Origin of the sequence: Mycobacterium sp. JS623, assembly GCF_000328565.1 — a bacterium.
GTDB lineage: Bacteria > Actinomycetota > Actinomycetes > Mycobacteriales > Mycobacteriaceae > Mycobacterium.
This window is the reverse complement of record NC_019966.1, coordinates 5,508,042-5,562,616: the sequence shown is the minus strand read 5'-3', so window position 1 is coordinate 5,562,616 and position 54,575 is coordinate 5,508,042. Positions and strand designations below refer to the sequence as shown.

Sequence of the window (54,575 nt, the reverse complement as noted above, 5' to 3'; positions counted from 1 at the left end):
CATACCTCGACACCGCCAAGGGCGTCGACCATCTTCGAGAAGCCCGCGAAATCGACTGCCATGAAACGGTTTACGGAAAGACCGGACAGTTTCTGGACCACCTTCACCAGACACTTAGGGCCACCGACCGCGTAGGCCGAGTTGATTTTTGTCTCCGTGTACACCTCGTCGTGTCCGTACATGTCGGACTGTTGGTCGGTGACCGGACCATATTGGTGCGTATCGGGATCCCAGTGCTCGCACTTTGTCGGTGTGATCGCGAGGTCACGCGGGAACGACACGGCCACAACGCGTTTGCGGTTGGCGGGAATGTTCACCAGCATGATCGTGTCCGACCGTGCGCCAGCGGCGTCGGCGGTGGTTCCCGCCCCCATATCGCTGTTCTCGCCGGATCGGCTGTCCACCCCGACGATCAAGAAGTTCTCGTCACCGAACTGCGCGTTGGGATCGACGATGTCTTTCGAGTTCAGATCGAGTGCAGAGACCTTGTTGAGCATGTTGTTCTTCGACGACTGCCACTGCCAGGCCCCGCCGGTCAGGACCAGCGCGCTCACCGCAATCAACGCGGCCGCCGCACGTCCCGCAACCATCGTCTTGGTGAACCGCGGTCGCTTCTTCTCGGGCTGCGGCGTGCCACGCCCAGTCCCGATACGCGACGGCTGCACCCGGTCGTCGCTGCGCAGCGCCGCTAGATCCGGCACCTCGTAGGCGTACCCGGCCACCACGGGGATAACCTCCGTGGCCGGATCGTCGAGTTCGACGACGGGCGGAATGATCTCGGTCGCCGGGGCCTGCGGCTCGGGTACCGGTCGCGGCTCGGGCGCGCGGCGCCACTCGGGTTCTGGGCGCGGCTCGGGTATGGGAGGCGGCTCCGGTTCGGAGCGGGGGCGCCTGAGCTCCTCGGGAACGCTCGACGCACCGTTCAGTTTGGCGATCAGATCGGCGACGGTGACACCATCGGTGTGGTTGCCGGCAGGGGCGGCGGTTTCGTCGTCCTCGGGCTCGGAATTTCCGCTGCGCTCCCACGGCGCGGCGCCTGGCGGCGGCGGCGTACTTCGGGTAAGCCATCGATTGGGCCCAGCGCTGGGAAGCCCAGGAGTGGCGTTTTCGCCGTCACTCATGTTTCTGGTGGCCTCCGACTTCTGGACCATCGTGCGCGCCGGTGCGCATGGGCGTATGCAGTGTTGCGCGTGCCTTCTAGCTTGCTGAACGGCACTCTGCGGGCTCCGCCGTTGGAGCCGGATACGACAAGAGCCTTATCGTACTGAGACATCCTGAGAGACGGCCAGTCCACCGAAGGTACCGAGAACGTCTCGGTTTAGCCTCCGGAGTGCATGACGTCTGCCCTCGCGGGCACCGTGCAGTCGTCAGGATCGGTCAGCCAGCCTTCGGGCAGTGCCACCGACGCCGCAGACCCTTGTCGTCCGCGCGGGCCGGTCGCAGCCAGCGGGAACGGCACCTGCGGGTCGAGCTGATCCAGCAGCGCGTCAAGCTCTGAAAGCGTCTTGACCAGGGCCAATGCCCGCCGCAGATCGGCCCCGGCGGGGAATCCGTGCAGGTACCACGCGATGTGCTTGCGCATATCGCGCATGCCTTTGTCTTCACCGAAATGCTCGGCGAGCAGCCGGCCGTGCCGACGCATGATGGCCGCGACCTCCCCGAGGCTGGGCGGTGTGGCCGGTGTCGTCCCGGTGAACGCCGCCGAGAGCTCGGCGAACAACCACGGCCTACCAAGGCAGCCGCGGCCGATGACAACTCCGTCACACCCGGTCGCCGCCATCATTGCCAGCGCATCCTCGGCGTCGAAGATGTCGCCGTTGCCCAGCACAGGAATGCCTGTGACGTGCTGTTTCAATGCCGCAATCTGCTCCCAGTCGGCGCTTCCCGAGTAGCGCTGCGCCGCGGTGCGGGCATGTAGCGCCACGGCGGCCGCGCCCTCCTCGGCGGCGATCCGGCCCGCGTCACGGTGGGTGTGGTGGGCGTCGTCGATGCCGATGCGGAATTTGACGGTCACCGGGATATCGGTGCCCTCTGTCGCGCGCACGGCCGCCGCGACGATCTGTCCGAACAGCCGCCGCTTGAACGGCAGCGCCGCGCCGCCCCCGCGTCGGGTGACCTTGGGCACCGGGCAACCGAAGTTCATGTCGATGTGGTCGGCTAGGCCCTCGTCAGCGATCATTTTCGCCGCCGCGAACGTGTTATCCGGGTCGACGGTGTAGAGCTGCAGCGAGCGGGGCGACTCGTCCGGCGCGAACGTCGTCATGTGCATGGTGACCGGGTGGCGCTCGACGAGAGCGCGAGCGGTGACCATCTCGCACACGTACAGCCCACTGACCGTCCCGGCGCGGGCCAGCTCGAGTTCGCGGCAGAGCGTACGGAACGCGACATTCGTCACACCGGCCATCGGGGCCAGTACGACGGGGCTCCGCAGCTCGATCGGCCCGATCCCCAGCGCCGTCTGTCCCCCTGCCCTTCGGGCGGGAGGTGCTCCCTGTTCGCGCAAGCGGCTCATCACGGCGGGCCGTGAGTCGATTACGACGCTGATGCGGCGAGCTCCTTTGCAGCCTTCTTTTCGGCCATCTGGGCCAGACGCTCGAGACGGCGCCGCTTGGCGATCTCGAACTTGTCGCAGGCCTCCTCGAGCTCCTCGACAAGGGTGGCCAGCTCGTCGCGCTGGCGCGCGGCCTCGCCGGTGAAGTCCTCGCGCTCGAAGATGCGCCACTTCTTGAGCACCGGCATCACCACGTCGTCAAGGTGGATGCGCGGGTCATAAACGCCACCCGAGGCGATGGTGACGGCCTTACGGCGGAAGTCAGGAATGGTGTAGCCGGGCATCTTGAAGTTGCTCAGCACCTTGTGCAGGGAGTGCATCGCTTGGTTGGGGGCAATATCAAACCCGGCAGCCGACACATCACGGTAGAAGATCATGTGCAGGTTCTCGTCGGCCGAAACACGTTGCAGCAGTTGGTCGGCGACGGTGTCGTTGCACGCCCTACCCGTGTTGCGGTGGCTGACGCGCGTCGCCAGCTCCTGGAACGTCACGTAGATGACGGAGTCGAACAGGCTCTCGGCGAACAGGTCGGCGTCGCCCTCCAGCTGCTGGTTCTGGCCGGGCGAGAAGCCACGGGTTACCTGCTCCATTCGCAGCATCTCGAGCTCGACGGGATCAATGGAGCGGGTGACGACGAGGTAGTCGCGAAGCGCGATGCCGTGCCGGTTCTCCTCGGCGGTCCAGCGGTTGACCCAGAAGCCCCACGGGCCGTCCATGGAAAAGTTCATCGCGATCTCGCGGTGATAGGCAGGCAGGTTGTCCTCGGTCAAGAGGTTGGTCAGCATCGCGACCCGGGCGACCTCGGAGAGCTTCGACTCCTCGGGGTCCCAGTCCTTGCCGCCGAGGGCGTAATAGTTCTTGCCGTCCGACCACGGGATGTAGTCGTGCGGATTCCAGTCCTTGCGCATCGACAGGTGCCGGTTGATGTTGTTCTCGACGACGGGCTCGAGCTCGTGCAGTAGCTGCAGATCTGTCAGACCTTGCGGCATGGCCCCTCCCAGTTATCTGTACCTGTTGGTTGCACTCAATATATCTGTGTCCCGCGGTGACATTCAAGTTGTTCGTTGGAGTGTGCTCGGAGTGCCACATCGCCGCGGCAGCGGACCCGGATGTCGTGGGCCAGACCTATAGCGACGCCGGAAACACCATCCAGCGCTGAACTGTAAACGCGGCGGTCGCATCCGCGTGTTCGGCTGGGCTGTCTGCCGCCAGCCCATAAGGCCGTAAGGCGTTGATTGCGCAGGAAGCGGGCTGATACTGGCGCGCGGTAGCGGCGACGCGGGCCACGCAATAGACTCCCGAATATCGGTTTTTCCAGGCATTTCTACGATAATTCGGAGGTCGGGCTCAGTGAAGAAGTCTATAATGCTGTCCGTCGGCTCGGCCGTCGCCGCATCAGCCTTGACGGCGCTGTTCGGCACGGGTGTGGCTGCGGCGGACGATTATGCAGGGCAGACCTACGCTGACGCGTCATCGGCGGCCAGCGACGCCGGCCAGACGGTGGTCGTCGCCGGCCGCGTCGGCGACAAGCTGTCGCAGGACGAGTGCCTGGTAACCCGTTCGCAGACCGCACCATTCGTCTCTGCCAATGACGGCGCACACTACGACAGCAAGGTGCAGTTCTACTTGAACTGCAACGGCGGGTACGCGACGGCGACCCACCCCGGCGCCTCGGTCGCCAGCCCTGAGGGCCGGGAGGCCAAGGCTGCGGCCGACCAGGCAGCCGCCCAAGAGGAAGCCCAGCTCGCAGAGGTCAGCACTCCCGGCGCGTAGCCGGTTAGTAGCTCGAAACTCGACTGAGGAGCATGTCGACGCAATAGTCGATGAACTGCTCGCGCGTCGCCGCCAAGCGGCCATCCAAGTACGCGGTGAACAGCGCTGTCAGCGCCCCGATCAGGCCGGTGGCCACCATCGCCTGCACCGCTGGATCGGTGATTCGGGTCAGCTTGCGCTGCAGCAGATCGATGAAGTTCGGCATCCATTCGGCGCCCGAGCGGGTGAGCACGGGTTCGACGCCCGGCGCGAGCAGCAGGACCCGGCCGTGCGACGGATCGTCGACCATCAATGCGACGAAGCGTTCGACGGCGTCGCGCGGGGTTTCGGCGGTCATCAGCGTGGACATCGCCCTGGTGCATACGTCGTCGTAGACGGCGCGCACGAACTCGTCGCGGTCGGCGAAGCTCTCGTAGAAGTAGCGCTCGGTCAGCCCCGCGGTGCGACAGACCGCCCGCACGGTCAGGGCCGGACCTGCGGGGCCGCCCAACAACTCGACTCCGGCGGTGATCAGTTCGTCACGGCGCAGGACCTGGCGGTCCTGCAGCGGAACGCCCGACCATCGGCCGCGTCGTTGACTGGAAGGCACATCACTCCCTAAGCTCTATGGTGACAACGCCCGTAGTCAGAATCTGCGAGGATGCCATCTGACTCGATCGGAAGTTCACCAGTGACTCAAGATACGTCTGAGGTGTGCCCGGAAACCACCGGAGCCCCCTCGCCGGCAGCAGGTTGTCCCGTTACCGCGGGTGGGTACGACGCTGTGCCGGCACCGCTCGGCCCAGACTCGTTGACCTGGCAGTTGTTCGGCGACTGGCGCGGTCTGCTGCAGGGGCCGTGGGCGGGATCCATGCAGAACATGCATCCCCAACTGGGCGCCGCCGTCGAGCGACATTCGATTTTCTTCTCAGAGCGCATGCCGCGACTACTGCGTTCGTTGTACCCGATCGGGGGTGTGGTCTTCGACGGTGATCGGGCTCCGCAGACCGGCGCCGAGGTGCGTGACTATCACGTCGGCATCAAGGGCGTCGACGATCAGGGCCGTCGGTACAGCGCGCTGAATCCCGACGTCTTCTACTGGGCGCACTCGACGTTCTTCATGGGCACGATCCTGACCGCGGAACGCTTCGGCGACGGCCTGACCGAGGCGCAGAAGCGTCGGTTGTTCGACGAGCACATCACCTGGTATTCCATGTACGGGGTGAGCATGCGGCCGGTACCCAAGACGTGGGAAGACTTCCAGATCTACTGGGATCACATGTGCCGTAACGTCTTGGAGAATAACTTCGCTGCACGCGAGGTGCTTGATCTGTCGACGATGCCTAAACACCCGTCACTGCACTGGATTCCGGACTGGCTGTGGCGACTGCAGCTGAAAGTGCTTGGCCCTTTTGTGGTTTGGGTGACGGTTGGCCTTTACGATCCGGCGGTTCGCGACTTGATGGGCTATACGTGGTCGGCGCGCGATGCGCGGTTGCATTGGCTGTTCGGCAGATTGGTGAACCTGTCATTCAAGATGCTGCCGAGGCGACGCCGCTATCACCCGAGGGCCCGTGCCGGTTGGGATCGTGCCACCGGACGCCTGCCTGCCGACGCGCCATCGGTGCATACGCCGGCCCGCAATCTGCCGCCTGCCGGTCACCGCGACAACGGCATGCATTACTGCCCTGACGTCTAGCGCGGTCGTGCGTAGGCCGTCCACAGCGCGCCGTCGAAATACCTTAGCTGCAAACCGTTTTGCGGATCGGGGAACCAGCCCGCCTGCACGGGCGGGTAGCGGCCGTAGCTGCCGCGCGGATCACCGGCGAGGTTCAGCCGATGCTCGAGTTCGGCGCGGGCCCGCAATCTCGCGTCGCGCACGGCCAGCGCCTGCCTGCGTCGCGCCACGAAGATCAGCAAGCCCATCACGTAGTGACGGCAACTGCGTCGCCGTTGTGCAGCCACCAGAGCGCCAACACCAGTCCCGCGCCGGTGAACACGGGGTGCCGCCGACAAAACGACCGGTGAACGTGCTGGTAGAGCATCAACTTTGGGCATACGATTCGCCGGACGTTTTTCGCCTTCGAAAAGGAATGGGCTGCTGGCCCAACACCCACGGCGGTGCTGACCGTGCCAGCCCGGTAACGTTCGGCGTTTTTCGCTATGCCTTTCGCGATTTATGGGGCACGATTCTCTTGTGTTGCGTGTGATCCGGTCTCTTGGCTGCGTGGCGATGTCCTTGATCGCCGCCGTGGTCATCGGGCTGTCTGCGCCCCCGACCGCATCGGCGACGAACGTGACGGAAGTTTACGCCCCGCCGCCTTCGCCCCTGACAGTGCTGACCACACCGTTTACCTTCGGCATGCATGTCATCGAGACCATCGCCGAGGGTCTTGCGAACGCGGTCGAGATGATCGCGACGCCCGACCCGATCGCGGTTCCAGCACCGCGCAGCGACGCCTAGCGGTGGTTTGACGCCGGTGTGGACCGGCTAGTTTTGACCTATGCAGGCGCCAGAAGTACTTGGCGGCCGTTACGAACTGCGGGGCGTTCTCGGGCGCGGCGGCATGGCGGAGGTCCGCGACGGCTGGGATATCCGGCTCGACCGTCCGGTCGCGGTCAAGCTGCTGTACCCGGTGTTCACCACGCAGCCCGACAACCGGATGCGCTTCGAGGTGGAGGCGCGCGCCGCGGCGGCGCTCAATCATCCGCACATCGTTTCCGTCCACGACAGCGGCGAGCACGCCGGGATGCCGTACATCGTGATGGAGCGACTGTCCGGGCAGACATTGGCCGATGTCATCGCCCAGGGGCCGCTGCCGCAGCCACAGGTGCGGTCGATTCTCGACGAGGTGCTCTCAGCGCTGTCGGCCGCGCACGCCGCAGGCATCCTGCATCGCGATATCAAGCCGGCCAACATCCTGTTCTCGACGTCAGGTCACACCAAGGTGGCCGACTTCGGCATCGCCAAGAGCGCGGCAAGCGCACATACGTTGACGGGTCAGATCGTCGGCACGATGGCGTATCTGAGCCCCGACCGGATTGCGGGCAGGCCGGCCACCATCGCTGACGACTTGTATGCCGTCGGCGCCGTCGGCTATGAAGCACTGACGGGACGGCGGGCATTCCCGCAGGAGAACCTGGCCGAGTTGGCCCGCGCCATCTCCGAAGGCGTGCCGCCACCATTGGCCGCGCTGCGTCAGGATGCCGACCCGGCGCTGGTGGCGGTGATCGAGCGCGCTATGGCGCGCGATCCGGGGTGGCGGTTCGCCAGCGCCGACGAGATGCGGGCGGGGTTGTCAGGCCCGGCCGGACCGCCCGTGCGGCCGGCGACCCGCGTGCTCGCCGCTCCGCTGCCGGACCCGACGACGATGGTGGTCGCGCCCCCGCATAACCGACGGTCGCGGTGGTACGTCGGTGTCGCCGCGGGCGTGATCGCGGTGTTGATCGCCGCCATCGCGTTTATCGTCGACTCGGCTTCGACCCCGTCGACCCCAGAGCCGGCCAGCACGAGCATGTCTGTGCCCGCGTCCACGCCGTCCTTCGTGCCACCGCCGCCACCGACGACCACCCCGGTTCAGGTCGAGGAGCCACCGCCTCCAAAGAAGCGCGGTGGCAACGGAAGTGGGCACAAGAAGGGTGACTGACACCGTGTGAGGCGTTGTTTGCGCCGACGCTATCGTCGGGCAACACGACGCGTAAATGCGTTGGTCGCGAAGGTTGTTTGCGGCAGATGCGAACCTCCTGCGGACCGGCCTCGCGTGAGGACTCTGCGGATGGGCGTTCAACCGCGAATTGTTGTGTCTCGCCGCCGTTTCGACAGTTAGAGTCGGCACGTCCCGTCGCTCATCGAACCCGCTCGCGACCCCCCGCCGCGAACTGCATCCGCCTCGACTCCCCGCGCTGACTCCGCAAACAAGTATGTCCGGGACGCCATCGACGACCCGGGACACACTTCAACACCTGACTGAAATCAACCCCTCTTGAAAGGCATCTCCTCACCCCCTCATCTACTAAGAACGTTGCACGGCTTAGGAACCCGCCGCACAAGTATCTGAACTCCTCGATAAAACGATAGTGATTTGCCGTCTCGGACGAATCAGGGTTTTCCCTGCATTATCACTGTGAACCCCACGGAAGATGAACAGCGATAACCGTCGCTGCGTCAATAATGGGCGTCCGGCTAGTCGCGTGCGGTTACCGCCGAGACGCCTCCGCTGCTTTTGCCCTTCCGCTACAGCACGATGATGCAATCGGTTGCGCCAGCGAATCCGTGCGTACCGGAGAGCGTTTCGATCGAAGTCTTACGAACCGGCTTGCGGGGGTGATGGAGCGCAACCAGTGCCGCGCGCCGGTACCGCGTCGACCATGTTCTTGTCCGCCTCCCGAGGCGCAACGCTAGGCGAAGTCCTGCGGCTGATCCATGCAGCCGGCCTTGCGCGTCCCGGCCAGGGTCCAGTCGAACCCCTCCGACGCTGCGCGCTCCATGAGACGTCGGTTGTTGTAGCCCAAGCGGTAGAGCCGGTGCGCCCTGTCGTGCTCAGTGGCGTCCACGGCGATCGGCGTGCGGCCATGCAGCCAGCGCCGATCGTTGACGAAGTACCCCTCACCTGGTCGCATCGGATGGCACCACGCGGCCTGCTGCAGCGCCGCGGTCGCTGCCTCACACCACGGATGCTCAGGGTTGTATATATGGCCGTTGAAGTCCTCGAAGTTCCCGCACACCGCGGCGTTGGCGAGCTCGGAGCGCATGTCGTCTACATGCGCCCGGGGCATGCCGGCGTCGGCCAGTATGTCCCAGACGCTGTCGATCGGATACAGCAGGGGCACACCGTTGCTGCCGGGGAGGACCCGGTTGAAGACGTTGAACAGCAGTTCGGTGTGCCACATGTCCGCGTGGGGCGGGAACAGGCCGCCGCTGCCGTCCTTATTGCCCGCATGCGTCGTTGGAACGGCGTGCGCTGACAGCCGCTCCCCCGTGATTTCAACTACGGCCCCGCGCATCCACCCCAGCAGGTGCTGGAAGGCGTCCGGATCGGCGCCGACGAGCATGTCCGTGACGATTGCGGCGTCGTCGTCCGGCAGTTCGAACTCGTAGAAGGCGTTCGCGAACTGGTCCATCTCACGTCGCAGCCCCGGATCGGTGATCACATCGGAGGACAGATGCAGGCACTTCCATGCCGGCTCGCGCCACGGTGCGGTCAGGTCGTCGGCGTCCTCGGCATCATCTGGCCGTTCGTAGCTGACCAGCAGAACGGGGCCCAGTACCGGGACGGTGGCCGCGAACCGATCCAGCACCGCGCGCCAGTGTGGATGCCACGTCAGGTGCGTCAGCCGATACTCGGTCGTCGGGTGGGTCTCGATCAGCGCCGGTGGCAATTGACTCACGAGGCGATGCTCCTGCTCAGGGACATCCGCCGGCTTCGTCTGCTTGCGGCCACGCCGCCGAGCACGCACGCGGCTGTCATCACCGACGCGGCGGCGAACACCGCCCTAGGACCGCTCAGCGCCGCCGTCGCGCCGCCGAGCACGAGTCCGGCTCCGATCGCGAGGCTGTCCAGCGAGTCCTTGATGCCGAACACGCGGCCGCGGAGCGCGGACGGGGTCAGCGAGGTCGTCATCTGCAGTTCCACGCTGATGAACGCGCCGACGCCGACGCCGGTCATGACGAACGCCACCGCGGCAGCCGGCACGCTGTCGGCGACCACGGCGACGGCGGTTCCCGTCGCGGCCAGGGCCAGGGCGGCCAGCAGCGTCCGCCAACCGCTGCGCTCAGCGCACGCCGCTCCGCCGAACGTGGCCCCCACGCCGAACAGGAAGATGAGGACCGCGAAGCTGGCGTCACCGGCGTCGAGCTCGTTGGTCACCAACAAGGGTTCAGCGACGTTGATCCCCGCCAGTGCAAGTCCGCTCACGAAGCCGATCGTCAGGACGGCGCCGAGGCCGGCGGGAAGCCCGCGCGGCAGCAGGCGCCAGCCGGCGTGCTGCTCCTCATCGGGCCCGGCCTCCCCGTGGCCACGGCGCCGGAGCGGCAGGCCGGCGATCACTAACGCCGAGACTGCGAACGTCACGGCGTCGATCAACAGCAGCGCGTCGACTCCCGTGATCGCGAGCAGACCGGCGGCGAGCGCAGGTCCGACGGTGAGCGCCGCCGACCACGAGGTCGCCAGCGCCGCCATCGCAACCGTCGCATTCGGGCCTGCGAGGTCGGCGAGGGCGGTCTTGTTCGCCGGCCGATGGACGGCGGTGGCTATTCCGATGAGTAGCGCAAGTCCGAGGATCAGCGGGAACGTCGTCGCTATCGCGATGCCGACGAACGCCGCCACGCGGATGAGGTCGCAGCCGACAAGTAGGGGCTTCGGTGCCGTCCGGTCGATGATCACTCCGGCCAGGGGAGCTAGGACGATCATCGGCAGCAGATCTGCGCACAGCACCGCGGTCACCGGCCAAGCGCCTTCGCCGGTGCGGCTCGCGATCAGCAGCACGGCAATGAGCCCGATCTCGTTCCCGATCGAGGACTGCAACGCAGTGAGCGTCAGCCGGCGGAGAGGGCCCGGGTGTCGTAGGAGCGCGAGCATTGCGAAGACTTTATGCATCACTATTAGCAAAGGAATCAGGTGATTCCCTAGCGTTCAAAGGCGTTCGCCCTCAAGGCGATGGCCCAGCTACACGTCACACGTGTACTGACAGCTTCGATGCCACCCGCGAGACTCCTCTGGGGAGTGTCACGGATCAACCGAAGCAGGTGTAAAGCATCAGCCGAAACACGGTCAGCGATCAACCGAAGACGAAATGCCCACCATCAACCGAGGCATACACCGTCAAGGTGCCCCCAGCAGGGCTCGAACCTGCGACCTGCGGATTAAAAGTCCGTAGCTCTACCAACTGAGCTATAGGGGCGACGACTGATCAGGATACTGCGTCGCTTAGGGCATCTCGTTTGAGGATTGGGGTCCGCGTACCCTAAGCTATCGAGGCTCCCAGCGTCACAGCGTCGGGAGTACCCCGGAGAGATTCGGCTGGCCCCCTTCGTCTAGCGGCCTAGGACGCCGCCCTTTCAAGGCGGTAGCGCGGGTTCGAATCCCGTAGGGGGTACGCGCGGCGCCTCGTACCATGGGAGTCGCAAAGCAAGGCCCTGTGGCGCAGTTGGTTAGCGCGCCGCCCTGTCACGGCGGAGGTCGCGGGTTCAAGTCCCGTCAGGGTCGCCATTCATGGCGAGGCACTTGGGTGAGTTGGGTGCCTTCCGGCCAGGTAGCTCAGTTGGTATGAGCGTCCGCCTGAAAAGCGGAAGGTCGCCGGTTCGATCCCGGCCCTGGCCACCAAGAGGTGCCCAGTTCATTGGGTATCTGCGACCCCCCGCCGAGCCTCGCCCTTATTGGTTCGAACCGACGACGGGGCCAATATGTGGCCAAACCGAGGAGCCGCCAGCGGTAGGGATACTTCAGTGGTCCCGGCCAACGTCATCCAGCGAGTCGAGCGCGGCCGCCATGTTGTCGAGTTCAACATCGAAAAGGTCGGCGTAGGTGCGGGCGGTCACGGTGATCGATGCGTGCCCCATGGCATTCTGCAACAGGCGAAGATCGGCGCCGGCACGGCGTGAGAGCGATGCGTACGAGTGGCAAAGATCGTGCACGCGCATTTTGTCCCGCCCGATCTTGGCAATCGCTACTTCCAGTTGACCGACCGCTTCCAATTCTCAAGCCCGAGCCGCGACCCGCGGGGAGACGCGACGGCCGGAGCGCCGGGTGGCCGGCCATCGAGTCGCGCCTTCAGCATAGGCACCAGACGTTCCGGGATGGGCACCTACCGTTCAGATTTGGGTTGCCTTCAACGAGTCGGCCGCCAACGGCGGCACGAAGCCGTAAGGACTTTCTCTACTGCTATCAAGCGTCGAGGCTGGGTGTTTTCGCCCAGCCTGGGTTTGACCCGGAACGGACCGCCTGACCCGGGCTCGTCGGGCACGATGGCCGAATGTCATTGGGAGCTAAGTCCATAGCGGTCGCGGTGTTCGCCGCGCCGTAACTTGTAGTCATGATTATGGATTTGGTTCCCCTGGCGCAGTTGGCGGTACTGCTGGCGCTGGCAGTGGTTCTGTCGGTAACGGCGGCGGTATTGGTTGCGGTACCAGTGTTTCTCCCGGTTCCGGTGCCATTTCGTCTGCCGGTGGGATACCTTCGGTGGGAAGCGTTGGCGCACTCCAAAACCCAACCGGTTCCATATGATCTTTGCAGTAATTCGTGGAATCCATCGGCACCAGATATTCTTTCCACGCGCCAGGGGGATTCGGCGCCGGTGCATCCGTACCGTCAGGGCAGCGCCAATTGCACGATACGCCACTGACACCCTGGCCGACACCGGCAATGCCGAGAGTACCCATTTCACCGACACCGACGCCGGTAGTGGCCAGTCCAAGGCCGACGCCACCGCCCTGGCAATGCCAATGCGCCCCATTGATTTCCGTCGGGAAATCGCAAAAACCGCCACTGACACCACCGACACTTGCATTTAAGACGCCGACGCCGGGATATGGGCATTGCGTGTCAGCTTTGGCTGCCGGTGCGAGAAACGTTGATGCGCAAAAACCGAAGGCTACTGCGGAAACGCAAACTACTGCTTGTGTTTTCATCGCTGTCCTTTGAATGGTCCAGGTTGACGACCTGCTTTGTTCGGGATCAATCCGATCGCCACCCTACCCACCGCGTTTAACGTCTGTGGGGCCATTTAGATAGTTATGTGTTGGCCGATTCGTCGGCGATGTCGTCCACGTCCTCGGCGAGGTCAACGTCGGCTTCCTCGGGCCGCTGGCTCGTCGTCGTCAACGGTCTCGCCCGACACGATCCGATTGTCCTCGGTCGGGTCGAGCGGACGCCCGGACACCCCAGGCCGAGTGGATGGTCAGAAGTGCGGATGGTCTGGCGTAACGCTGCCGGAAAACTAATCGATGTGCTGTACCCACGTCGGGTTCGAACGACGCCCGGACGAGACCAGCAAATAGCGAGCGCATGCGTCCACTGAAGGCGCTGCAGCAGACGACGTAACAACTAGGGACGAATTCCATGAGTTGGCGGGGACAACTTGAGACGGGCCCCGCTGGAGGCCCATTTGAGAGTCCATGAGAGACAAACAAATTCGGTCAACGTACAACTGGGGGTCAAGCGTTAAGGCCGGTCATCCACCCAGTCCGTCTTTGGCCGAAACGGGCCGCTTGACCCCGCCGGTCAGTCATGATCGCAGTATGTCATTGGGAGCCAAGTCCACCGCGGTGGTGTTCGCTGTGGCAGGCGCGGCATTTGCCGGCGCGGCCGCGCCACTAGCCAGCGCCCACGGAGCGGACGCTGTCATCAACGACCTTGAGGCTGAGGGATACGTCGTTCACATCAACTGGAGCAACGGCTTCAACACTCAGCAACTGTCGGACTGCACGGTGGTCAGGGTCAACAACCCCTCGTCGAATCCTGAGCCCGCGCCGGGTGACACCGTCTATGTCGACGTCACATGTCCCAACAACTTGTACTAGCCGGCGTTCGGTCCAGCTGTCTGCCGCGTCGTGCATCGGCGGCCTCAGTTGCGGCGCCGGTTGGCATAAACTCAGAATCCGAACCCAATTCCGAGGCCGAACTCAAAATCGACATTGACGCCCGGCATCTCAATTCCGTTGTTTGCATTGGGGTTGCCCACGCAGTAGTCGACCTCGACACCCTCGACGATCTCGCTCGTACACGTCGCCACCGGTTCGGCCGAGACGTTGGGCGTTGCGGCAATTGAAAGCAGCGTGACCGCACCCGCCGCCGCCGAGAACTTACCGACGCGTGACCGCATCCGGGGTTACTTCGCGAGTAGCCAGTGGTAGAGCTCGAAGGAGGCCTGCTCGATCCAGCCACGGTGCAGCTTGCCCTTGTCCACGGTCCAGATGGCGGTGCCGGTCATGGCGATCGGCTTGCCGTTGGGTTCCGTGCCGAGGATGCCGTTGTTGGTGCCAGTCATTACCCATCGGGATGTAACGCGGGTGCCGTCGTCGCTTTGGAAGGTTTCGATGGTGTCGACGTGTAGATCGTTGACGTGATCGAGGAATTGCTTGATCCAGTTCTTGACGCTGTCCTGGCCAGCGATTTTTTGGCCGCCTGCCTCGATGACGACGTCGTCGGCCACGAACCGATCGACGGCGTCGGCTTCGTCGGCGTTCCAGACTTCTTCCCAGAACGCGGTGACAATCTCCGTTGATCGCATGTCTGCACCATCCCACTCGCAATCGGCGCCCGCACCGGTTTCGCCACCGTTCCAACACCGCCCGCCTCTACCAGCGCATGGCAGTTATCGTCCGTCAGCAGAACCGGCAACTCGGCTGCACGTGGCCGAACCGGCGGTGGTCGATTACTTCTTGAGCTTATTGCTTCCGCTGGTCGCTCCGGCCGTGTTGACAGCCGTGCTGTTTGGTCCGGGCGTCAAGGCCGTCCCGCCGACGCGGAAAGTGTTGATCGCGATGCCGGGATTCGTCTTCGTGACAGTTTGACCGTCCCGGAAGAGGGAAGCGGCAAACGCAAGCGGATCCTGGCCCGCTGCAACTTTATTGTTGGTGCCGGTATCGGCAACAGCGCGCAGGTCGCGTTCTTTGTAGGGGCTAACCCCAACCCGGCGCTTGCGAGTACTGCGCTCGTCACGGCGCAAGCTATTCCACCAGTGATCTTGTAGCGTGGTTCTGCGACACTCTGTGCGACCATTTTGCTGCGCTCCAATCGACCAACTTGCTGTCCGATGACGAAAAGAGCGCGCTGGTTCGGAATATCAGCCTATCGGATCGTTTGGGTTTCCGAGTGGGAATGTGACTGTCCATCAAGTCACGGGCTTAACTCAAACATCGCCTGGTTGGGTGGCGGCAATCTTCTTGATGAACGCATCCGGGTTCTTCTTCCAATCCTGAGGGATCCTTGGGGATTCGTGAAGACTGTCGTGATGCCCGTCGCGCTAAACGAGGGGACCGCGTCCTGTGTACTTGTCGAAATCGGTGTCGAAGATGCCCTCGACCTGCAAGGTGTAGGCCGGACCCAACGTCGAACACCACCCCGCGAGGTAGTGCAGGCGTAGCGGCGCGAGCCTCCGAGCTCCTCGAAATAGTCTCCACGATCGGCTAGCCGCATGCCCGGACGGCCTGCTCGCGGCCTTCCTCAACTTTGGCGAACATGGAAAATCCGTAGCACACACGAGTTCTCGGGTAATCCGACATAGTGGGCGCGTTCGAGGCCGAAATTTCCTTCTTTCGGGATGGCCTTTGCCGCGGGTCTCTCCAATTTTGGTCCGGTATTTTTCGCCCCATTCGGCGCACAAGCGGCGGTACATAACACGCCTGCCGCGGTGTTTGTGGGTGTTTGGGCGACTGACAGGAGAACACTCGTTATCAATATGGAGAATCTATGTAAAGAATTTCTCATAGTTCACAACAAGGTAGCTGGGGTCCAGGATATTTGCCGATACCGCACCGCGATCGAGCGCAGGGAATTACGCTCCGCGAGTATCGGTCTCGTCGCGTCGACACGAGTCGACAGTGACCGGCCGCCTATCGGGAGGGAGCAGCCGTGCGACTACGACAGTGCTGCCTGAGTTTGGGTCTTGTCCTCACGTTTGTGCCCATCGGTGTCACCTCTGCTGCGCCAGCGTCAGCGGATTGCTCGAGTGCCGGTTACGCCACCGTGTGTGCCCAGGGCGACGTCCGCGGCGGTGGTGCGACCGCCCCACAGGCGGGGCCGGCCTACCCCTCCTATTGCGCCGATCCGTGGTATTGCGACGACGAGTGGGATCTCGACGTGATCCTCCCACTGCCTCCTCCCGATATCGGACGCCCAGGCCGACCCGGCGGCGGCGGAGGCGGTATCGGACCGCGTCGTTGAGCAACGTCCCCCATCACCCACGAAACCAAGGAGTCTCACATGTTTATTCGTAGCCTGATCGGCGCCGGCGTGATCGCCGGTGCGACGCTCATCGGCACCTCGCCGACCGCCGCCGCCGATCCGCCGAACTGCACGGCCGCCGACCTCGCCAACGTTATGTCGGGGGTCAACGCGGCGATGTCGTCATATCTGTTCAGCCATCCAGACGTAAACAACTTCTTCACCAGCCTCAAAGGCAAGACCAGGGATCAGATGCGCACGGACACCACCGCGTACCTGGACGCAAATCCACAAGTGCGCGACGAGCTGACGGGGGTCAGGCAGGCGGCATCTGATTTTCGGGATCGCTGCAACGCGCCTCTTCCCGACGGGCCGATGGGCTAAAGGTCGAGCAGCGCCAGTTCCGGCGCCTCCATCAGGTCGCGGAGCTCAGACAGCAACGCCGTGTAAGGCGCCGTCCACGGTGCGGCGAGTCCGATCTTCGGGGCGAAGCAGCCCGGGTATTAAGGGTGTGAGCGATGGGCGGAATGGGCCTTCCGGGCTTGTGGCTGTTTCTCGCCCTGGTCGTCACCGGTTCAGTCCTCGTCGCAGTCAGCAGCGTTTAGCGAGCCCACAAGACAATTCACCGGCCTGGCGCCAGGGATGAAACGGGATCCCTGTCGCCGTTCCTTACCAAGGTCGCACTTGTCTACGGTGCCCTACTGGGTTTCACCGTCGTCGTCGCTTGGGAGCAATTCTCTTCTGCCGAGACAAACGTGACCAACGAGTCGTCCACCCTGGCGACGATGTATCGGCAAACGATCAGCCTGCCCGCGCCGGAGCAAGCCACGATGCGTGAGCTGCTGCGAAATTACACGGCAGCGGTCCAAGGGGAGCGGGACAGCCAAGGCAGCGATGCCGCAAGCGGCAACGCACGAGCAGCGATTACCCACATGTACCGCGTGCTCGGCGCTCAACAACCACCCACCGTCGCCTCAAATCCGATCAATGCCGAGGTCCGCGGCCAACTCAATAGTTGACATCACAACGCAACACGCGCGTACTGGATGCAAGGCCCCGAATTCCCGGCTTGCTATGGGGCGGGCTGTTATTCGGCGGCGTCCTGCTCATCGGTCTGCTCGGATTCACCCGCCTCGATAACCGCCTGACTCATACCATGCTGGCGAGCGCCATCGCGGTCCTGCTTGGCCTCCTACTCTCCCTCATTTACTGGCTCGACCATCCATTTGGTCGCCAAGTCGGTGTCACACCAAAATCGTTCGACTACACCGTGCAGGTCTTCGACGGAGTCGACGAAGACACCTAGACAAGACGGATGCCCGTCGCCATGCTCCAGCAAACACGCGGACATTCCGAGAACTAACGGCTCTGCCGAAGGAGTTGTCACAACGTTGTCACACTAGATACGAACTCGGAGAGTTGACGGGGAACAGCTTGAGACGATTCCCCTTGTCAGACCGGTCCGAGAGTCTTTGGGAGACAGGCCAATTCAGTCGCCTTCCGACTGGCGGTCAAATGGTCGCAGATGCAGGTCGTCTCAGCGCGAACAGCGGGTAAGTAGGGGGAAGCCGGGCTTCGCACGAGGCCCGCGTGCACGACCTCGGCACACCTGCGTCTCCAAAGCCGGCCGGCCCACTGCCCGCCGTACAACGGCACCCCGGCCGCGAATCCATCAGCACTATCGTCGTCACCGACGGGCACCTCGACCGATCGAGCGACAAAAGGCAACGCCGATGCCATGGACGCCCATGCTCGCTTAGTTGATGTAGACGATCAGGATCGTGCCTTGGGCATTGACGCCGGAGCAACGCTTCGCTCCCGGCCACACGTTGGTCGTCGCCGGCGCGCACGTCATTAGGTATGACTGGTGGGTTACCGGGCTGTAGGCGATAACGCTCTGGCCTGGCTGTGAATACCACGATGCGCGAACGTTGTCTGCGAAGGCGCAGCTTGTCTCATCAGTGGCAACGCCACTCAAGCCGGATGGGCAGATTTTGAAATTCTCGAGAGGTCCCGCTCCCGGGGGCGGCGGTAGAACGACCGTCGACGGTGGCGGTGGCGGTGCGGCCGCGGTGGGCGCTGGCGCTTGCGTCGGCATGTCCTGGACTGCAAACAGGAATGCGCCAGGCGCCGCCTCCCACACGACTTTGTCGCCATCCGCTGTGACGTCAATCGCCACATCGTGGCTCTTGCCGCGCGAGGTCGTCACCGTCGCAATGCCCTTGTATTCGTTGCCGGCTTTGTTGACTAGGTCGACGTGATTCACCTTGAGGCGCAGAGGCGAAAGGTCTGGATCTGTGTCCAGCTTGGACTGCATCGACGACTGCACCTCTGCGGCGACCTGGTCGGCCCGAGACACCGTCGGGCCTGGCGTCGTAGTCGGCGTAATCGTTGGCGCCGCCTTCGTACCTTCGCCAGTTGGGCGCGTTAACACGAATACTGCAGAGCCGACAGCGATTACGACGGCCAAACTCAATCCCACCCAGACGGGCCACTGGGGTCGCGACTTCTCTTGTGTCGTTGGCGGCTCTGGGAATTCCTCGGGCGCTGTCGGCGGGCCCAGCTGAATGGCGCCTTCCCATTGGGTGCCATCCCAGTAGCGGGCACCCTGACCGCCCAATGGGTCGGGGTACCAACCGGGCTCAGTCACCATTGCCGTCGACAATCCATCGGTACTCCGCGGCCGTGTGCAACACCATGCAGTCGCTCCAGGCCTTCTGCCCAGCGATCGCCGGGTCCACCTGTTGCACACCAGTGTCGGGCAGCCACTCATATTCCGCCGAGGGAACCGACACGAGGCCGCGACACCAACAGCGCCTACATCTACCAACGGCCCGCCGAACAGGAGTTTGGCGGCGACCCGCTGCCCAGCGCATGTCATGGACCGCGGCAGTGCGCAGCGCGCCGGTCGTCTCGCCCGCGCCATTATCGCCAGCCACGACCAGCCCATCACCGCACACGAGGTCGCTGCCCAAACACCCAGCGCCGCACTGCCGCAACGCATCCGCGGCGTCCGCGACCGCCGCGCAGTCACGGTGCAGCGCCGGCGGGCGATACACCAAGGCTGGCAGGCGGCCGCACAGAGCTTCGCTCGGGCGTTAACCATCGCCCGAGAGTGCCACCACAATCGCACCGAAGACCGCAGCCTCGACTGCGGTATGGAGTTGAAATAACACTCGGTCAGTCAGCGCCACCGATATCTCAGCTGGACGAACCCCGTGAGAACTTTCTTCACTGCTATCAAGGTCAAGGACCGCAACTACGTCGGCCTCGGCGACGCGCGCCTGGCCGCTGCGAACCGTGCCCGAGTGCCGCTGGTGCTGTGACCAACCCGCCGTCCGGCCAATCCCTGTCCGACCCGAGAAACGGATAACCAAACAATGAACCAGTAACGCCGTGCGCCAGCCTAAACGAGCGTCAGCGCGCCATGCGGGCGGTCGAGCTACGGCTGCAAGGACAAACCTATGCCCAGATCGCCGACGCGCTCGACTACAGCGACGAGAGCGGCGCACGGCAGGCGGTGTCGCACCTGCTCGCACGCCGCGAGGCCGAGTCGATTGCCGAACTGCTTGAGGGCGCCAAGCTCTACGGCCTCGACGCCCCGGCCCGCGTCGCCGTCGGCCGGTTTGCCAACTAGAACACGTTCACCCGCTCGATGGAGGGATCACCTCGAGGCGGCATTTATTGTCGCTCGCGTCGGAAGCGGCCCGCCGTTATGGGTTCAGCGAGTTGATAGCGCGCTCTTGGACGAGTGGCTCGGCGTGTGGAACGCGATGGATGCTACGACGTCGCGGCAAACTTCGCGGGTCGGCGCGCAGGCCAGCGGGGCGTCTAGGCGTCGATTAGTGACCGGCATCACAACATTTGCCTCGAAATTAACTGACTCGTAAGCCGTCAATTGCACGTGCAGCGCCATTCGGAGATCCCACGTCCTGAGATCCAGAGCATTGGTCAGCAGTCCGGATACGTCTCGGCCAGTCGGCGGTCGCGAGACGCAAACGTGGGTTCCCAACTGGTTCAGAGGAATTCACCGCATTGCACCGCTGCCCGGCTTCCAGAGCAAGACCCGTCGACGAAGGGGGTCGCCACGGGTGATCGGCCGATCGGACGCGACACGGAACTGCGCCAACGACAAGGATGTCTCTCGTACGAAGTATCGCCCCGAGATTCAATTGGTGAGACCTGAATGCCGCCAATCCCTTGACAAAGTCGGCATTTGACCGCCAGTAATCGGCAATCGTGTGTATTCGCCCTTTTGTCGATTGGCGGCCGCGTTATCGTGGCAACAATGCGCGATTTCCGCCGTCCTCGATAGTCGGTGTAGAGCCGATCTAAGTTACGCCTTTGGATTTAAGCGTGAGTCGCAATTGAATTGCCTCTCAAGGCGGAGCGTTCAATCCCAATCGGAGTTTGCCAGTGTTGTTACGGCGCGGGTTAGGATTCCCACCTCGACGGCAGCAAGGCGTCCGCCGTGACTAAAAGGCCAGGTCAAATAGGGTGTCCGGCCGCTGCGAATACATGAAGACGAGCAGTCGCTGCTGTCCCGTCAGCGTAGCTGGGACGCCGAAACTTCGCCATTGGTCGACGAATTCTGCAATCAAGCTGGTGTGCCAGGAATCCGATCGGAAATTGAGCCGATGACGTTTGGCATTAGACCGCAGGGGTATCCGGCGGACATGTGGGGCTCAGTTAGATCGAATTGCGAAGCGCCCTTGCATCACGTGCCTTGCATCACGTGCAGAGTACAAATCGAGCCTAGGAGTATGTCGTGAAATGTGGAGCCCGTGTAGCGCTCGGGGTCGCCGGAGGATACTTCCTCGGACGTACCAAGAAGATGAAGGTCGCGCTGGCGCTTGGAGGCTGGGCGGCCGGACGCCAGTTGGGCGGTCCTGGACAGATGCTCGGGCAGGCAGGTCGACTCCTCGGGGAGTCACCAGAACTGTCCGCGTTGACGGATCAAGTGCGAGGCCGGCTGCTTGAAGCCGGTAAGGGGGCGGCCATGGCGGTAGCCACTCGCCAGGTCGAGGCGCTGACCGACCGGGTGGGTCGCCGCGTGGAGGACTTGAGCGACATACAGCGAAAAGCAGACAGCGGTGTGCGCCGGGTTGCTGACCTTGATGACCTCGACCTGAGCTCTCGCGACGAGGTCTACGACGGTGATGACGTCGACGACGAGCAGGACGAGGAAGAGCAGACGACGCGCACGTCCGGTCGTGGCCGCTTGGGCCGTACCGCCGTCCGGGGGAGTGGTCGATCACGCTCTACCGCTACAAGTCGTTCCGGCACCGGCCGATCCGCCGCCCGGGGGACTGGTCGGTCACGCTCTACCGCTGCAAGTCGTTCGGGCACCGGCCGATCCGCCGCCGCTAAGAGTGCGTCAGGCAACGGTCGGGCGACAAGCCGCAGCCGTTCCTCCAGCACCGGGTCATCGGCATCCGGCGGCCGCAAAACCGCGCGCAGCGCGTCCGGCGCCAAGAAGGCCAGCGGCCGTAAGCCGGCAGCGAAGAAGGCCGCGACTTCGTCGAAGCGGACACCGAAGAAGGCCCCAGTGAGCCGGAGGGCATCGCGCACAACCCCTACACGCCGGGAGGTAAATGATGGCTAAGACAAGCAGCAATGGCGCAAGCAACCACGGCGGAACCGCGACCGACACCTTACGAGGCGCAGGCCAGGATCTCCTTGGCGTCGTGCTTCAGCGCGCTGCCTCATCAGCCAGCGAGCGCATCAACGGCTTCGCCGACCGGCTGACCGATGTGAGCGAGACCGGCGAAGGGCTGACATCGCTCGTGCGTCGGCCGCGCAGTCACGATGACGATGACGATGACGATGACGATGACGGCAAGAATGGCGGCGGCGGAGGTCTACTCGGAGGGCTGAAGGACAAGGTCAAAGACATGTTCGGCGGCGGTGGAAAAGGCGGCGGGGGCGGCGGCAAGAAGCTGAAGCTGACCAACATCGTGGAGACCCTCGATGTAGGCGTGCCGTTGCGCACTACCTATGACCTGTGGACGCAGTACACCGACTTCCCCAGTTTCATGAAGAAGTTGGAGGCCGTCGACCAGTCGTCGGACGAAGAGACCCATTGGAAGGCCCAGGTCTTGTGGTCACACCGGGAGTGGGATGCCACGACCGTCGAGCAGGTGCCGGATTCCCATATCATCTGGACATCCAGGGGATCCAAAGGCCACGTCGACGGAGCCGTGACCTTCACCGCGCTAGGACCGAATCTGACCCGGGTGACGCTGGTCATCGAATACTTCCCGCAAGGGTTGTTTGAGCGGACAGGCAATTTGTGGCGTGCCCAGGGCCGGCGCATGCGTCTGGAGTTCAAACACTTCCGCAGGCACGCGATGACGCAAGCGTTGTTGCACCCGGAGGAAATCGAGGGCTGGCGGGGCGAGATCCGCGACAGCGAGGTCGTCAAGACGCATGAAGAAGCGCTGGAGGAAGAGCAGGAATCCGGCGGCGGCGTAGACGACGAGGGCTACGCGGAGGCGTCCGATGAAGACGAGTCGAACGAGGATGTCGGAGACGACGACTACGACGACTACGACGACACCGATGACGTCGACGAGGGCGAAGACTTGGCGGACGACGAGGACGAAGCCGAGTACGACGAGCCCGAAGATGAGGACGTCTACGAAGACGAGCCCGACGAGGACTTGGCCGACGAGGACTTGGCCGACGACGACGCGGGCGTTGAGGAGGATTACGACGAAGCCTACGACGACGAGGATTACGAAGACGAAGGCGAGCCGCGGCCTCGCAGGCGCAGCCGGCATCCCGTCGGCGCCAGCGGCGGTGGTGGGGGTGCGCGATCATGACAGTGGCGACGCATCAAGGCCGTAACAGCCCAGTCGAGCGATCTGGCGGCGGTCGATCCGGCAACTTGGCCGACGTCATCGAACTCATTCTCGACAAGGGCCTCGTCATCGACGTGTTCGTTCGGGTGTCCCTTGTGGGAATCGAGCTGCTCACCATCGACGCGCGGATCGTGGTCGCCAGCGTGGACACATTCCTTCGGTTCGCCGAAGCGACTAACCGGCTGGACCTTTACGCCCACGGCGGCAAGGACTTGGGAGATCTTGCGAAGTCGGTGACCGAGGGCGGCGCGAAAGGAAAGAGCTCCGGCGCGATTGAGGGTGCGGTCGAGAAGGTGGGAGAGATGTTCACCAGAGGTCGGCGTGGCGACGATGAGGACGAGGACGAAGCGGAGGAGGAGCCGGCGCCGCGGCGACGTCCGCGGCCGCGGGCCAGGGAGCGACGGTGATGACCGCCACCTACGTCTACGGATTGGTCAAGGCGGACGCCGAACTGCCGCCGGATCTCCAGGGATTGGGACCCGGCCGAGTCGGCACAATCGCGCATCAGCGGGTCGCGGCGATCGTGAGCGATCTGCCCACCGGCCGTCCGCTCGGCACCCGCGACGACCTGATCGCACACGAGCGGGTGCTGGATGCAGTCGCCGAGCGGACGGCCGTGCTGCCCATGCGCTTTCCGGCCGTCGTGGAAGAGGACGGCGTGGTGTCGGAACTGCTCGCGCCCAATCAGGAACGGTTCATGGAGGCCCTCGCCCGACTGGACGGTTTGGTTCAGTTCACCGTGAAGGGCCGTTTCGAGCAAGAGCCTGTGCTCCGCGAGATCGCAGAGGCCGACGACGAAATCATGGAGCTGCGCGAGCGGGTGCGTGGGCTGCCGGAGGATGCGACATATTACGACCGGATTCGCTTGGGGGAACTCGTGGTTACTGCGATGCAGCAACGGCGTGATGAGGTGGCCGTGCGTGTACTGGACCGGCTGAAGCCATTCGCCGTGGACATGTCACCGCGCCGGCTGACTCAGCCTGACGAGGTGCTGAATGCTGCGTTCCTTGTCGCCCGCGACCGCGTCGAGAACTTCGATGACGCTGTGGAAGGGGTCGGCCGCGACCTTGCCGGCCGCGTGCGCGTCCGCCTCGTTGGCCCGCTGGCCCCCTACGACTTCGTGCCGGCGGGCTGAACCATGGGCTTGTTCACCGGATTGCTGACTCTTCCGCTTGCACCTGTCCGCGGCGTGGTGTGGGTGGCAGAACAGATCCAGGAGTACGCCGTAGAGCAGTACTACGACCCGGCGAACATCCGCGCCGAACTCGACCGCGTCGAGGAAGCCCGGCAATCGGGCGAGCTGACCGAGCAGGAGTGTGCCGAGTGGGAGGACGAGTTACTTCACCGGCTGATTCACCGGGAGGAGTAAACCGCGGAGGACCCGTGGAGCACCCATGACTGAACAGACCGATCGACCTCGACGCCGAAGGGCGCCGACCGAATCGCCGCGCCCGTCCGGTGACCGAGCTAACGGGCAGCGGCCGCGGCGGCTCTCCACAGCGAAAGTCGCTCGGGCGGCGATGGAACAGATGGCCGACCTCACCGGCCACGATGTGGAGGGCGTGATCTCCGTGGAACGCAACGACAACGGATGGGGGGTCGGGGTCGAAGTGGTTGAGAGCCATCGGATTCCAGACTCGGCGGATATTCTGGCTACCTACGAGGTGCATTTGGACGAAGACGGTGAGCTCTCCTCCTACCGTCGCACCAAGCGCTATTTGCGCGGTCAGACGTTCGGGGGATCGCGGTGAACGGTGACCTCTATCCAACTGGCCGGTCCCAGCTCGACCACCGTCAGGAAAGCACGAACCTCGCCGACATTCTGGAACGGGTGCTCGACAAGGGAATCGTGATTGCAGGCGATATCCAGATAAATCTGCTGGACATCGAGCTGCTGACGATCAAGATCAGGCTGCTCGTGGCCTCCGTCGACAAGGCCAGGGAGATGGGCATCGACTGGTGGGAGCACGACCCGTCGCTCAGTTCGGGCGGAGGCGACTTGGCGGTGGAGAACCGCCGACTGCGGGACCGCATAGGAGAGCTCGAGGCTTCCAATGGGGACGGGTCAGGATCGCCGCAGACCAACAGTAGCCGTCGTCGGAGTCGCCGCACCGAGATCGTTGACGCGGATGAGTGACCACAACGTCTACCTATACGCGATCGGTGACAGCGCGCTGGCCGATTCCCGCGCGCTGGCCGACGTCAAGGGCGTCGACGACGTTCCGGTCCGCACCATCGTCGAGGGCACACTAGCCGCCGTCGTCGCATCGGTGGATCGGCAACGCTTCAGCGAGAACGCGATTCACGAGCACATGGAGGATTTGGAGTGGCTCGGCAAGCTCGCAAGAGTGCACCACGAGGTGGTCGCCCGGCTCGCGCAGGACCATCCGGTCGCGCCTGTCCGGATGGCCACCGTTTTTCTGGGCGACGCGGGTGTTCGCGAATTGCTTGAGAACCGCCAGGCTGAACTGGTCGCGACACTCGATCGGGTGCGCAGCCGTTCGGAATGGAGTGTCAAAGGGTATGCGACACCCGCTACGGATGCGTCAGACGAGGAGCCTGGCTCCTCCTCTGACGCGCCGGGCACGGCGTACTTGTTGCGCCGCCGCTCCCAACGCGACCGCACAGCACGTCGGCGCCAGGACCTTCTCGAGGCGGCGGAAGACGCGCACGAACAGCTCGCGACCGTCGCTGTCGAGAGCCGCCGGTACCCGTTGCAGGACGCCCGGCTCAGCGGACGCCCCGAGCCGATGATCCTCAATGCCGCTTACCTGGTCGACGATGCCGAAGCGGTGCAGTTCGAAGAGCGGGTGCACGCCATGTCGCGCGTCGATCTTCGGCTGGAGTTGACGGGTCCGTGGGCACCGTATTCCTTTGCAGCGAAGGTTGATTCATGACTCTTGCGATGAACGCCACCGAAGATGTGGCACTTGTCGATCTGCTCGACCGTCTGCTCGGCGGCGGTGTGGTGGTTGTGGGCGATCTGACGATCAGCCTCGCCGATGTCGACTTGGTTCACATCGACCTGCGCGCGCTGATCAGTTCCGTGGACAAGTTGATGCAATGACCGCGGGTGGCCGGATCGAGATGGATCCCGAGGAAGTCGGTCGAGATCTCGGCCGACTGGTGCTCACGATCGTCGAACTGTTGCGCCAGTTGATGGAGCGACAGGCGCTGCGCCGGGTGGACGCCGGCGACCTGTCTGAGGAAGCGGTCGAACGGCTTGGCGTCGGGCTGATGCGGTTGGAGGACGCGATGGCGGAATTGCGGGACTACTTCGGGCTTCGGCCGGAAGACCTCAACCTCGATCTCGGGCCATTGGGACAGCTCCTGCCCAGCCGGCCTGGCTGATCCTCCGCAAATGACCTGCAACGCGTTCGTGCTAGGCGGCGGTGGCGTGCTCGGGGCCGCCGAGGCCGGCATGGCGCGGGCTCTGGTGGAAGCGGGTGTGCGCCCAGACCTGGTGTGCGGCACGTCAATCGGCGCGATCAACGGCGGGGCGATCGCCGTGGATCTCACTCGCGCGGGTGTCGAGCGCCTGTTGTCGATGGCGCACGCGAGGTGTTACCACTGCCGTGACCGGCGCGACGAGTGCCCACGTGTTGGCTGGAACAAACCTGGACGCAGGTCGACCCATGGGTTGCCGGCCACACCGACCAACCGGACCCACGAACCGGACGGTCCGGCGTGTCTTGACGGTACGGTTAATTACGCCTAAGAACGGGTGGTCAATTTTAATGCGAGGCGCGAACGGGCGACCGTTATGAGAGTTACCCAGTCTGGGGTTAGGGCTTGTGCGCCTTTTGTCGATCCGTGGAAGTGATCTCTTTCGACCACTTCGGCGAGACCTTGGTTTGCTGGGCGCCCTACTCTGGATCGTTGCCTCTGTGCTTGGGCTCGTCGGCCCGGTGCTTTGCGTGACCATCGTCGTCCTGCCGGTGGGCATACCGCTCCTGGGCGTCGCCCGCCGCTTTTTGACTTCCGCCGTTCAACTCATACTCCCCCGCTCCTTAGCCCATCCGGTCAACGAAGTGACCGAGACGGTCAAGAAGTCGGGCAAAACGACGGGCAAAAAGCTTCAGAAGGCCGTGCGCAAGAGCGACAAGCTGATGGCCTGACCTTCGATTAGGTCATTGCGATGTCATTGCGATCCGGCCCCCACCATCGCGATCAGCGCCCCGACCAAGAGCGCCAACAGTAGGACCAGCAACACGATCGGTCCCAGAAGAAGTCCGAGCGTAACGAGGAGAACAAGGGCCACTTTGGCCTTGCCGCTCAATCCGGACACCAGGCCCTTGAGCGCTGCCCACAAAGGATTCTTACCTGTGAGAACACCCCGAATGCCGCCTAGCGCCGCGTTGACGCCGGCCCCGCCGTCCGAAACCGCATCCGCGAGAGTGTCTATCCACTCCTCGATCTTGTTCTTCAGCACCTCCCCGCCATCCCGCGCTCTCTCGAGGAGCTGGTGAGCTTGCGCTTTCAGCCATTCGGTGACGGCATCCAATGACTGCGACACCAGGCCACCGTCGGCGGACGAGGAGGGCCCCGGCCGGCGCCCCGAATTCGACGAGACAGCCTGCGAGGGCGCAGACGCCCGGGGCGGTAGCGCACGCGAGCGTCTCCGAGCCGTCGGTGTGGCAGTGCCGGCCTGAGCCCGCGCGAGTTCCGGGGGCGTGATGCCGTGGACTGGCCGGTGCCGGTGTGGAGTCAAGCTGGACGTGCCGGGTGTATTGCGGCGCTTCGCGGGGCTGCGACGTGACGTTGCGTGCGACTTCGTGGCCGCTGCACGTCTGCGCGGAAGCTGCACCACGACGGCTTCGGATGCAGACTCCGGCCGTTTCGATTTTCCACCAGGCGCGGTCGACCTGGTGTTGCTGGCGCGGTTCTGGCTGCCGCCGGATGCCCCTCTTGTGCGCGAGCTAGTCGCTCCGAGCCGGCCGCTCGGCTTGTTTTGCCCACTCATACGAGATAATTACCCCGCAGTCAATTCCCGAAACCCGAAACGGAGCCAGCAGCGGAGGCCTAGAAGGGCTCGACTCTCGAACTCCGCCTGGAAAACGGAAGGTCGCCGGTTCAATCCCGGCCCTGGCACCAAGAGGTGACGTCTCCCTCGGATCGCGAATCCCGCTGACGAGCGGATAATTCGAAAATCTAAACACCGATGGCTTCCCGCAGCGATCGTAATAATGATCCTGATCAACGGAAGAAGGGGCAGCGAGTTGAGTGATCGGATCTCGATCCTCATTGCGGAGGACTCGCTGCTGGTGCGCGACAGCGTTCAGCGAGCGCTGTCGATCGATCCGGAAGTGACCGTCGTCGGCGCCGCCGAGGACTACGACTCCGCGGTGGCACTGGTCGACAAGCATCGGCCGACTGTGGTGATCACCGACATTCGCATGCCGCCCACGTCGACCGACGAAGGCATCCGGTTGGCGCGATGGGTGCGTACGGCGCATCCCGAGGTCGGGGTGATCGTGTTGTCGCAGTATGCCGAACCGCGCTATGCGGCCGGGTTACTGGAGGACGGCACGGCGGGCCGGGGCTATTTGTTGAAAGAGCGGATCTCGCATTTCGAGGAGTTGGGTGAGGCCGTGCGCCAGGTGGCCGCCGGCGGCACCGTGCTCGACCCGCTGGTGGTGGAAGCGCTTCTGGCGCAGCCCCGCTCGGCCCCAACGCTCAGCCGGCTGACACCGAGAGAACGCGAGGTGCTCAGCGAACTGGCGACCGGCTTTTCCAATCGGACCATTGCCCAGCGGCTGGTGCTGTCTCAACGGGCGGTGGAAAAGCACATCAACTCGATCTTCGCGAAGCTGGAATTGACCGTTGACGACTCCGTTGATCGGCGAGTCAAGGCCGTGTTGATGTTCCTCAACGACGGTGGATCGCCGTGAGTGGCCGCAGCGCCGCTGAAAAGGGTGGTGTGTGCACCATGGTCCGCAGCAAATCCGGCGGGCACGATCATCCGGTGGCGGACGGTGTCGTGCGGGTCTGGGTCGTCGACGACCAGGCCAGTTTCCGGCGGGCAACCGCCGCGACGCTGGCCGCAATGGACGACTTCGTGATGGCCGGCGAGTGCGAGACCGGCGAATCCGCGATCGACCGCATCACCGATAGCGGTGCCGACATGGTGCTGATGGATATCCACATGCCGGGTATGGGTGGCATCGAGGCCGCGCGACGACTCCGCGCCGCGCACGCCGACTTGATCGTGGTGCTGATGTCGACGTACGACCTCGAGGACCTTCCCGCGGCCGCGTCGGATTGCGGTGCCATCGCATACCTGCACAAGGAACACCTCTCCCCGGAACTGCTGAACCGGATATGGCAAGCAGCGGAGTAACAGAGCCGGCCGCCGGCGGAATGATGTCCCACTGGCGGGCACCGCAGGTGCTGCTGACCGCAGCCGTGCGGTCGTCCTCTTTGTTGGGTCACGACCTGATCAACCGCTTCAGGGCCGAGCGCTACGAGCTGTTCCTCAGCGGGCACTTCGCTCTGTGGGCGAGCGCCGGCGTCATGCTGCCACTGTTGGAGTACACGCTTTGGTACCGGACGCCCTATGTGCTGCTGTTCGCTGCGGTCGGTGCCCCGCAATGTGTTGCGTTGGCGTTGGGGCTGCGGCTGGCTCGGCTCGGTAGGTATGCCCAGTCGATCAGCCTTGTCTGCGTGACGAATTGGATCAGCTCCGTCCTCGTGACGGTGATCAACCCCAACTTGCTGGCGGTGATGGCCCTGGTGGCCCTTGTCCCAGTTGTCTTCGCGGAGCCCTACATTCGCTGGCAGCGCGGGCTTGCCTTCACTGTGATCACGGCCGTCGTTGTGCTGGCGATGGCCATGCTCGCGCGCTTCCTTCCGATCCCCGAGGTGGTCCAACACGGGCCGCGCTGGCTGGAGACGGCGTTCATCGTTGTGGGCGTGCCGTTCAACGCCTTTCACCTGTTGATCATCGTGTGGAACAACGCCGCGGCCCTTCGGGTGTCAGAAGGCCAGCTCGCTGAACGTGCCGCCGAGCTGGTCGCCTCGCGCACCCGGTTGACCACCGCCGCCGACGAGGAACGGCGCCGCCTCGAGCGTGACCTGCATGACGGCGCGCAACAACACCTCGTCTCCCTGTCGGTGCTCATCCAACTTGCGCGCAAAGCCGAGCCCGAGCGGTGCCAGTCGCTGCTGAAGGAGGCGTCCGAACTGGTCGAGACGTCGATCGTCGAGATTCGCAGGCTCGCCCACGGAATCTATCCCCCGCTGCTGGTCAGCGGCGGCTTGAGCGAAGCCTTGCCGACGCTTGCCGCGCGCGCGTCGGTGCCTGTGCACCTGGATCTGCAGGGCCTCGGCCGATATCCGCCTTCGACGGAGGCGGCCCTGTACTACTGCTGCAGCGAAGCTTTACAGAACGCCGCCAAACACGGCGGTCCGGACACCACGGTCACAATCAAGGCTCGTGGAGATGAGCGGGCGCTGAACCTCTCGATCAGCGATACCGGCCGTGGATTCGAACCCGCGACGATCGGTCACGGGCTGACCAACATGACAGATCGGCTTTCGGCCATCGGCGGTCAACTCGTGATCGACACGGCGCCGGGACGCGGCACCCGCATCGTCGCCGCAGTCGACTGCAGCGGACGCTGACGCGCGCCTGTTCCCAAGGGTGTACGCACCACCGTCAATCGTGTTGCACACACTGTGGAAACGCGTTCGGCAGGTCAGCAGGATGGAGCCATCGTCGAAATTCTCAGGTCGACAACGTGTTTCACAGACCACCGGGGACACACGCGCCGACCTTCGAAAGTTGCGGGGGCAAGAATGACGATTTCAAGCACGTTGGCGACGGTAGCGGCTGAACGTCGTACCAGAGTACGCATATCGGATCGGTTCGGGTGGCGACCAGAATCGCTTGGCATCTCGCCACGCGTCAGCGTCACACCGAATGCCAATTCCGATGACGCCGATGGCCGAATATTGCCGACGGGCACTGTGACACTCCTGCTGGCCGACATCGAAGGCTCCACGCGGATTTGGGAATCCCAGCCTGACCACATGGCGACAGCACTGGCCACCATGGATCGCGTGCTGGCGGACGTCGTTCGCGCCAACAACGGCGTGTGCCCGGTTTCCCAGGGTGAAGGAGACAGCTTCGTGGTGGCGTTCAGCCGTCCTGGCGATGGTGTGGCCTGCGCGCTGGCCCTGCAACGGGCCGCGCTCGCACCCATTCGCCTGCGGATTGGCGTGCATACGGGTGATGTGCTGTTGCGCGACCGCGGCAACTATATGGGTCCGACGATCAACCGTGCCGCGCGCCTGCGGGAGCTCGCTCACGGCGGTCAAACCCTATTGTCCGGTGCGACAAGCGAACTCGTTCACAAGTCGCTGCCTGATCAGACGTGGCTGGTGAGATTGGGTTGTCATGCGCTTCGTGACCTCACCCATCCCGAGCGCGTGGCTCAGCTGTGCCATCCAGACCTGCACAACGACTTTCCGCCGCTGCGAACCCGTCCTGTCTCGCGGTAACCACCCGGGCACGGCAGTACGATTGCCTGTGAGATGGAAGGCATCGAGTGACGGCAGCTCAGGCCGGGCAGCGACAAGGCGCCGGCGAGGAGAAAAGCAACTTTCGCCAACGCCTGCTCGACGCGCTCGAAGCCTCGATCGCCGACGACGGTTACTCGCGCACGACCGTCGCCGACATCGTGCGCCGGGCGCGGACGTCGCGGCGCACCTTCTATCAGCACTTCGACACCAAGGAAGCCTGCTTCGTCGCACTGCTTCACGATGCGAATGCCGCGCAGGTTCGGCAGATCGCGGCGGCCGTCGACCCCCATGCGCCATGGCGTACCCAGGTGCGGCAGGCGATCGAGGCCTGGATCTCCACGGGCGAATCGCGGTCCCCGCTGATGCTCAGTTGGTTCCGTGACGTGCCCTCGCTGGGCGAAGCCGCGCGCCGGTTGCAGCGCGACGCGACCGAGAACTTCATCGAAATGGTGCAGGCACTCGGCGGCACCGACGAGTTCCGCGCCGCAGGCATCGCTCCCGTTTCCCGTCAACGCATCATCATGCTGCTCGGCGGCCTCCGCGAACTCGCGGCGATCACCGTCGAAGAAGGTGGTCAGATGAGCGACATCACCGAGGAAGCGGTGGACGCCTCGGTTGCGCTGCTGACGCCGCGCGATCAGACCGACTAGCCGACGACGCTGATCGCCTGTGTCGGGCAGGAGTCGGCGGCATCCTGAACGGCCTCTTGATGCGCCTCGTCGATCTCTGCGCTGAACGCCAGCCGCGCGTCCTCGTCAACCCGGAAGACGTCAGGCGCCAACCCGGTGCACAAAGCCGATAGGGCACAACGGTTTTCGTCCCATTCGATGCGCATCAGGCGATGCTCCTGACCCGTGCCGAGACGGCAGGCGCGAATATGACGGCGTCATCGATAGGGCCGCGGCGCAGCAACCGTACGTCCTTGACATAGTTCTGGTGCAGCCGCCATGGCGCCCGATCGCCCTGCTTGGGCAGTTCGGCCAGGCTGCGCTTGACGTATCCCGATGCAAGATCCAGGAACGGGTTCGCCGCCGTGGTGCCTGCAGCATCGGGCGTGACCGACGCATAACCTCCCGTGTCCATGTGCTTGAGCAGCCGGCACACGTATTCGGCAACCAGGTCGGCCTTCAGCGTCCACGATGCATTCGTGTAGCCAATCGTCCACGCGAAGTTCGGCACTCCCGAGAGCATCATTCCCTTGTAGGACACTGCTTTTGACAAATCGACCGTGCGCCCGTCGACTTCCAGTTGCATGCCGCCGATGGCAAGCAGATTCAGTCCGGTGGCGCTGACTACGATGTCGGCCTCCAACTCGGCCCCGGACTGCAGCCGAATACCGGTCTCGGTGAAGGTGTCGATGTGGTCGGTGACGACGGAGGCGCGGCCGTCGCGAATGGCGGTGAACAGATCGCCGTCAGGAACCAGGCACATCCGCTGGTCCCAGGGGTTGTAGGTCGGCGCGAAATGGGTGTCGACGGCGTAGCCCTCGGGAAGCCGCCTGATCGCATCCTTGCGCAGCATCGATTTCATCATCTCGGGACGACGGCGGCTCAGGTTGAAGATCGCGATCGCCTGTAATGCGTTCTTCCACCGCACGATCGCGTAGGCGAGCTTCGGCGGCAGCCACGCCCGCAGCCGGTCGGCAATCGCGTCGCTGGCAGGCCGCGATGCGACGTAGGTCGGCGAGCGCTGCAGCATCGTGACGTGCGCGGCCTCTTCGGCCAGCGAAGGCACCAGGGTCACCGCGGTCGCTCCGCTGCCGATCACGACGATGCGCTTGCCGCGGTAGTCGAGGTCTTCAGGCCAATGCTGCGGGTGGATCACCGATCCGTGAAAATCCTCCACGCCAGGGAATTTCGGGCTGAAGCCTTCGTCGTAGCGGTAGTACCCGGTGCAGACGTACAAAAATGAGCAGCTGATCGTGAACCGCTCGTCGGTGTCGGCGCGATGCACGTCGACCGTCCAGCGCGCTTCCTCGCTGTCCCAATTGGCGTTCACCACACGGTGATTGGTTCGGATTAGCTTGTCGATACCGAAGGTCTGCGCGGTGTCATGGATGTAGCGCAGGATGCTGGGCCCGTCGGCGATGGCCTTCGGATCGGTCCACGGTGAAAATCGATAACCCAGCGTGAACATGTCGGAGTCCGACCGGATGCCCGGGTAGCGGAACACGTCCCAAGTGCCGCCAATGGCGTCGCGGGCTTCGAGTACGACGACTGACTTGTCGGGGCACTCGCGGCGCAGTTGGCACGCGGCGCCGACGCCGGATAACCCGGCCCCGACGATCAAGACATCCACTGTTTCCGCTGGTCGTGACATCGACGCTGCCCTCTCGACTCGCTCCTGGTACTACCCTGTACCAGTCTCGGTACCAGAAGGTACCACTATTAGACGCGTGTGGAAAGGGGCTTGTGCAGATCGGTACTTTGACGTACCGTGGTCCGGTACCTTTGAGTACCACCAACGGAGGTGTTCACATGGCTGTGGCGACCACGGACCCGGTGCGACTGCCACCCGCTCCGCGGATACCGAAGCTTCTACAAGGGATCGGCTTCGTCGCCGCCCGGGAGAAGTCGGTCGCTGCGATGGCGCGGCGATACGGCTCGGCGTTCACGCTGCGCCTGCCGGTCTTCGGTGAGGCGATCGTGGTCAGCGACCCGGCCTTGATCAAGGATCTGTTCACCACCAACACCGATCTCATCGCCCGGGCCGGGGTGCTTGGCGAAATGTTCGGTCCCGGTTCGACCTTCAGCCTCGACGGCCCCGAGCATCGCGAGCGCCGCAAGCTTCTGGTTCCGCCGTTCCACGGCAAGCGGATGGCCTCCTACGAAGGGATCATCGAAGAGGAAGTGCTGCGCGAGGTCGCGTCATGGCCCGAGGGCAGGGAATTCGCAACCATGCCATCGATGATGCGCATCACGCTCAATGCGATCCTTCGCACGGTCTTCGGCGCCGAGGGGGCTGCGCTCGACGAACTGCGTGACTCGCTGCCCGACATGGTGCTGCATGCCTCCCGGCTGGCCGTGATGCCGTCGATTCTGCGCCGCGACGTCGGGCCGTGGAGTCCGGGCGGCAAGCTGGCGGCGAATCGCGAACGATACGACGCGATCGTGCGCCGCCTGATCGCCGACATCCGCAACGATCCGAAGTTCGACGAACGCAACGATGTCCTGACGCTGATGCTGCAGGCGCGGTACGACGACGGCTCGCCGATCTCCGACGACCACGTCGCCGACGAGCTGCTGACCCTGTTGGCCGCAGGGCACGAGACCACGGCGACGACTCTGGCGTGGACGGTCGAGCGGCTGCGCCGTCACCCCCGGCTGCTGGCACGGTTGGCCGCGGAGGTCGACGCGGGCGGATCCGACCTGGTGCAGGCCACGATCTGGGAGGTGCAACGCACTAGGCCGGTAATCAACGGCACGGCCCGTTTGACGAAGACCCGGATCCGCTTGGGGGAGTGGGTAATTCCCGAGGGATATACGGTGATCGCAAGCATCTCGCTTGCACACGCGTCGGAGAAAAGCTTCGCCGACGCCACGGCGTTCAACCCCGACCGATTCATGGGCAACCCGCCGGACAACTACGCGTGGATTCCCTACGGCGGCGGGGTACGTCGTTGCATCGGTGCGGCCTTCGCGAACATGGAGATGAATGTGACATTGCGGACACTGTTGCGAGAGTTCGAGTTCGGCACGACGTATGCACCAGGCGAACGCCTGCACTCGCGTGGCATCGCGACCGCGCCCGCGCACGGCGGGCGTGCCGTGGTGTACCGGCGCGCCACCAAGTCGGCATCGCGGGCCGGCGCAACGCGTCGGGTTTCGGCATGACCGCGCGCGAGGAGATGCTCGTCGACGTCGGCCGCGGCATCCAACTGTGCTACGACCAGACCGGTGACCCCGGCGACCCGCCGATCCTGTTGATCGCGGGCCTCGGGCAGCAGTTGCATTCGTGGCCAAACGATTTCGTCGCCGCACTGGCCGGGCGCGGCTACCGGGTGACGCGCTTCGACAACCGGGACGCGGGCCGGTCGACGCACATGACCTCGCGGCCGCCGAGTCCGGTCGCGATGCTTCGCGGACGCAACGAGTACCACCTCGGCGATATGGCGCGCGACACTGTCGGACTGCTCGACGCGCTCGGATATTCCGATGCCCACCTGGTCGGCATTTCGATGGGCGGGATGATCGCCCAGACCGTCGCCGCCCACTACCCGGGCCGGGTCCGCACGTTGACGTCGATCATGTCGACCACCGGGGCGCGACGACTAGGCCGACCGGCGCTGTCGACCTGGCGTCGAATGTTGACATCACGTCCGCCCCGCACCCGCGCTGAGGCGATGGACCGCGCGGCGATGATGTTCTCCCACATCGGGTCTCACGGCTTTCCGTTCGACGAGAATGCGGTCCGCGAGTACGCAGGCATCGCCTTCGACCGTGATTCGAGCCCCGCTGGAATCGCTCGCCAACTCGCGGGCATCTTCGCGTCCGGCGACCGCACCGCCGAACTTCGCAACATCGACGCCCCGACCCTGGTCATTCATGGCGACCGGGACCGGATGGTGCATCCGACCGGGGGAGCGGCCACCGCCCGCGCGATCCCCGGTGCCCGGCTGGAGACCGTCGTCGGCCTCGGCCACGATCTGCCCATCGGCGCGTGGGGCCGAATCATCGACCTGATCACCCAACACACCACGTTCGCACCTGTCACCCATTCTGAGGAGCACGCATGAGTAACCGAAGACGACAACGAGTGAGGATCGCAGCGAGGAACGAGCGAGGACCGGAGCGAGGAGTCGGGGCATGAGTAAGCGCACCATCAGCGGCCGCACCGTCGTCATCACCGGCGCAGCCTCCGGCATCGGTCGGGCTCTGGCGCGACGGCTTTCGGCACACAGCTGCCCAGTTGCCATCGCCGACATCGACGAGAGGGGGCTCAAGGAAACCGAGGCCTCACTGACCGGGCCCGCGTTGCTGCGGGTGCTCGACGTCGCCGACGCCGAAGCCCAGCGCGATTTCGCGGGCGAGGTGGCTGAGTGGGCGCCCCGGCCGATCGGCGCGGTATTCAACAACGCCGGCGTCGCCACGTCTTCGAGCGTGCTGGACACCATCCCCGAGGATGACGACTGGCTGTGGAGCATCAACTTCCACGGAGTGGTCAACGGGACCCGAGCGTTCCTCCCGATCCTCGTCGAGCAGAACGAAGGTGCGATCGTCAACACGTCGAGCGTGTTCGGTCTGGTCGGTATGCCCAACCAAAGCGCTTACTGCTCTGCCAAATTCGCTGTCCGCGGGTTTACCGATTCGCTTCGACAGGAGCTGCGCGGCACTGGTGTGACCGCGATCAACGTCCACCCTGGTGGCATCAACACCAACATCGTGCGAAATGCCCGGTGGCGCAAGGACCCGGAGGGCCGCGGCCGCAGCCACGATCAGATGGTGGCTGAGTTCGCCGCGATCACACTGACCCAACCCGACAAGGCCGCCGAGATCATCCACCGCGGAGTGGAACAGGGCAAGGCGCGCATCCTGGTCGGGCCGGACGCCTATCTGTTCGACACGCTCGGTCGCCTTGCGCCGACGCACTATTACGACATTCTCGGCCGGCTCGAATCGGTGTTGAGGCGGCGCAGTCAGACGAATGCTGCGCCCGAGGCTGGATCCGCTGACTTGCAGAAGAGCGCGCGTTAGCGTCTGACCCATGCGCGCGGTAGTCATAACCAAGCACGGTGACCTGTCGGTCATGCAAGTGCAGCAACGCCCCGACCCGCCGCCGCCGGGCCCAGGGCAGGTGCGCATCGCGGTGCGGGCAGCCGGGGTCAACTTCGCCGATCACCTTGCGCGCGTTGGGCTGTATCCCGATGCACCGAAACCGCCGATGGTGGTCGGTTACGAGGTGGCGGGGACGATCGAGGCCGTCGGCGACGGGGTGGATGCCGCTCGCGTAGGGGAGCGGGTCTTCGCAGGCACTCGCTTCGGTGGTTACGCCGAAATCGTCAACGTGCAAGCGGCAGACGCGGTGGCGATACCCGACTCGATGAGCTTTGAGCAGGGCGCGGCGATCCCGGTCAACTACGCGACCGCGTGGGCGGCATTGCACGGCTACGGCTCGTTGCAGGCCGGTGAGCGGGTGCTGATCCATGCTGCGGCAGGCGGCGTCGGGATCGCGGCCATCCAGTTGGCCAAGGCGGCCGGTGCCGAGGTGCACGGGACCGCGTCGCCAGGTAAGCACAAGCGGCTAGCGGAGCTGGGCGTCGACCGCGCCATCGACTATCGCCGCGACGGTTGGTGGAAAGGTCTGCCGCCGTACGACATTGTGCTGGACGCGATCGGCGGCAGGTCGCTTAATCGGTCCTATGAGTTGTTGCGTCCTGGCGGTCGGCTCGTGGGCTACGGCGCATCGGCCATGCAGCAGGGGGAGAAGCGGTCTCTGCGCACCGCGCTGCCGCAACTGCTGTCGATGTTGCGCGGTTTCAATCTGATCAAGCAGCTGTCGGAGTCCAAGACGTTGATCGGGCTGAACATGCTGGCGTTGTGGGACGACCGCGGCACGCTGCAGCCGTGGATCGAGCCACTGTCAAGCGCGCTGGTCGACGGCATCGTCCAACCCGTCGTGCACGCGGCCGTGTCCTTCGCCAACGCCGCTGAGGCCCACCGTATCTTGGCGGCACGCGAGAACGTCGGCAAGGTGGTGCTTGTCCCGTAACAGGGCCCGCGCCTTATCAGAGGGCTCCGACATTTTTGGGCTCGGGCGTGTAGTTATCCCCAGGTTCGAATTCATCCACAGACTGGCTGGCGGTGGTCGCGAGTTGTCAATGGCGCCAGAAGAATTGAAGTGTGTTCGAGGGATGTGGTGAGGCGGAGTTGCTTGATCTGATGGGTGATGCTCAGCAGGTCGAGCGGGCTGCGTCGGCGCACCGGTTGATGGCCATCGGCCAGTACACGGTGCGTCGGATCGCCGAGCAGACCGATGAGCACAGCCGGTGGGCGGTGGACGGCTGGGAGCAGATCGCCGCGGAGATCAGCGCGCAGTTGGGTATCAGCCGCAAACGCGCGTCTGCGCAGATGAGCGACGGGCAGAGCCTGATCGAACGCCTCCCCAAACTGGCTGCGGTGTTTGCGGCTGGGCAGGTGGATTTCCGGGTGATCGCCGCGGCGATTTATCGCACCGATTTGATCACCGATGCTGACGCGTTGGCGGTGGTCGACGCGCAGTTGGCGGCCAAGGCGCCCTCGTGGAACACACTCTCGCGTGAGAAGGTCGCCGAGTTGGTCGACTGGATTGTCATCGAGGCCGACCCCGAGGCGATCCGGGCCGCCAAACAGCGCGACGCCGATCGCCATATCGAGGTGCGGCCCGGCGCCAACGGGACCGCCGAAATCTATGGTGAGGTCCGCGGCCCGGATGCCGCGGTCTTCGACACCGCCCTCAACGAATTGGCCGCCACGGTGTGCCCCAATGATCCACGCACCCACAAACAGCGCCGCACCGATGCGCTGAGCCCCCTGTCGGCGCGGGCCACCAGCATGCCGTGCCTGTGTGGTTCACCGAACTGCCCCGCCGCCGGTGTCGAGGTGAGCTCAAGTCCGATGGTGATCAATCTGATCGCGGAGGTCGCCACCGTCGCCGGCACCAGTGATAAACCGGGGTATCTGCCCGGCTATGGCGCGGTACCCGCGGAGACAGTGTCTGAGCTCGCCAAGAGCGCCTCACTGCGCCCGGTCCCCAACGCGAACGAATTGGGTGCCGAAGAAAACTATCGGCCCTCGGCGGCACTGACGCGGTTCATCCAGTGCCGCGATCTAACGTGCAGCTTCCCCGGCTGCGGTCAACCCACGGTGGGTTGCGATATCGACCACAGCGTGCCCTACCCGCACGGGCCCACCCATCCGTCCAACACCGGGCTGAAATGCCGCATCCATCACCTACTCAAAACCTTCTGCGGCTGGACCGACCGCCAACTCCCCGACGGCACCATCGAGTGGACCTCACCACGCGGGCGCACCTACACCACCGCACCGGCCGGGGCCCGCTTCTTCCCCCAACTCGCCACCCCCACCGAAACGCTGACCCTGCCCAATAGTCCACCGCCCGACCCGAACCGGGACCTGGCGATGCCCAAACGACAACGCACCCGAACCCAAGACCGCCAACACCGCATCGAGTACGAACGCGCACAAAACCGCGCCCGCTACGAAGCCGACCCACCACCCTTCTAGGCGGTGGCCTGCGCCCTCTCCAGCAGCGCCGGGTCATGCGCGCTGACGATCAACAGGTCCGGCTCCTGACGCTGATAGAGCTCCGCTAGTCGAGTGTGATTGTCCCGCACTGCGTTTCGATCGAACGCGACCATCGCCTCCATCGCCGCGAGCCCACGCGGTACCCGCGTCCCCACGAGGGTGCCGTGGTGATAGAAGGCGTCACCGGCGTGCAGTACCCAGCGATGCCCCGCATCGACCGCCACGCAGGCGTGGCCGCGGGTGTGTCCGGGAAGCGACACCAGCGCAATGCCGGGCGCGATGTCGGTGAGTTCCTTGGCAGCGGCGAAGCCGCGCCATTTCTCACCCTGCGGGTCGTGCTCGACGATGTTCGGTGTGTGCGCCCACTGCGCCGAGCGATATCGAATCTTCTCCCGCCTCGACGGAGCCCGTAGCGCGCCGAGCGCCTCCGCAGCGGTCAGATGGACCTGCGCAGCAGGGAAGTCCGACAAGCCGCCGGCGTGATCCATGTCCAAATGCGTGATGATGATGTGCCGCACGTCATCTCGCGCGAAGCCGAGCCGGCCGAGCTGGTGCATGACGGTCTCGTCGTGGCTCAGGATTGGCCGCGACATGCGGCGGGCCGGTCCTACCCGTCGCGGGTCGTCACAGTCATGGGTGCCAAACCCGCTGTCCACCAACACAAGTCCATCGTCGGTTTCAATCAGGAGTACGTGGCAAACCATCGGGCTCGGCAGCTTCATCGTGCCGCAGTTCAGGTGGTGCACCTTCATGTCAGCCGCCAAGTCCCAGGCGCGACGCCAGCAGCTCTTCGACCTCGCGACGCGCGGCCACCAGATCGACTTGATCGTCGAGTACCCGCTGCAGGGCCACGCCCCGCAGCATCGCCACGATCACCGTCGCCATCCCGTTCGGATCGACCAACCCCGTGACTTCGCCGGCGCTGACCGCCAATTGGATCCGTTTCTCGATCTCCTCGCGAAACTCCCGGTCGGCCGAGATCATCTGCGGCCGAACATCTTCGGACGGCCCTGCGACCGCATCGGCCCACAGCACCAGCCGCGCCCGGTTCACCGGCTGAAGGTCCGCGACCACTCGGAAGTAGAAGTCGACCAACTGCCGCAGCTGGTCGATCGGCGAATCAGATTGGCTCTTTTCGGCTATCGCGTCACGGAACTGGCTGGTGACCGTCTCTACGAGCCGCTGCATCAAAGCACCCTTCGACCCGAAGTGATGCGTCGCCAACCCGCGGCTGTAGCCCGCACGCTCGCCGACGTTTGCAAGGGTTACCCGGGCCGGTCCGACCTCGGCGACAAGCTCCGCTGCCGCGCGCACGAGTCGGCGTTCGGCTTCGATCCGACGCTGTTCCTGTGTGCGCGGCAGGCCCGACTCAGTCACCGGGCGTGCCTGCCAGCGCCAGCAGTTCGCCGCGGCCGATCTGGGTGACCAGGCTGGCGGTGTCAAAGTAGATGCGCTCGTTGATGATTCGCTCGCCATCGAAGAAGAACACCGCGATCATCGGCACCTGGAACGACTTACCGGTCGGCGGCATGCCGTAGAACTCGCCGAGATTCGTTCCCAGCAAGTCGAATTCGACGATCACGGTGTCGTCAGAGACATGGAAGCGGGCATTCTCGTGGCGTTGGTCGGGAAACGCGGTGCGGGTCGTCAGGTAGTAGCCCATGACCTCGTCGTCGCCGTCATAGACCTGACCGGTGGCCATGATCTCGTAATGCGGGTGGCCCTCCCCGTTGGTCTTGAACGTGGCCAGCGTCGCGTCGAACTCCTTGGTCACCTCGGTGTCCATGTGCTCGCGGATGATTGCGAGTCGACGCTGTCGCAGATCGTCAGTGATCATCGGGTCTCCCTAAGACTTGCTTGTTGACGAACAAGTTACGGTACGCGGTGGTACCGTGTCAATGCCGGACCTCAGTTTTGTTTCGTCGCCGCCCGCGCGAGCATGCGCATCAACACCTGGCAGATGGCCGCGAGCGGGGCCTTGACCAGCGGAGACCTAGCCGACGAGGTGAGCGTATAGCTGATCTGGGTGCCTGCCCCGGCTTCGCTCAGCCGTACCTCGCCGCTGTATCCGGGGAACGGCACGCCGGACAGCGCCTTATAGGCGAGCACGTGAGGCGGCTCGGAGGTGACGACTTCCTCGACGATGTCGGGCCCGGGCCCCGCTGATGCGATACGACGAATGGCCCCAACGCCATTGGGGTCGGTCGTGCCGACCTTGTCCATCGTCACCGTCAGCCCCGGTGCCCAGCGGCCGATCCCGAAGTGATCGCTCAGCGCGTCCCATACGGTTTCGATCGGCACCGCGACTGTCTTTTGCGATGTGACCTGCATTGGGGTCCTCCTAGACGGTTGCGTTGGCGTACTCGTAGTTTGTCCAGTCGTGTGGGCAGCTCATCACCGTGTCCGACTCCCGGCGCCACCTCATCGAGCTCCTTGGCGGTGGCGAACCCCCGCCACAATTCACCGCCCGGGCTGTGCTCGACGATCTTTGGTCGATGCGCCCATTGCACTCGACGAAAGCGGGCCTTCTCTCCGCGCGTCGGGGCTCGCAGCGCGCCTAGCGCCTCCGCGGTGGTGATATGGATCTGCGCGTCTTGGAAATCGGAGATGCCGTCGATATGGTCAAGGTCGAAATGCGTGAGGACGATGTGCCGCACGTCGTCGGGCCGAAAGCCAAGTCGCTCAACCTGATTGACGGCGGCCTCAGCAGCGTTGAGCACCGGGCGGATCAGATACCGGGACGGCCCGGCCCGGCGGGGCGGATCGGCGCAGTCCCGCGTCCCGAACCCGGAGTCGATCAATACCAGCCCGTTGGCCGTCTCGAGCAGCAATGCGTGGCACACCATCTCGCCGCACCCGAGCGGATACAGGATTCCGCAGTTGAGGTGGTGAACCTTCACTCGTGCAGTTCTACACGGGCGAGTCGACGCCCACAGATGATTGCTGGTGCCGATGCTGCCGCTCGACGGTCGCGAAGTAGAAGGCGAACGCGAACGTGCAGCTGGTGAACAAGCTCGACACGAAGAACAGCCACGGCCGGCGGATGCCGCGGCGACGCCCGTCGACGATCGTGAACAACGGCAGCAGAAGGACGTTGACGATCGTGTAGTCGGCGCTGGCCGAGGCTGCCGCGGGGTTGGCGTATCCGAGCGAAATGAACTGGCCCCAGTTGGCGCCCTCGCCCCAGAAGCGGTTGGCCGAATACTCGTAGACGTACTTGATGTTGAAGTACCAGCACAGCGGCAGCGATACGACGCCGATCGTCCAGAACGCAATCTCCAGGACGGAGAAGCGCGGCCCGTTAGGTGGCCGGGAAAAGATCTTCGGGTTCGACGCAATGGTGAACCATATGGTCGCAATTCCGAGAAGCGCATGCACGACGAGGGAGACCATGACGGCAGTCTCGCCACCGATTCCAGTTTTGTCAATATTGACATAACCGGATTGCGGTACGTTACCGGACATGGTCCGGCCTGCTCAAACGGCACGCAGCGAGCGCACCCGCGAGGCGTTGCGACGCGCGGCGGTGGTGCGGTTCACCGCGCAGGGCATCGAGGACACGTCGGCGGAGCAGATCGCCGCCGACGCCGGGGTGTCGCTGCGAACCTTCTATCGGCACTTCGCGTCAAAGCACGATCTGTTGTTCGCCGACTACGACGCCGGCGTGCACTGGTTCCGCAAGGCGCTGGCGGAACGGTCGTCCGACGAATCGATCATCGAGTCGGTGCAGGCTGCGATCATGGCTCGGCCCTATGACGACTGGGCCGTGACGGAGATCGCTGCGCTTCGCGCCCAGGAGCTCGAGCCCGGCCGGATTGTTCGCCACATCCGGCAGTTGGAGGTCGATTTCGCCGAAGCGATCGAGGAGCGCCTAGCCGGGGACAATCCGCCAAAGGCGGGCACCGATGAACGCATGCACATCACTGTCACTGCGCGCTGCATCGCCGCAGCGGTGTTCGGAGCGATGGAGGTCTGGATGCTCGGCGACGACCGGTCGCTGCCCGAGTTGGACCGACTGTGCCGGGCGGCGCTCAAGTCGCTGCGGACGGGACTCCTCGACCAGGACTAACGAGAAGTTTTGTCATTATTGACAAAACTGGGGGGTGCGTGTCAGCCTCACCCCATGACGGACTTTGACGCGATTGTCGTGGGCGCGGGCCACAACGGACTGACCGCAGCCGTACTACTCCAGAAGGCCGGGCTGCGCACGCTTTGCCTCGACTCCAAGCTCTACGCAGGCGGAATGGCGTCGACGGTCGAGCTATTCGACGGCTTCCAGTTCGAGATCGCCGGCTCCGTGCAGATCCCGACGTCGGCGACGGTCAGCCGGGAACTCGGGCTCGACGGACTGCCGACCGTCGACCTCGACGTGATGTCGGTGTCGCTGCGCGGCGTCGGCGACGAACCCCTGGTCTACTACACGGACCCGATGAAGCTGCTGACGCACATCAACGAGGTACACGGTGCCGAGGCCGTCAACGGGATGGCCGGTCTGATGGCGTGGTGTCAAGCGCCGACGCGCGCGCTCGGCCGCTTCGATGCGGGCACGCCGCCGAAGACGCTCGATGAGATGTACGCCTGTGCGACAAACGAATTCGAGCGTTCCACGATCACCGACCTGCTGTTCGGCTCGGTCACCGATGTGATCGATCGCTACCTGCCGGACAAGGAGAAGAACGGCGCGTTGCGCGGCATGCTGGCGCTACTGGCGTGCAACACCACCTACCGCGGGCCCGCCACTCCCGGCACCGCCGCGGCCCTGGCGTACGGGTTCGCCGTTCCGGACGAGAACGCGTTGCTGGTCAAGAAGGTGCGGGGCGGAATCGGCGCGTTGACGGCGCATCTGCTCGACGTGTTCACCTCGCACGGCGGCGAGCTACGGCTGCGCAGCAAGGTCGACGAGATCCTGGTCGCCGACGAGCGGGTCAGCGGCGTCCGGCTCGAGGACGGCACCACGATCAGCACACCGGTCGTCGTCTCCGGCATCGCGCCCGACCTGACGATCAGCATGGTGGACGGGGCCGCAGTTCCAGCGGACATCCGGGAGCGGTTCTCCCGCGTCGATCACCGCGGCAGCTACCTGCAGATGCACTTCGCGCTCGACGGCGTTCCGGAATTCGCGGCGCCCTACGAGATGCTCAACGATCCTGCCATGCAGTCGAATATCGGCATTTTCAGCACGCCGGAAGATCTCCAGCGACAGTGGGAGGACTGCAGGCGCGGCATCGTGCCTGCCGATCCCTCGATCGCGCTACAGATTCCGTCGGTCAATGATCCAGGCCTGGCGCCGCCAGGAAAACACGCGGCGTCGGCGTTCTCACTCTGGTTCCCCGTCGAGGAGAGCGACGCCAGCTACGGCGAGATGAAAGTGGAGATGGGACAGCGGGTCATCGACAAGATCACCCGGCTCGCGCCGAACTTCGAAAGCCTGATCCTCAGGCACACCACCTTTACGCCGAAACACATGGGCACCATGTTCGGTGCGCCCGGGGGCGATTACTGCCACGGCCTGATCCACCCCGACCAGATCGGCATCAACCGGCCAGGGCCGAAAGGCTATGTCGATCAACCGATTCCGATCGACGGGTTGTACCTGGGCAGCGCTGGCTGCCACGGTGGGCCTGGCATCACGTTCATCCCCGGCTACAACGCCGCGCAGGCGGTGCTCGCCGACAGCAACTGACGCGTTTCAAGGTCCCTGAGGCGGGGAACGCCACCGGGCATGGCAATCACTGTTGCCGTCACGGGCCCGACAGGCGACATCGGCGTCTCAGCGGTCAAGGCGCTCGAAGACGCACCGGAAGTGGAGCGAATCATCGGGATGGCGCGGCGTCCCTTTGATCCGGCCGCACATGGCTGGACCCGGACGGAGTATCTGCAGGGCGACATTCTGGACCGCGACGCCGTCGACGCGCTGGTCGCCGAGGCCGATGTGGTGGTCCATCTCGCCTTCATCATCATGGGTTCCCGCGAGGAGAGTGCCCGCGTCAATCTCGAGGGCACGCGCAATGTCTTCGAGGCGACGGTGGCAGCTGACCGCCCACGCCGATTGGTGTACACCTCGTCGGTGGCGGCATACGGCTACCACACCGACAATCCGGTGCCGATCACTGAGGATGTGCCGCCGCGCGGCTCTCCTGAGCACTATTACTCCGAGCAGAAGGCCGCCTGCGAGGCCACGCTGGCCGAAATCACCGACGGCTCGTCGCTCGAGGTGTACGTGCTGCGGCCGTGCACCGTGGCTGGGCCGAAGGCGCCGGCGCTCGCCGAGGCGATGCCGTGGAACCAGCTGCCCGGGCCGGTCAAGCGAGTCGCGCAGGCGCTGCCGTTGCTGAAGCCTCCGTTCCCCGATCCAGGCACCCCGTTGCAGTTGGTTCATCATGACGACGTCGCGGCCGCAATCGCTTTGGCGGCAACGACTTCCGCGCCGCCAGGCGCCTACAACATCGCGGGTGATGGGGTGCTGTCGATGTCCGACATCGCCCACACACTCGGCGCTCGACCGTTCCGGCTTCCCCGGGTGGCGGCTACGGCAGCGTCTGAGGTCATTGCGCGCCTGCCGTTTGTGCCCTCGGTGCTGGAGTGGCTGCATGTGGGCCGCACATCGGTGGTGATGGACACGGCCAAAGCGAAGTCGGATCTGGGCTGGACCCCGAAATACACTGCAGCCGAGACACTCTCGTCCCTGGCCCAGGCGATCTAGCGATCGTCGGTGTCCTCGGCGGGCCCACTGGGCGTCGCGCCGCCTTCGTCGGACCAGTCGACGCGATCCTCGGAACCCTTGGCGGGGTCGCTTTGAACGTCATCATCCGCGTTGGCCGCGCCCGCGTCCGAGCCGGCGGTCTGGGGCTTTTTGCTGCTCACCCGTCCTGACTACCCGCCCCGTCGGGCTCAGAAACCGTCAGGACCGCCTCGACGACGAACGCGCTCTTTTCCAACTCCTGCTCAAGACGGCGAAGGGTTCGGGCGACAGACGACTCCGCCTTATCGCCTACCAGGTCGACACTGGCCACGATGAAAAGCTGCTTCGGGCCGATGAATTCGAGCCGAAGGTAGCGCACCGCTGCGATCTCCGGCATCTCCTCCAGCTGAGTGTGTGCCGCGTCGTACAGCGCCGGTGTGCCGGGCTCGCCGGTCAGGAACCGGCGATTGCGGTCAATCAACAGCACTGCCACACCAGCGAGTAACAAGCCGATGAGAATGGAGCCGGTCGCGTCCCATGCCACCTCGCCCGTGACTTCATGCATGGCGATCCCGAGCGCCGCGACGACGATACCGATCAGCGCCGCGCTGTCCTCGGCGAACACCGCGCGCACTGTCGGATCGGAGGTCAGCAACGCGTGGGTGAGAAGGTCACGATCGAATCGCTTTGCCTCTCTGCGTAACTGACGCATGGCCTGCAGCCAGGACACGCCTTCGAGCGCGAACGCCACCGCCAAGACGATGTAGGCAACCCGGTAGTCTTCGGCTCCGCGTTCACCGTGGAGTAGCTCGTCGACACCGCGCCACACCGAAACCGTCGCGCCAATGACGAACAAGCCAACCGCGGCCAACAGCGACCATACGTAGGCCTCGCGGCCATAGCCCAGCGGATGGCGTTCATCGGGCCGGCGAGCGCTGCGCCGGTCGGCGATGAGCAGGAAGATCTCGTTGCCGGTGTCGGCCCAGGAATGTGCGGCCTCGGCGGCCATCGAGGCTGAACCAGTGATCACGCCGGCAACCGTCTTGGCAACCGCGATCGCGAAATTCGCACCGAACGCGACCAGTACGGTCAGTGTGCTTTCGCCGCCGGCCTTGGGCACGAGCGCTCAGTCGCGCTGACGCAATAGCTGGACCCAGTCCTTTGGCACCCTGTCATTCGGCCCTGGCGCCGTCTGATCGGCGGGATGAGACTCGGGCGCGGCGAGCTCTGGCCCGTCGTAGTACTCGTTGGTTTCGTAATTCCAGAACCAGTCTTCGCCGGGCTCGAAGGACCTGATGATGGGATGACCCGTCTCCCGCCAATGCGCAGACGCGTGCCGGGCCAACGAGTCGTCGCAGCAGCCGATGTGTCCGCATGCCGCGCAGCGACGCAGATGCACCCACCAGCCACCGGCCGCATCGCATTCAACACAGCCCGTGCCGCTCGGCGGAACTGTCGGATCCACGGTGGTCATAGGTGACGAGCCTACCGACGCAGCCGCCGCGCGCTCGCAAGACTATTAATCCACTTGATTCGATCGAACTGAGCGAAACCAAATGCGTTGGGGCAACCAGCGAATTCCCTTAATTGACGGCCCTGTTTGGGCACGGAGTCGCGTTGACAGCTAACCCAGGCTCTCTTAGCGTCCCGCCCAAGCCTGGCGACGATGGGAATGCATGTGGGATCTGCGGAGGGGTGCTCGCGCGCGGCAATGACGCTGCAGTCGTCGCTATGCGTTCGTCCTCTCGGCGGCCGACCGTGACAGAGACTGTCTGGTCCAAACCCGCATTCGCCATCGGAGACTTCGTCGTCCTGATCGGCGAGACATTCGCCGCCATGGTTCGTCCACCGTTCGCGTGGCGCGAGTTGCTGGATCAGATCTGGTTCGTGGCCAGGGTGTCGATCGTGCCAACGCTAGTGCTGTCCATTCCGTACACGGTGCTGATCGTCTTCACGCTCAACATCGTGCTGATCGAAGTCGGCGCGGGCGACCTGTCCGGTGCTGGTGCAGCGCTGGCGTCGGTGACGCAGGTGGGGCCAGTGGTCACAGCGATCGTCGTCTCCGGTGCGGCAGCCACCGCGATGTGTGCCGATCTGGGCGCGCGAACAATCCGTGAGGAGATCGACGCCATGAAAGTCATCGGCGTCGACCCCGTTCAAGCTCTGGTGGTGCCACGGGTGATTGCCGCGACTTTCGTTGCGCTGATGCTGTATTCGGTGGTCGCGGTCGTCGGGCTCGCCGGGAGTTACTTCTTTGTGGTCTTCATCCAGCATGTAACGCCGGGGGCCTTCGTCGCGGGGATGACTCTGTTGACCGGCCTGCCACAGGTGGTCGTCTCCTTGGTCAAGGCGCTGCTCTTCGGCCTCTCGGCAGGCTTGATCGCCTGCTACAAGGGCCTGCACGTCGGCGGCGGGCCGACGGCGGTTGGCAACGCCGTCAACGAAACTGTGGTGTTTGCCTTCATGGCGCTGTTTCTCATCAACATTCTGGCCACTGCGTTCGGTGTGAAAGTGGCGCCGTGACGATCAGCGAGAAACGAAGTGGATCGCGCATCGACTTAGCGCTCGTCGACCGGACTCGCAGGCTCGGGGAGCAGACCGCCTTCTACGGCCAAGCGCTCTGGCATACCCCCAACGCTGTGCGGCGCTATCCCGCGATGGTGCTACGCCAGATCGCGGGCATGGGCATGGGCACCGGAGCGTTGGCCGTCATCGGCGGCACGGTGGCGATCATCGGCTTCCTCACGTTGTGCACCGGCGCGTTGATCGCCGCGCAGGGTTACAACACGCTGTCCAATGTCGGGATCGAAGCCCTCACCGGCTTTCTCGGGGCGTTTCTCAACGTTCGGTTCATCGCCCCGGCGACCGCGGGTGTGGCGCTGGCGGCGACCATAGGTGCCGGTGCCACCGCGCAGATCGGGGCCATGCGCATCAATGAGGAGATCGATGCGCTGGAAGTGATGGGGATCCGGGTAATCACCTATCTGGCGTCCACTCGCATCGTGGCGGGCGTGGTCGCGGTCATCCCGATCTACACCGTCTCGGTGCTGATGTCGTTCCTGGCGACCCGGTTCGGGACGACGATCGTCTACGGGCAATCGCGAGGTGTCTACGACCACTACTTCACCACGTTCCTGCAGCCGACGGACCTGTTGTGGTCCTTCATCGAGGCGTTGTCGATGGCGGCCGCCGTGATGGCGGTGCACACCTACTACGGCTACACCGTCACCGGCGGCCCGGCCGGCGTAGGGGAGGCGGTGGGTCGCGCGGTGCGCACCTCCATCACCGCAGGCGTTTTCATCCTGTTGACCATCACACTGTCGGTGTACGGGCAGTCTGGCAACTTCCACCTCTCGGGGTGACGGGCATGGACAACGCATCCCGACGGGGGAAGATCGACCCAATCTGGTGGGCACCTGTGCTGTTTCTCGTGATCGCATCGCTGTCCGCGCTGACGATCCTGCTGTTCAACGGGACGCTGCGCGAAACCATCCCACTCACCCTGGTCTCCGACAGGTCGGGTCTGGTCATGGAGGACGGCGCGAAGGTGAAGCTGCGCGGTGTCCAGGTCGGGGAGGTCGCATCCATCGGCGAGGACGCCAGTCGGTCGAAGCTGACGCTCAAAATGGATCGGGGGCCATTTCAGTATCTGCCGAGCAATGTTGAGGCAGAGATCAAGTCCAGCACCGCATTTGGGGCCAAGTACGTCGATCTCATCGTCCCCGACGATCCGAGTGCGACACCGCTGGCGCCAGGCGCGGTGTTGCACTCACGCAACGTGACCGTAGAGGTGAACACCGTATTTCAGAATCTGCAGTCAGTCGTCCACTCGGTCGACCCGGCGAAGCTCAACGCAGTACTTTCCGCCGTCGCCGAATCGGTGCGTGGCAAGGGCGAGCGCATCGGTGAGGCGATCACCGAAGCGAACAACGTGCTGCTCGCGGTGAACCCCCGGATGCCGACCGTTCGGGACGACTGGCAGCTCTTCGGACAGACTGCTGAAGCGTATTCGGCTGCAGCGCAGGACATCCTGTCGATTCTTGACTCGTTCTCGACGACCGGCACCACGATCACCACGCATGCGAAGTCGCTCGATCAGCTGCTCCTGTCGGCGGTCGGATTCTCGCAGTCGGGCATCAGCACGATCGGATCGAATCAGCCGAACCTGGTGCGGGCGATGAACATTCTGGATCCAACGACCGCTCTTTTCCTGAAGTATTCGCCGACCTACACATGCCTTTTCCAGGGTGCCCAGTGGTTCCTTGACCACGGCGGTCGAGATGCGTTGGGCGGCAACGGCAAGTCGGTGATCATGGACGCCGGCCTGCTGATGGGCGACGACCCGTACCGGTTCCCCGACAACCTGCCGATCGTCAACGCCAAGGGTGGCCCAGGTGGCAAGCCCAGCTGCGGCTCGCTGCCCGACGTCAGCAAGAACTTCCCGGTGAAGTATCTGGTCACCGACACCGGGTTCGGTACTGGTCTGGATATCCGGCCGAACCCAGGCATCGGCTTCCCCGGCTTTGCGAACTACTTCCCGGTGACCAAGGCGAACCCGGAGCCGCCGAAGGTCCGTTACAACGGCCCTCCGGCGCCAGGTCCCTGGCCTACCTATCCAGGTGCACCCCCTTATGGCGCACCGGAATACGGACCGGACGGCACGCCGCTGTATCCGCCTCCGCCTGGGGGGACCCCGTGAGACGCAGAACCGTTCGCGCCGCGACGCGCGTAGCGCTGTTCACCGCGCTGTGCTTGGTGTCGATGTTCGTCCTGGTGACGGTGTTCGGGCAGTTCCGGTTCGACACGCGGGTGTCCTACAGCGCACTGTTCACGAATGTATCCGGCCTCAAGGGCGGCAACTTCGTTCGCATTGCCGGTGTCGAGGTCGGCAAGGTCCAAAACCTGACCCTGCACAGGGACGGCACCGTGACGGTCGACTTCTCCATCGACAAGGGGTTGCAGCTCACGGAGGGCACCAAGGCCGCAGTGCGCTACGAAAACCTGATCGGTGACCGCTACCTGTCCCTCGAAGAGGGGGCGGGGTCGGTGCGCAAACTTCAACCCGGAGAGACGATCCCGCTGGGACGGACGTCACCCGCACTCGATGTCGACGCACTCATCGGCGGCTTTCGTCCGCTGTTTCGTGCGTTGGACCCCAATCAGGTCAACGCGTTGTCCGGCGAACTGCTGAAGGTATTCCAGGGTCAGGGCGGCACCATCTCGTCGGTGCTCGCCCAGACTTCGGCGCTGACAACAACTCTCGCAGGCCGCGACGACCTGATCGGGCAGGTCATCACCAACCTGGACACCGTGCTGGGCACCTTCGCCGCTCGCGACGATCAGTTCTCCGAAGGTTTGGACAAACTCTCACAACTCGTGCAGGGGCTTGCCGAGCGGAAGAACGACATAGCGACTGGCACCGCCTATATCAACGCCGCAGCAGGCTCCGTCGCCGACCTGTTGACAGAAGCACGACAACCGATCAAGGACTTTGTGCAGCAGACGGACCGGGTTGCAGACCAGATCGAAGCCGATCACGACTACGTCGACGACCTGGTCAAGACGCTGCCCGACGCCTATCAGGTGCTCGCCCGTAACGGCCTCTACGGCGATTACTTCGGCTTCTACCTCTGCGACGCGATTCTCAAGGTCAACGGCAAAGGCGGCCAACCCGTGTTCGTCAAACTCGCCGGTCAGGATTCGGGGCGGTGCACCCCGAAATGATGCGATTCACTGGAAAAACGCGGTGGCGGCCTCATATACGACCGCTGAGCGAGCGCAATCGGGTGGTCGTCGGTGCCGTCGGCATCCTCATTCTCATCGTCGCTGTGGTCGCCGTCTTCTCCTACGACAAGATCCCGTTCATCAAAGGCACCTCCGACTATTCGGCGTACTTCTCCGAGGCCGGCGGTATCAAGCCCGGCAGTGACGTTCGGGTGTCAGGCCTCGGCGTCGGCAGAGTATTCAGCATCCACCTCGACGGCGCCAAGGTGTTGGTGGACTTCACTGTCCGCGATGGCGTCGAACTGGGCGACCGGACCGAGGCCGCGATCAAGACCGAAACCGTGCTCGGCACCAAGTACCTCGAACTGACCCCGCGCGGCGACGGCAGTCTCGCGGGCCCGATTCCCCTCGAGCGCACCAAATCTCCCTACGACCTACCCGACGCACTTGGTGACCTGACCACCACCATCAGCGCGCTGGACACCACGCAGCTGTCATCGGCACTCACCACGTTGGCGGACACGTTCAAAGACACGCCGCCCGATTTGAGGATCGCATTGCAGGGGGTGGCCCGGTTCTCCGACACCCTCAACACCCGCGACGCCCAGTTGCGCAATCTGCTGGCCAACGCGAACAAGGTCACCGCTGTGCTGGCCAAGCGCAGCGATCAGATCGCCAGCCTCGTCGCGAACGCCAACGCGCTGCTGGCCGAGCTGCTGTCGCAACGCGATTCGGTCGACGCGTTGTTGAACAATCTCATCGCGGTGTCGCACCAGATATCCGGCGTTGTGAACGACAACCGGACGCAACTCAAACCTGCACTCGATAAGGTCAACGGTGTCCTCGGGATCCTGGACAACCGTAAGAAGGAACTTCAGCGCACGCTGTATCTGCTTCGGCGGTACGCGATGTCGTTCGGCGAGGTGCTGGGATCCGGGCCGTTCTTCAAGGCCTCACTGGTCAACCTGGCCCCAGGTCAGTTTGGTCAGCCGTTCATCGACGCCGCCTTCGCCGATCTGGGTCTCGATCCCAACGTGCTGACGCCATCGCAACTCGTCGACCCGGGTGTCGGCCAGCCGGGAACTCCGGCACTGCCGGTGCCGTACCCACGCACCGGGCAAAGCGGAGAGCCGAATTGGACACTCCCCGAAGCGATTACGGGCAACCCAGGCGATCCCGGTTGCGGGCCGCCCGGGGTGCCGCTGCCCGGCCCAACGGGCTGCTATCCGTACCGCGAGCCCTTGCCTGCGCCGCCGCCCGGCGGGCCGCCGCCAGGACCGCCGGCGCTTGCGCCTGTCGCCGGTGAGCTACCGACCCCGACATTCGGGCCGCCCGTGCCGCAACCCGGGGTCGGTCCGGCCGTTCCCCAACCGACGTCCGATCGGCCGCAGCCTGTTCCGGCGACCGGAGGTCAGTGAGCATGCGCCTGTTGAGAATCGCGACCGCGATCACCCTGGCCATCACGCTTGCCGTCGCGATAACTGTGGTAGCCACGCCGTGGTGGAAGAGCTTCGCCAGGAACACCTTTGTCGCCTACTTCACCAATACCAACGGCCTCTACACCGGCGATGAGGTACGCATTCTCGGCGTCGCCGTCGGCACGGTGGAGGAGATCGACCCGCAGCCGAACGCCGCGAAGGTCACGTTCTCGGTCGACAGGCAGTACCCGGTGCCCGCCGACGTGCAGGCCGCGATTCTGTCGCCGTCACTTGTGTCTGCGCGCGCCATTCAACTCGTCCCCGCATATTCCGGCGGTCCGAAACTGGCTGACGGCGCGTCAATTCCGAAGGAGCGCACCGCGGTCCCCGTCGAGTGGGACGACTTGCGCCAGCAGCTGGAGAAGCTGACCGACTCGCTGCAGCCCACCACACCCGGTGGAATGAGCCCAGTCGGCGAGTTCATCAACAGCACGGCTGCCAACCTGCGCGGCCAGGGCGACACGGCACATGACACGGTCGTCAAACTCTCCAAGGCGATTTCGGCTCTCGGCGACCACAGTACTGACATCTTCAGCACAGTGCGAAACCTGCAGACGCTGGTGTCAGCGTTGTCTTCGAGCAGCGATCTGCTCGCCACGTTCAACACGAACTTGGCGGACATCACGACGGTACTTTCGAACACGCCCAACGAAGTGGCCGATGCGACGAAGGGTCTTGACGCAGCGGTGAACGACCTGCGTGGCTTCGTCGCCGACAACCGAGACAGCATCGGCGTCACCGTCGATCACCTGAACGCTGTCACCACGGCGCTGAACGAGAGCCGCCGTGACATCAAGCAGGTCCTCCACATCGCGCCGACGGTGTTCCAGAACTTCATGAACATCTACCAACCCGCACAGAGCGCCGTCACCGGCAT

The 54,575-nt window shown here is 64.4% G+C and carries 66 protein-coding genes, 4 tRNA genes and 2 pseudogenes (2 of these 72 cut by a window edge); 45 read left to right on the top strand and 27 right to left on the bottom strand.

Going from position 1 to position 54,575, the window contains the following annotated elements:
* From MYCSM_RS26995 to MYCSM_RS26985, 3 genes are all read right to left on the bottom strand, one after another.
* Positions 1-1,121: the 5' portion of an LCP family protein gene (locus MYCSM_RS26995; protein ID WP_041312743.1), read on the bottom strand. It extends 958 nt beyond the left edge of the window; only the first 1,121 of its 2,079 coding nucleotides appear in the window; the start codon lies at positions 1,119-1,121; its stop codon lies beyond the left edge, outside the window.
* Positions 1,122-1,318: 197 nt separating this feature from the next.
* Complete coding sequence (gene dusB, locus MYCSM_RS26990) at positions 1,319-2,512, bottom strand: tRNA dihydrouridine synthase DusB (protein WP_015309350.1); 1,194 nt, start codon at positions 2,510-2,512, stop codon at positions 1,319-1,321.
* A gap of 20 nt (positions 2,513-2,532) precedes the next feature.
* Positions 2,533-3,540 carry an acyl-ACP desaturase gene (locus tag MYCSM_RS26985; RefSeq protein WP_015309349.1) on the bottom strand — a complete coding sequence of 336 codons (1,008 nt, stop codon included), beginning with the start codon at positions 3,538-3,540 and terminating at the stop codon, positions 2,533-2,535.
* Positions 3,541-3,901: 361 nt separating this feature from the next.
* On the opposite strand from MYCSM_RS26985, the gene MYCSM_RS26980 reads away from it, so the two are divergent.
* Complete coding sequence (locus MYCSM_RS26980; RefSeq protein ID WP_015309348.1) at positions 3,902-4,324, top strand: hypothetical protein; 423 nt, start codon at positions 3,902-3,904, stop codon at positions 4,322-4,324.
* A 4-nt stretch (positions 4,325-4,328) separates the two neighbouring features.
* Here the strand turns inward: MYCSM_RS26980 and MYCSM_RS26975 are convergent, their stop codons facing one another.
* Entirely contained in the window at positions 4,329-4,913 is a 585-nt protein-coding gene (locus MYCSM_RS26975; RefSeq protein ID WP_015309347.1) for a TetR/AcrR family transcriptional regulator, read from the bottom strand.
* An 81-nt stretch (positions 4,914-4,994) separates the two neighbouring features.
* Between MYCSM_RS26975 and MYCSM_RS26970 the strand changes: the two genes are divergently transcribed.
* Positions 4,995-6,002, top strand: a complete 1,008-nt coding sequence (locus MYCSM_RS26970) for an oxygenase MpaB family protein (protein ID WP_015309346.1) — start codon at positions 4,995-4,997, stop codon at positions 6,000-6,002.
* Here MYCSM_RS26970 and MYCSM_RS26965 read toward each other — a convergent pair.
* Positions 5,999-6,268: a DUF2510 domain-containing protein gene (locus MYCSM_RS26965; protein WP_232425672.1), complete on the bottom strand. Its 270-nt coding sequence runs from the start codon at positions 6,266-6,268 to the stop codon at positions 5,999-6,001. The genes MYCSM_RS26970 and MYCSM_RS26965 overlap by 4 nt on opposite strands.
* Before the next feature lie 262 nt (positions 6,269-6,530).
* Here MYCSM_RS26965 and MYCSM_RS26960 point away from each other — a divergent pair, with 262 nt between their 5' ends.
* The gene (locus MYCSM_RS26960) at positions 6,531-6,767 is read left to right on the top strand and encodes a hypothetical protein (RefSeq protein WP_157681404.1); all 237 of its coding nucleotides are present in this window, start codon (positions 6,531-6,533) and stop codon (positions 6,765-6,767) included.
* 40 nt (positions 6,768-6,807) lie between these two features.
* On the top strand, positions 6,808-7,950 hold the full coding sequence (locus MYCSM_RS26955) for a serine/threonine-protein kinase (protein ID WP_015309343.1): 1,143 nt from the start codon (positions 6,808-6,810) through the stop codon (positions 7,948-7,950).
* 751 nt (positions 7,951-8,701) lie between these two features.
* On the opposite strand, the gene MYCSM_RS26950 is transcribed toward MYCSM_RS26955, so the two are convergent.
* The 3 genes from MYCSM_RS26950 to MYCSM_RS26940 all read right to left on the bottom strand — a co-directional run bounded on the left by MYCSM_RS26950 (position 8,702) and on the right by MYCSM_RS26940 (position 11,203).
* Positions 8,702-9,691, bottom strand: a complete 990-nt coding sequence (locus MYCSM_RS26950; RefSeq protein ID WP_015309342.1) for a hypothetical protein — start codon at positions 9,689-9,691, stop codon at positions 8,702-8,704.
* The gene (locus tag MYCSM_RS26945) at positions 9,688-10,881 is read right to left on the bottom strand and encodes an MFS transporter (RefSeq protein ID WP_041312739.1); all 1,194 of its coding nucleotides are present in this window, start codon (positions 10,879-10,881) and stop codon (positions 9,688-9,690) included. Before MYCSM_RS26945 ends, MYCSM_RS26950 begins: the two co-directional genes overlap by 4 nt.
* 249 nt (positions 10,882-11,130) lie before the next feature.
* A tRNA-Lys gene (locus MYCSM_RS26940) sits at positions 11,131-11,203 on the bottom strand.
* 122 nt (positions 11,204-11,325) lie between these two features.
* On the opposite strand from MYCSM_RS26940, the gene MYCSM_RS26935 reads away from it, so the two are divergent.
* The 3 genes from MYCSM_RS26935 to MYCSM_RS26925 all read left to right on the top strand — a co-directional run bounded on the left by MYCSM_RS26935 (position 11,326) and on the right by MYCSM_RS26925 (position 11,625).
* Positions 11,326-11,398, top strand: a tRNA-Glu gene (locus MYCSM_RS26935).
* Between the two features lie 36 nt (positions 11,399-11,434).
* Positions 11,435-11,511 (top strand) — tRNA-Asp (locus MYCSM_RS26930).
* Positions 11,512-11,548: 37 nt separating this feature from the next.
* A tRNA-Phe gene (locus tag MYCSM_RS26925) sits at positions 11,549-11,625 on the top strand.
* A 119-nt stretch (positions 11,626-11,744) separates the two neighbouring features.
* Here MYCSM_RS26925 and MYCSM_RS26920 read toward each other — a convergent pair.
* A complete protein-coding gene (locus tag MYCSM_RS26920; protein WP_051073824.1) occupies positions 11,745-11,996 on the bottom strand; it encodes a tyrosine-type recombinase/integrase in 252 nt (83 codons plus the stop codon).
* A 338-nt stretch (positions 11,997-12,334) separates the two neighbouring features.
* On the opposite strand from MYCSM_RS26920, the gene MYCSM_RS37380 reads away from it, so the two are divergent.
* Together MYCSM_RS37380 and MYCSM_RS26910 are read left to right on the top strand one after the other, a co-directional pair.
* Positions 12,335-12,643: a hypothetical protein gene (locus MYCSM_RS37380; protein WP_157681403.1), complete on the top strand. Its 309-nt coding sequence runs from the start codon at positions 12,335-12,337 to the stop codon at positions 12,641-12,643.
* Between the two features lie 895 nt (positions 12,644-13,538).
* A complete protein-coding gene (locus tag MYCSM_RS26910) occupies positions 13,539-13,820 on the top strand; it encodes a hypothetical protein (RefSeq protein WP_041312736.1) in 282 nt (93 codons plus the stop codon).
* A 71-nt stretch (positions 13,821-13,891) separates the two neighbouring features.
* On the opposite strand, the gene MYCSM_RS26905 is transcribed toward MYCSM_RS26910, so the two are convergent.
* From MYCSM_RS26905 to MYCSM_RS38485, 4 genes and pseudogenes are all read right to left on the bottom strand, one after another.
* On the bottom strand, positions 13,892-14,122 hold the full coding sequence (locus tag MYCSM_RS26905; RefSeq protein ID WP_015309338.1) for a hypothetical protein: 231 nt from the start codon (positions 14,120-14,122) through the stop codon (positions 13,892-13,894).
* Between the two features lie 6 nt (positions 14,123-14,128).
* Entirely contained in the window at positions 14,129-14,530 is a 402-nt protein-coding gene (locus MYCSM_RS26900; RefSeq protein ID WP_015309337.1) for an ester cyclase, read from the bottom strand.
* Positions 14,531-14,674: 144 nt separating this feature from the next.
* Positions 14,675-14,968 carry a hypothetical protein gene (locus MYCSM_RS37375; protein ID WP_157681402.1) on the bottom strand — a complete coding sequence of 98 codons (294 nt, stop codon included), beginning with the start codon at positions 14,966-14,968 and terminating at the stop codon, positions 14,675-14,677.
* A 210-nt stretch (positions 14,969-15,178) separates the two neighbouring features.
* Positions 15,179-15,588, bottom strand: a pseudogene (locus MYCSM_RS38485) (hypothetical protein); the annotation flags it as partial.
* Positions 15,589-15,873: 285 nt separating this feature from the next.
* Between MYCSM_RS38485 and MYCSM_RS36280 the strand changes: the two are divergent.
* From MYCSM_RS36280 to MYCSM_RS38475, 4 genes are all read left to right on the top strand, one after another.
* Positions 15,874-16,185, top strand: coding sequence for a hypothetical protein (locus MYCSM_RS36280; RefSeq protein ID WP_015309335.1), 312 nt, complete (start codon positions 15,874-15,876; stop codon positions 16,183-16,185).
* A gap of 39 nt (positions 16,186-16,224) precedes the next feature.
* The gene (locus tag MYCSM_RS26895) at positions 16,225-16,569 is read left to right on the top strand and encodes a heme-binding protein (protein WP_015309334.1); all 345 of its coding nucleotides are present in this window, start codon (positions 16,225-16,227) and stop codon (positions 16,567-16,569) included.
* Positions 16,570-16,805: 236 nt separating this feature from the next.
* Positions 16,806-17,204: a bestrophin-like domain gene (locus MYCSM_RS38480; protein ID WP_442928545.1), complete on the top strand. Its 399-nt coding sequence runs from the start codon at positions 16,806-16,808 to the stop codon at positions 17,202-17,204.
* The gene (locus MYCSM_RS38475; RefSeq protein WP_232425671.1) at positions 17,201-17,491 is read left to right on the top strand and encodes a bestrophin-like domain; all 291 of its coding nucleotides are present in this window, start codon (positions 17,201-17,203) and stop codon (positions 17,489-17,491) included. Before MYCSM_RS38480 ends, MYCSM_RS38475 begins: the two co-directional genes overlap by 4 nt.
* Positions 17,492-17,941: 450 nt before the next feature.
* Here MYCSM_RS38475 and MYCSM_RS37900 read toward each other — a convergent pair whose 3' ends face one another.
* On the bottom strand, positions 17,942-18,838 hold the full coding sequence (locus tag MYCSM_RS37900) for a DUF2510 domain-containing protein (protein WP_015309333.1): 897 nt from the start codon (positions 18,836-18,838) through the stop codon (positions 17,942-17,944).
* On the bottom strand, positions 18,828-18,980 hold the full coding sequence (locus MYCSM_RS37370) for a hypothetical protein (RefSeq protein WP_015309332.1): 153 nt from the start codon (positions 18,978-18,980) through the stop codon (positions 18,828-18,830). Before MYCSM_RS37370 ends, MYCSM_RS37900 begins: the two co-directional genes overlap by 11 nt.
* An 84-nt stretch (positions 18,981-19,064) precedes the next feature.
* Between MYCSM_RS37370 and MYCSM_RS26880 the strand changes: the two genes are divergently transcribed.
* The 13 genes from MYCSM_RS26880 (at position 19,065) to MYCSM_RS26820 (ending at position 27,166) form a co-directional block, all read left to right on the top strand.
* Positions 19,065-19,358 (top strand): hypothetical protein, encoded by a 294-nt coding sequence (locus tag MYCSM_RS26880; protein ID WP_041312734.1) that lies wholly within the window; start codon positions 19,065-19,067, stop codon positions 19,356-19,358.
* Between the two features lie 254 nt (positions 19,359-19,612).
* Entirely contained in the window at positions 19,613-19,822 is a 210-nt protein-coding gene (locus tag MYCSM_RS26875; protein WP_015309330.1) for a hypothetical protein, read from the top strand.
* Positions 19,823-21,782: 1,960 nt separating this feature from the next.
* Positions 21,783-23,009, top strand: a complete 1,227-nt coding sequence (locus tag MYCSM_RS26870) for an SRPBCC family protein (protein WP_015309327.1) — start codon at positions 21,783-21,785, stop codon at positions 23,007-23,009.
* Entirely contained in the window at positions 23,006-23,455 is a 450-nt protein-coding gene (gene gvpJ, locus MYCSM_RS26865) for a gas vesicle protein GvpJ (protein WP_015309326.1), read from the top strand. Before MYCSM_RS26870 ends, gvpJ (MYCSM_RS26865) begins: the two co-directional genes overlap by 4 nt.
* A complete protein-coding gene (locus MYCSM_RS26860; protein ID WP_015309325.1) occupies positions 23,455-24,183 on the top strand; it encodes a GvpL/GvpF family gas vesicle protein in 729 nt (242 codons plus the stop codon). Before gvpJ (MYCSM_RS26865) ends, MYCSM_RS26860 begins: the two co-directional genes overlap by 1 nt.
* A 3-nt stretch (positions 24,184-24,186) precedes the next feature.
* A complete protein-coding gene (locus MYCSM_RS26855) occupies positions 24,187-24,417 on the top strand; it encodes a gas vesicle protein GvpG (RefSeq protein ID WP_015309324.1) in 231 nt (76 codons plus the stop codon).
* A gap of 25 nt (positions 24,418-24,442) precedes the next feature.
* Complete coding sequence (locus MYCSM_RS36270) at positions 24,443-24,799, top strand: gas vesicle protein GvpO (protein ID WP_015309323.1); 357 nt, start codon at positions 24,443-24,445, stop codon at positions 24,797-24,799.
* Positions 24,796-25,185, top strand: a complete 390-nt coding sequence (locus MYCSM_RS26845; RefSeq protein ID WP_015309322.1) for a gas vesicle protein — start codon at positions 24,796-24,798, stop codon at positions 25,183-25,185. Before MYCSM_RS36270 ends, MYCSM_RS26845 begins: the two co-directional genes overlap by 4 nt.
* Entirely contained in the window at positions 25,178-25,945 is a 768-nt protein-coding gene (locus tag MYCSM_RS26840; protein ID WP_015309321.1) for a GvpL/GvpF family gas vesicle protein, read from the top strand. The genes MYCSM_RS26845 and MYCSM_RS26840 overlap by 8 nt, the downstream gene beginning before the upstream one ends.
* Positions 25,942-26,115, top strand: a complete 174-nt coding sequence (gvpJ, locus tag MYCSM_RS26835; RefSeq protein ID WP_015309320.1) for a gas vesicle protein GvpJ — start codon at positions 25,942-25,944, stop codon at positions 26,113-26,115. The genes MYCSM_RS26840 and gvpJ (MYCSM_RS26835) overlap by 4 nt, the downstream gene beginning before the upstream one ends.
* A complete protein-coding gene (locus MYCSM_RS26830) occupies positions 26,112-26,399 on the top strand; it encodes a gas vesicle protein K (protein ID WP_015309319.1) in 288 nt (95 codons plus the stop codon). Before gvpJ (MYCSM_RS26835) ends, MYCSM_RS26830 begins: the two co-directional genes overlap by 4 nt.
* A gap of 10 nt (positions 26,400-26,409) precedes the next feature.
* Positions 26,410-26,766: a patatin-like phospholipase family protein gene (locus tag MYCSM_RS39155; protein WP_015309318.1), complete on the top strand. Its 357-nt coding sequence runs from the start codon at positions 26,410-26,412 to the stop codon at positions 26,764-26,766.
* Positions 26,767-26,965: 199 nt separating this feature from the next.
* Positions 26,966-27,166: a hypothetical protein gene (locus MYCSM_RS26820; protein ID WP_232425670.1), complete on the top strand. Its 201-nt coding sequence runs from the start codon at positions 26,966-26,968 to the stop codon at positions 27,164-27,166.
* Positions 27,167-27,189: 23 nt separating this feature from the next.
* Here the strand turns inward: MYCSM_RS26820 and MYCSM_RS26815 are convergent, their stop codons facing one another.
* Positions 27,190-27,564, bottom strand: a complete 375-nt coding sequence (locus MYCSM_RS26815) for a hypothetical protein (RefSeq protein ID WP_041312731.1) — start codon at positions 27,562-27,564, stop codon at positions 27,190-27,192.
* 703 nt (positions 27,565-28,267) lie between these two features.
* Between MYCSM_RS26815 and MYCSM_RS26810 the strand changes: the two genes are divergently transcribed.
* The 5 genes and pseudogenes from MYCSM_RS26810 to MYCSM_RS26790 all read left to right on the top strand — a co-directional run bounded on the left by MYCSM_RS26810 (position 28,268) and on the right by MYCSM_RS26790 (position 32,221).
* Entirely contained in the window at positions 28,268-28,939 is a 672-nt protein-coding gene (locus MYCSM_RS26810) for a response regulator transcription factor (RefSeq protein WP_041315078.1), read from the top strand.
* Complete coding sequence (locus tag MYCSM_RS26805; protein ID WP_015309314.1) at positions 28,936-29,388, top strand: response regulator; 453 nt, start codon at positions 28,936-28,938, stop codon at positions 29,386-29,388. Before MYCSM_RS26810 ends, MYCSM_RS26805 begins: the two co-directional genes overlap by 4 nt.
* Positions 29,370-30,671, top strand: coding sequence for a sensor histidine kinase (locus MYCSM_RS26800; RefSeq protein ID WP_015309313.1), 1,302 nt, complete (start codon positions 29,370-29,372; stop codon positions 30,669-30,671). The genes MYCSM_RS26805 and MYCSM_RS26800 overlap by 19 nt, the downstream gene beginning before the upstream one ends.
* A gap of 270 nt (positions 30,672-30,941) precedes the next feature.
* Positions 30,942-31,535: pseudogene (locus tag MYCSM_RS26795) on the top strand (adenylate/guanylate cyclase domain-containing protein); the annotation flags it as partial.
* A 62-nt stretch (positions 31,536-31,597) separates the two neighbouring features.
* Complete coding sequence (locus tag MYCSM_RS26790; protein ID WP_015309312.1) at positions 31,598-32,221, top strand: TetR/AcrR family transcriptional regulator; 624 nt, start codon at positions 31,598-31,600, stop codon at positions 32,219-32,221.
* Here the strand turns inward: MYCSM_RS26790 and MYCSM_RS26785 are convergent.
* Together MYCSM_RS26785 and MYCSM_RS26780 are read right to left on the bottom strand one after the other, a co-directional pair.
* A complete protein-coding gene (locus MYCSM_RS26785) occupies positions 32,218-32,406 on the bottom strand; it encodes a ferredoxin (RefSeq protein WP_015309311.1) in 189 nt (62 codons plus the stop codon). The two genes, MYCSM_RS26790 and MYCSM_RS26785, sit on opposite strands and share 4 nt — an antisense overlap.
* Positions 32,406-33,890 (bottom strand): flavin-containing monooxygenase, encoded by a 1,485-nt coding sequence (locus MYCSM_RS26780; protein ID WP_015309310.1) that lies wholly within the window; start codon positions 33,888-33,890, stop codon positions 32,406-32,408. Before MYCSM_RS26780 ends, MYCSM_RS26785 begins: the two co-directional genes overlap by 1 nt.
* A 158-nt stretch (positions 33,891-34,048) precedes the next feature.
* Here MYCSM_RS26780 and MYCSM_RS26775 point away from each other — a divergent pair, with 158 nt between their 5' ends.
* From MYCSM_RS26775 to MYCSM_RS26755, 5 genes are all read left to right on the top strand, one after another.
* Positions 34,049-35,404, top strand: a complete 1,356-nt coding sequence (locus MYCSM_RS26775; protein ID WP_015309309.1) for a cytochrome P450 — start codon at positions 34,049-34,051, stop codon at positions 35,402-35,404.
* Entirely contained in the window at positions 35,401-36,306 is a 906-nt protein-coding gene (locus tag MYCSM_RS26770; protein ID WP_015309308.1) for an alpha/beta fold hydrolase, read from the top strand. The genes MYCSM_RS26775 and MYCSM_RS26770 overlap by 4 nt, the downstream gene beginning before the upstream one ends.
* Positions 36,307-36,376: 70 nt before the next feature.
* Entirely contained in the window at positions 36,377-37,264 is an 888-nt protein-coding gene (locus MYCSM_RS26765) for an SDR family NAD(P)-dependent oxidoreductase (protein WP_015309307.1), read from the top strand.
* Positions 37,265-37,274: 10 nt separating this feature from the next.
* Complete coding sequence (locus tag MYCSM_RS26760) at positions 37,275-38,279, top strand: zinc-binding dehydrogenase (protein WP_015309306.1); 1,005 nt, start codon at positions 37,275-37,277, stop codon at positions 38,277-38,279.
* A gap of 131 nt (positions 38,280-38,410) precedes the next feature.
* On the top strand, positions 38,411-39,793 hold the full coding sequence (locus tag MYCSM_RS26755; RefSeq protein ID WP_015309305.1) for an HNH endonuclease signature motif containing protein: 1,383 nt from the start codon (positions 38,411-38,413) through the stop codon (positions 39,791-39,793).
* Here MYCSM_RS26755 and MYCSM_RS26750 read toward each other — a convergent pair.
* The 6 genes from MYCSM_RS26750 to MYCSM_RS26725 form a co-directional block, all read right to left on the bottom strand.
* Positions 39,790-40,566 carry an MBL fold metallo-hydrolase gene (locus tag MYCSM_RS26750; protein ID WP_015309304.1) on the bottom strand — a complete coding sequence of 259 codons (777 nt, stop codon included), beginning with the start codon at positions 40,564-40,566 and terminating at the stop codon, positions 39,790-39,792. The two genes, MYCSM_RS26755 and MYCSM_RS26750, sit on opposite strands and share 4 nt — an antisense overlap.
* A gap of 1 nt (position 40,567) precedes the next feature.
* A complete protein-coding gene (locus MYCSM_RS26745) occupies positions 40,568-41,191 on the bottom strand; it encodes a TetR/AcrR family transcriptional regulator (protein WP_015309303.1) in 624 nt (207 codons plus the stop codon).
* Positions 41,184-41,651 carry an ester cyclase gene (locus MYCSM_RS26740; protein WP_015309302.1) on the bottom strand — a complete coding sequence of 156 codons (468 nt, stop codon included), beginning with the start codon at positions 41,649-41,651 and terminating at the stop codon, positions 41,184-41,186. The genes MYCSM_RS26745 and MYCSM_RS26740 overlap by 8 nt, the downstream gene beginning before the upstream one ends.
* A 71-nt stretch (positions 41,652-41,722) precedes the next feature.
* Positions 41,723-42,115, bottom strand: a complete 393-nt coding sequence (locus MYCSM_RS26735; protein WP_232425669.1) for an SRPBCC family protein — start codon at positions 42,113-42,115, stop codon at positions 41,723-41,725.
* Entirely contained in the window at positions 42,085-42,714 is a 630-nt protein-coding gene (locus tag MYCSM_RS26730) for an MBL fold metallo-hydrolase (RefSeq protein ID WP_015309300.1), read from the bottom strand. The genes MYCSM_RS26735 and MYCSM_RS26730 overlap by 31 nt, the downstream gene beginning before the upstream one ends.
* A gap of 10 nt (positions 42,715-42,724) precedes the next feature.
* Positions 42,725-43,207, bottom strand: a complete 483-nt coding sequence (locus tag MYCSM_RS26725) for a DUF2834 domain-containing protein (protein WP_015309299.1) — start codon at positions 43,205-43,207, stop codon at positions 42,725-42,727.
* 70 nt (positions 43,208-43,277) lie between these two features.
* On the opposite strand from MYCSM_RS26725, the gene MYCSM_RS38470 reads away from it, so the two are divergent.
* From MYCSM_RS38470 to MYCSM_RS26710, 3 genes are read left to right on the top strand one after another with little or no spacing between them, the layout of a single operon-like run.
* Entirely contained in the window at positions 43,278-43,883 is a 606-nt protein-coding gene (locus tag MYCSM_RS38470; protein ID WP_015309298.1) for a TetR/AcrR family transcriptional regulator, read from the top strand.
* 54 nt (positions 43,884-43,937) lie between these two features.
* Positions 43,938-45,497: a phytoene desaturase family protein gene (locus tag MYCSM_RS26715; protein ID WP_015309297.1), complete on the top strand. Its 1,560-nt coding sequence runs from the start codon at positions 43,938-43,940 to the stop codon at positions 45,495-45,497.
* A 39-nt stretch (positions 45,498-45,536) separates the two neighbouring features.
* Entirely contained in the window at positions 45,537-46,517 is a 981-nt protein-coding gene (locus tag MYCSM_RS26710; protein WP_015309296.1) for an NAD-dependent epimerase/dehydratase family protein, read from the top strand.
* Here the strand turns inward: MYCSM_RS26710 and MYCSM_RS37895 are convergent.
* From MYCSM_RS37895 to MYCSM_RS26700, 3 genes are read right to left on the bottom strand one after another with little or no spacing between them, the layout of a single operon-like run.
* On the bottom strand, positions 46,514-46,678 hold the full coding sequence (locus MYCSM_RS37895) for a hypothetical protein (protein WP_015309295.1): 165 nt from the start codon (positions 46,676-46,678) through the stop codon (positions 46,514-46,516). The genes MYCSM_RS26710 and MYCSM_RS37895 overlap by 4 nt on opposite strands.
* Positions 46,675-47,616 (bottom strand): cation diffusion facilitator family transporter, encoded by a 942-nt coding sequence (locus MYCSM_RS26705; RefSeq protein ID WP_015309294.1) that lies wholly within the window; start codon positions 47,614-47,616, stop codon positions 46,675-46,677. The genes MYCSM_RS37895 and MYCSM_RS26705 overlap by 4 nt, the downstream gene beginning before the upstream one ends.
* 6 nt (positions 47,617-47,622) lie before the next feature.
* A complete protein-coding gene (locus MYCSM_RS26700; RefSeq protein ID WP_015309293.1) occupies positions 47,623-47,970 on the bottom strand; it encodes a UBP-type zinc finger domain-containing protein in 348 nt (115 codons plus the stop codon).
* A gap of 257 nt (positions 47,971-48,227) precedes the next feature.
* Between MYCSM_RS26700 and MYCSM_RS26695 the strand changes: the two genes are divergently transcribed.
* The 6 genes in view from MYCSM_RS26695 to MYCSM_RS26670 are tightly spaced (at most 35 nt apart) and all read left to right on the top strand, a layout consistent with a single transcriptional unit that may run on beyond the window.
* Positions 48,228-49,019: an MlaE family ABC transporter permease gene (locus MYCSM_RS26695; protein WP_051073949.1), complete on the top strand. Its 792-nt coding sequence runs from the start codon at positions 48,228-48,230 to the stop codon at positions 49,017-49,019.
* Positions 49,016-49,858 carry an ABC transporter permease gene (locus MYCSM_RS26690; RefSeq protein ID WP_015309291.1) on the top strand — a complete coding sequence of 281 codons (843 nt, stop codon included), beginning with the start codon at positions 49,016-49,018 and terminating at the stop codon, positions 49,856-49,858. The genes MYCSM_RS26695 and MYCSM_RS26690 overlap by 4 nt, the downstream gene beginning before the upstream one ends.
* Before the next feature lie 5 nt (positions 49,859-49,863).
* Positions 49,864-51,195 (top strand): MCE family protein, encoded by a 1,332-nt coding sequence (locus tag MYCSM_RS26685; RefSeq protein ID WP_015309290.1) that lies wholly within the window; start codon positions 49,864-49,866, stop codon positions 51,193-51,195.
* Positions 51,192-52,220, top strand: a complete 1,029-nt coding sequence (locus MYCSM_RS26680; RefSeq protein ID WP_015309289.1) for an MCE family protein — start codon at positions 51,192-51,194, stop codon at positions 52,218-52,220. The genes MYCSM_RS26685 and MYCSM_RS26680 overlap by 4 nt, the downstream gene beginning before the upstream one ends.
* Positions 52,221-52,255: 35 nt before the next feature.
* The gene (locus MYCSM_RS26675) at positions 52,256-53,638 is read left to right on the top strand and encodes an MCE family protein (RefSeq protein WP_041315057.1); all 1,383 of its coding nucleotides are present in this window, start codon (positions 52,256-52,258) and stop codon (positions 53,636-53,638) included.
* A gap of 2 nt (positions 53,639-53,640) precedes the next feature.
* Positions 53,641-54,575: the 5' portion of an MCE family protein gene (locus MYCSM_RS26670; protein WP_015309287.1), read on the top strand. 388 nt of this gene lie beyond the right edge of the window; 935 of the gene's 1,323 nt are visible here — the first part of the coding sequence; the start codon lies at positions 53,641-53,643; its stop codon lies beyond the right edge, outside the window.

Coding starts and splice junctions, on each gene's coding strand:
- MYCSM_RS26875 (WP_015309330.1), top strand. CDS start 19,613: ATGCGGGCGGTCGAGCTACGGCTGCAAGGACAAACCTATGCCCAGATC.
- gvpJ (WP_015309326.1), top strand. CDS start 23,006: ATGACAGTGGCGACGCATCAAGGCCGTAACAGCCCAGTCGAGCGATCT.
- MYCSM_RS26870 (WP_015309327.1), top strand. CDS start 21,783: ATGGCTAAGACAAGCAGCAATGGCGCAAGCAACCACGGCGGAACCGCG.
- MYCSM_RS26765 (WP_015309307.1), top strand. CDS start 36,377: ATGAGTAAGCGCACCATCAGCGGCCGCACCGTCGTCATCACCGGCGCA.
- MYCSM_RS26840 (WP_015309321.1), top strand. CDS start 25,178: ATGAGTGACCACAACGTCTACCTATACGCGATCGGTGACAGCGCGCTG.
- gvpJ (WP_015309320.1), top strand. CDS start 25,942: ATGACTCTTGCGATGAACGCCACCGAAGATGTGGCACTTGTCGATCTG.
- MYCSM_RS26895 (WP_015309334.1), top strand. CDS start 16,225: ATGTTTATTCGTAGCCTGATCGGCGCCGGCGTGATCGCCGGTGCGACG.
- MYCSM_RS26830 (WP_015309319.1), top strand. CDS start 26,112: ATGACCGCGGGTGGCCGGATCGAGATGGATCCCGAGGAAGTCGGTCGA.
- MYCSM_RS36270 (WP_015309323.1), top strand. CDS start 24,443: ATGACTGAACAGACCGATCGACCTCGACGCCGAAGGGCGCCGACCGAA.
- MYCSM_RS26910 (WP_041312736.1), top strand. CDS start 13,539: ATGTCATTGGGAGCCAAGTCCACCGCGGTGGTGTTCGCTGTGGCAGGC.
- MYCSM_RS26685 (WP_015309290.1), top strand. CDS start 49,864: ATGGACAACGCATCCCGACGGGGGAAGATCGACCCAATCTGGTGGGCA.
- MYCSM_RS26955 (WP_015309343.1), top strand. CDS start 6,808: ATGCAGGCGCCAGAAGTACTTGGCGGCCGTTACGAACTGCGGGGCGTT.
- MYCSM_RS26800 (WP_015309313.1), top strand. CDS start 29,370: ATGGCAAGCAGCGGAGTAACAGAGCCGGCCGCCGGCGGAATGATGTCC.
- MYCSM_RS26855 (WP_015309324.1), top strand. CDS start 24,187: ATGGGCTTGTTCACCGGATTGCTGACTCTTCCGCTTGCACCTGTCCGC.
- MYCSM_RS37380 (WP_157681403.1), top strand. CDS start 12,335: ATGATTATGGATTTGGTTCCCCTGGCGCAGTTGGCGGTACTGCTGGCG.
- MYCSM_RS26725 (WP_015309299.1), bottom strand. CDS start 43,207: ATGGTCTCCCTCGTCGTGCATGCGCTTCTCGGAATTGCGACCATATGG.
- MYCSM_RS26750 (WP_015309304.1), bottom strand. CDS start 40,566: ATGAAGGTGCACCACCTGAACTGCGGCACGATGAAGCTGCCGAGCCCG.
- MYCSM_RS26900 (WP_015309337.1), bottom strand. CDS start 14,530: ATGCGATCAACGGAGATTGTCACCGCGTTCTGGGAAGAAGTCTGGAAC.
- MYCSM_RS26710 (WP_015309296.1), top strand. CDS start 45,537: ATGGCAATCACTGTTGCCGTCACGGGCCCGACAGGCGACATCGGCGTC.
- MYCSM_RS26905 (WP_015309338.1), bottom strand. CDS start 14,122: ATGCGGTCACGCGTCGGTAAGTTCTCGGCGGCGGCGGGTGCGGTCACG.
- MYCSM_RS26775 (WP_015309309.1), top strand. CDS start 34,049: ATGGCTGTGGCGACCACGGACCCGGTGCGACTGCCACCCGCTCCGCGG.
- MYCSM_RS26985 (WP_015309349.1), bottom strand. CDS start 3,540: ATGCCGCAAGGTCTGACAGATCTGCAGCTACTGCACGAGCTCGAGCCC.
- MYCSM_RS26785 (WP_015309311.1), bottom strand. CDS start 32,406: ATGCGCATCGAATGGGACGAAAACCGTTGTGCCCTATCGGCTTTGTGC.
- MYCSM_RS39155 (WP_015309318.1), top strand. CDS start 26,410: ATGACCTGCAACGCGTTCGTGCTAGGCGGCGGTGGCGTGCTCGGGGCC.
- MYCSM_RS26780 (WP_015309310.1), bottom strand. CDS start 33,890: ATGTCACGACCAGCGGAAACAGTGGATGTCTTGATCGTCGGGGCCGGG.
- MYCSM_RS26715 (WP_015309297.1), top strand. CDS start 43,938: ATGACGGACTTTGACGCGATTGTCGTGGGCGCGGGCCACAACGGACTG.
- MYCSM_RS26700 (WP_015309293.1), bottom strand. CDS start 47,970: ATGACCACCGTGGATCCGACAGTTCCGCCGAGCGGCACGGGCTGTGTT.
- MYCSM_RS26880 (WP_041312734.1), top strand. CDS start 19,065: ATGGACCGCGGCAGTGCGCAGCGCGCCGGTCGTCTCGCCCGCGCCATT.
- MYCSM_RS38470 (WP_015309298.1), top strand. CDS start 43,278: ATGGTCCGGCCTGCTCAAACGGCACGCAGCGAGCGCACCCGCGAGGCG.
- MYCSM_RS26760 (WP_015309306.1), top strand. CDS start 37,275: ATGCGCGCGGTAGTCATAACCAAGCACGGTGACCTGTCGGTCATGCAA.
- MYCSM_RS26740 (WP_015309302.1), bottom strand. CDS start 41,651: ATGATCACTGACGATCTGCGACAGCGTCGACTCGCAATCATCCGCGAG.
- MYCSM_RS37900 (WP_015309333.1), bottom strand. CDS start 18,838: ATGGTGACTGAGCCCGGTTGGTACCCCGACCCATTGGGCGGTCAGGGT.
- dusB (WP_015309350.1), bottom strand. CDS start 2,512: ATGAGCCGCTTGCGCGAACAGGGAGCACCTCCCGCCCGAAGGGCAGGG.
- MYCSM_RS26770 (WP_015309308.1), top strand. CDS start 35,401: ATGACCGCGCGCGAGGAGATGCTCGTCGACGTCGGCCGCGGCATCCAA.
- MYCSM_RS26860 (WP_015309325.1), top strand. CDS start 23,455: ATGACCGCCACCTACGTCTACGGATTGGTCAAGGCGGACGCCGAACTG.
- MYCSM_RS26945 (WP_041312739.1), bottom strand. CDS start 10,881: ATGCTCGCGCTCCTACGACACCCGGGCCCTCTCCGCCGGCTGACGCTC.
- MYCSM_RS26695 (WP_051073949.1), top strand. CDS start 48,228: ATGCGTTCGTCCTCTCGGCGGCCGACCGTGACAGAGACTGTCTGGTCC.